Here is a 57,671-nt window from a genome sequence, read left to right as displayed (position 1 = left end):
CCGCTCGCCGAGTGGGAGSAGGCCCTGCTGCGTGGTGAGGCACCTGCCGAGGCCCCGGGTGCGGTGGAGCCGGCGACGGCGGAGCCCGCGGACGGGACACGGCCGGACGCCGCGGTCGGCACCGCGGTCTGACCCGCTACCGCGTCTCATTCGCCTGCGGTGGTGGCGATCGACCAACGGTGACATTGTGTGAGGATGACGGTGGTTCCCCGAGTCGGGTCGGGGACCACCGCTCCCGAATGTCAGGCCTGGTTCCGGTGGTCGGACCCGTGCACCGGATCGGGCGCGCAGCCAGGGCCGCTCGGGCGGGCGCTCCCGCGGCGCCCGGCGGGCACCGCGGGACCGGGGCCGATAGAACTACGACAGCATCCAGACCCACACCGACGAGAAGAGCACCATGGCAGAGATTTCAGTCGCTGACATCCGGAAGCTCCGGGAGCTCACCGGCGCTGGGATGAGCGACGTCAAGAAGGCGTTGGTCGACAACGCCGGGGACTTCGAGAAGGCGAAGTCCTGGCTGCGGGAGAAGGGCAAGGCGCAGGTCGCCAAGCGTGCGGCACGCAGCGCCGCCAACGGCCTGGTCGAGTCCTATCTGCATCGGACCGACCCGCAGCTCCCGCCCACCCTCGGCGTGCTCGTCGAGCTTCGCTGCGAGACGGACTTCGTGGCCAAGACCGAGGACTTCAAGCAACTCGCCCGCGATCTCGCGCAGCACATCGCCGCGGCGGACCCGCTGTACGTCACCGCCGAGCAGATCCCGAACGAGGTCCTCGAGGCGGAGCGAAAGATCTACGAGGCCGCGGCCCGCGAGGAGGGCAAGCCCGAGCAGGCGATCGCGAAGATCGTTGAAGGGCGCGTCAACGGGTATGTGAAGAGCAGCGTGCTGCTTGACCAGCCATGGGTGAAGGACGGCAAGGTGACCATCCGAGCTCTGCTCGACCAGGCCGGCGCGTCGCTGGGTGAGAAGATCGAGGTCGGTCGGTTCTCCCGGTTCAACATCCGCCAGGCCTGAGCGTCGTCGGACCGCCGGCTCCCTGTCGGGTGGCCGGCGGCCGTCGGCTCCGAGGCTTCTCGGTGGGTGCGGTGTCGGCCCAGGTCGGCGGGGACGTCGTGGTAGGGCACACTGCAGGCGGYGGCTGTGCGATCATCGGTCAGGCGAATCCGGGACCGGGCGGGACGGCTTCGCCCCTGGGACGACGAACTCGGCTGCRCTCGGCCGAACCGCGGTGATGACAGGACCGGCGCCCGGTGGACGCCGGCGGACCAGGAACAGACGGAAGGAAATGCGGTGATCGACGACACGCTTCTCGAGGCCGAGGAGAAGATGGAGAAGGCGGTCTCGGTCGCCAGGGAGGACTTCGCGAACATCCGCACGGGGCGTATCACTCCCGCGGTCTTCTCCAAGATCCTGGTGGACTACTACGGCGCTCCGACACCGGTGCAGCAGCTCGCGTCGTTCCACATCCCGGAGCCACGTATGGTKATCATCACGCCTTACGACAAGTCGTCCCTGGGGGCGATCGAGAAGGCCGTGCGTGATTCCGATCTCGGGGTCAACCCGAGCAATGACGGCACCATCATCCGGTGTGTTTTTCCGGAGCTGTCCGAGCAACGGCGTCGCGATCTTGTCAAGGTGGCTCGGACCAAGGCCGAGGAAGCCCGGGTGAGTATCCGCAACGTCCGACGTCACGCCAAGGACACGATCGATCGGATCGTGCGGGACGGCGATGCCGGCGAGGACGAGGGCCGGCGGGGTGAGAAGGATCTCGACGAGGCAACCCACCGATACGTCGGACAGGTGGATGAACTTCTTCGGCTCAAGGAATCGGATCTTCTCTCGGTTTGATCACTCCCGCGTCCGTTCTCGATACCGGCCGCTCGCTCCGATGTTCGGTTCCCATGGTCTCGGAATCGCCTGGACGGTCCCCGGATCCGCGCATGACGCATACGCGATGCGGCGGTCGCTGCCCACGGCCGGGCAGCCATGACGACTGTCGACGGCCGCGCGGTGGCTGAGTCCGGGCCGTCCGGGTCATCCGCGCCGCCGGGATCCTCGCCGCCGGGATCCTCGCCTGGGTCCGGTAATCACGGCCGGCCCGCCGGGACGGCGTCCCGGCCCTCACGTGCCGGCCGCAATCTGCCGGCCGCCATCGGTGTCGGCATCCTTCTCGGTGCCGTCATCCTCGTTCCGCTGTTCACCCTGCGGGTGATCTTTGTCGGGGTGATCAGTGCCGCGATGGCCCTGGGCACCCACGAGGTGGTCCGCGCGATCCGACTGACGCAGGTACGSGTTCCCCTGCTTCCCCTGGTTGCCGGGGCGGCGGCCATGCCGGTCGTCGCGTACGCCGACGGGACCACCGGCCTGCTGCTGACTCTCGCCGGCACCATCGGCGTGGYGGCGCTGGTCCGTGCTTTCGGGCCGTCCACGGGTCTGCTCCGCGACGTCGCCGGCGCCGCGTTCGTGGCCGGCTACATCGGCTTTCCGGCAGGCTTCGCCGCGCTGCTCACCGAACCCTCCGATGGTCGCTGGCGAGTCGTCGCCTTTCTGGGAACGGTGGTGGCCAGCGACGTCGGTGGTTACACGGCCGGTGTCCTCTCCGGCGGTCGGCACAAGATGGCCCCCACCGYCTCCCCGGGGAAGTCGTGGGAGGGATTCGCCGGTTCGGCGGTGACCTGTGTGATCGTCGCCGGGATCGTGCTGGCCTGGCCGCTGGAGGCCGAGGCCTGGCAGGGCGTTCTGCTCGGGCTGGCGGTCGCGTGTACCGCGACGATCGGCGACCTGGGTGAGTCTCTGCTCAAGCGCGACATCGGCATCAAGGACATGWGCAGCCTGCTGCCCGGCCATGGTGGCCTGATGGACCGTCTGGACTCGTTGTTGTGCACCGCCCCGGTCGCCTGGCTTCTGATCACTTCCTTCCTGAACTGATCGAAACCGGGTCCAGTCGACCGGTCTCGCCTCTCGTAGGCCCCTTCGGACAGATCAGTGCATTCGTCTCGGTCGCGGTCACCTGGCAGACTGGATCCGCGATGACTGCCACGACCGCCGAATCCGGACGTCCGGACCAGCCCCCGACCGCCGAGGCGGGCCGGCCCGTGCGGCTGACACTCACCCGGCGAGTGGGCCGAGCGYCGCGTCACCTCGCCGACCTGACCCGGCAGGAACGGCGTGACGTCGCGGTGTCGCTGGGGCAGCCGGCCTTCCGCGCCGATCAGGTGGCCCGGCACTACTATGCGCGGTTGATCGCCGCCGATGAGCCCGAGGCGATGACCGACCTGCCGGAGCGGGACCGCCAGCCGCTCCTCGACGCCCTGCTGCCGAGGCTGCTCGTCCCGGTGCGGACGCTGAGCTGCGACGACGGTCTGACCCGCAAGACGGCATGGCGGACCGTGGACGGCGCTTCTCTCGAGTCTGTGATCATGAGATATCCGGATCGCGCGACGGTCTGTGTGTCGAGCCAGGCGGGCTGCGGCATGGGCTGCCCGTTCTGTGCCACCGGTCAGGGGGGGCTGACCCGCAACCTGTCGACCGCGGAGATCGTCGAACAGGTCGTGCACGCCRCCCGGGTTCTCCGGCGCCGTGAGCTCGCGGGCGGCGAGACCAGGTTGTCGAACGTGGTCTTCATGGGGATGGGCGAGCCGCTGGCGAACTATGCCGCGGTGATCGCCGCGCTACGCCGCCTCACCGCTCACCCCCCCGACGGCCTGGGCCTGTCGGCTCGCGGCCTGACGGTCAGCACCGTCGGCCTCGTTCCGGCGATTCGTCGTCTGGCCGGAGAGGGCCTGCCGGTGACTCTGGCGGTGTCCCTGCACGYCCCGGACGACGTTCTACGGAACGAACTCGTCCCCATCAACACCCGTTGGCCGGTGGTCGAGGTGCTCGCGGCCGCCTGGGAGTACGCCGAGATGACCGGCAGACGGGTAAGCGTCGAGTACGCGCTGATCGACGGGGTCAACGATGACGTGGGACGCGCCGACGCCCTCGCGGACCTGCTCGTCGGCCGGCTCGCGCATGTGAACCTCATTCCGTTGAATCCGACCGGTGGATCCTCGTGGCGCGCCAGCGCCCCGGCCGGCCAGCGCGCGTTCGTCCGCCGGCTCCGTGACCGCGGCATCGTGACGACGGTGCGCGACACCCGGGGCCGGGAGATCGCGGCAGCCTGCGGACAGCTCGCGGCCGAGCCGGCCGGGAAGCCGGAGCGGAGGGACCGGCCGGAGCAGGTCGGATCCGACCGTCTCGTCGAGTTCGGTGCCGTGGGGAGCACGACGCCTGACGGTGACCGTGTCCTTCGGTAGTCCGACGAGTCGACGCCGGGGGGCCTCCCGGCCGGGTATCCGGGCGACGAACACCGTATGGCTGCCGATCACGGCCGCCGCCGGAGTGTTGCTGCTGCTCCTGTGGTACGCGATGTCCCAGGAGCCGGGGCCGGCGAAGACCTCGGCGACCCAGGCCGCTCTCGGAGCATCCGGCGGTCGTGCCGCCGGTGCCGCCGTGGCGTCGGCCATACCGTTGCCCACGGTCCCACCACCCCCCGAGAGCGGCTGCGTCACCGGGAAGACCCTGCCGTCCGGGATCGGTACCCGCACGCTGCGGGTGGGAGGAACCGAGCGCGGCTACGTCCTCGCCGTACCGACCGCGGGTCCACGGGCCAGGCCACTACCACTGATCTTAAATTTCCATGATCTGAATCAGACGCCGGAAGATCTGGAAGCGTACACGCGGCTCGCCGATCAGGGGACGAAGGCGGGCTTCGTGGTYGCCGCCCCGATCGGGACGCAGATGCGGTGGAACTTCACCAGATCGAAGGCGGTGGGACCCGACGACGTACTCTTCGTCGGCGCGCTGCTCAACGACCTTGTCGGTCAGATGTGCCTGGACGCGGGACGCGTCTTCGCCGTGGGCTACGGTGACGGCGCGAACATGGTGCTCACGCTGGCCTGCGCGCTGCCGGGCCGTCTTGCGGCGGCGGTGACCGTCGGGTCGAGCGTGCTGCCCGGCTCCTGCGCCAAGCCCGCCACCAACGTCCTGGAGATCCATGGGACCTCGGACCAGATCGCACCGTATGCCRGCGGAGGTGCTCCGCGACCGGCCCCCTTCACCGGGGTCGTCGCGCAGCCCGTGGAAGACCGGCTCGCCCGGTACGCCTCCGCTCTGGGCTGCGGCGGAGCCCGCCAGACCTCCCGGGACACGGCCGCCTGGCAGCGCACCGTGTGGAGCGGCTGCCCAGCCGGCCACGATGTCGGACTGTTAGCCATGCAGGGCGCGGGGCACACCTGGCCGGGGGCGCAGGCACGCCCGGCGCTGGGTCCGACCTCCGTCAGCCTGAGTGCCACCATTGTGGCGTTGACCTATTTCGGTTACACGCCTACGCCCGCGACAAGTGGCCTGCCCGCTCCCGCCGTCTCCGCCGGTCCCGCCGGCCCGGGCGTCGCCACCAGTCCGACTCCCGCGGCACCGTCGGCTGAATCCTCCGGACCCGCCGCATCCTCCGGACCTGCCACCACGCCCGCGTCGCCCGCCGCCCCGGATGCCGCCCCCCGTGCCGAACCGTCCGGGCAGCCGGCAGCCGGCGCCACACCTTCTTCCTCACCCGGCCGGGGATGAGTAGACGTCGGAGCCGTCGTCGACGTGACCGACCGGGCCGACGTGCCACCCCGATCGGGGTGGCCGATCGGGGTGGGCGGCGACCGCAAAGTCCTGCCCACCAGACCTGACGAAACGTAGTTGTCACTGGACCCATTGCGCATCTTCGGGTGGCACCTGTCATGAACCGAACAGGGCGGCGTCGAGCGGTCGGTGGGCCTGAGAGAATAGGTGACGTGGTGGAGGCTTCGATCCTGCGTGAGGTTGTCCTGCTCGGGTCCACCGGTTCGATCGGAACCCAGGCAATAGATGTCGTACGCCGCAACCCGCAGCGGTTCCGGGTGGTGGCGTTGATGGGCGGCGGGTCCCGGGTGGACCTGCTCGCCGCTCAGGCACTGGACCTCGGCGTCCAGGCCGTGGGAGTGGCGGCGGCCTCGGCCGCTCAGGACCTCCAGCTGGCCTTCTTCGCCGAGGCGTCGCGGCGTGGCTACCGTCGGGGTGAGTTCCCCGTGCCAAAGATTCTCGCCGGTCCCGACGCCGCGAGCGAGATCGCGGCGTGGCCATGCGACATCGTCCTCAACGGCATCACCGGCTCGGTCGGGTTGGCCCCGACGCTCGCGGCGCTGGCCGCCGGCCGGACTGTGGCGTTGGCGAACAAGGAATCGTTGGTCGCCGGGGGGCCGTTGGTGCTCGACGCGCTCGGTGGCGACCCCGACCGCCTGGTGCCGGTGGATTCCGAGCACTCCGCACTGGCGCAGTGCCTGCGTGGCGGGCGGCGGGACGAGGTACGCAAACTGGTGTTGACCGCCAGCGGAGGTCCCTTCCGCGGGCGCCGCCGCGACGAGCTTGCCGCCGTTACCCCGGAGCAGGCGTTGGCCCATCCCACCTGGGACATGGGACCCCTGGTGACGATCAACTCGGCGACCCTGATGAACAAGGGGCTTGAGCTGATCGAGGCGCACCTGTTCTTCGGGGTTCCCTACGACGACATCGAGGTCGTCGTGCACCCCCAGTCGTTGGTGCACTCGATGGTCGAGTTCACCGACGGCTCGACGATCGCTCAGGTCTCCCCACCGGACATGCGACTGCCCATCGCGCTGGCGCTCGGCTGGCCGGACCGGGTGGCGCAGGCACAGCCGCCGATGGACTGGTCGCGGGCGCAGGCGCTTACCTTCGAACCGCTGGACGAGGTGGCGTTCCCGGCGGTGGAGCTCGCGCGCACAGCCGGGCGGCGCGGCGGCACCGCCCCCGCGGTCTTCAACGCCGCGAACGAGGAGGCGGTGGCGGCCTTCCTCGCCGGGCGGCTGCCCTTCATCCGTATCGTCGACCTGGTGGCCGAGGTCATCGCCGAGCACGAAGTGATCGATCATCCCACGGTGGAGGAGGTGTTCGCCACCGAACGAGCCGCGCGGGCGGCGGCAGGGCGGCTGATCCGGCGCGAGACCGAACGGGACACGGTATGAGCCGCCCCCCCGGCGCCGAGGGGGCGGTCTGATGGAGCTTCTCGGCATTGCGGCGTTCGCACTGGCCCTGCTGGTGTCGGTCGTCGCGCACGAGGCCGGGCATTTCGTGACGGCCCGGCACTACGGCATGAAGGCCTCCAAGTTCTTCGTCGGTTTCGGGCCGACCATCTGGTCCCGGCGGCGGGGGGAGACCGAGTACGGTGTCAAGGCCATTCCGGCCGGCGGTTTCGTCAAGATCGAGGGGATGACTCCGCTCGAGGAGATCGATCCGGCCGATGAACCCCGCGCCTTCCACAATGCGCGGGCGCGGGCCCGGCTCGTGGTCATGTCGGCCGGTTCCTTCGTGCATTTCGTCATCGCCATCGTGCTGGTCTACGGAGTGCTCGTTGTCCTGGGCACGACCACGATCAGCGAGTCGAGGGTCGGCGCGACGAGTTGCATCGCCACGACCGCGACTTGTTCCGGACCGGGGCCGGCCGCGGCGGCCGGTCTGCGGCCGGGTGACCGGATCGTCAGCTTCGGCGGAGTTCCGGTCACGACCTGGACGCAGTTCACCCGGCAGGTGCGTGCGCACGGAGCGGGGCCTGCGGTGATGGTCGTCGAACGGGACGGCCGCACCCTCACTCTCACGCCGAACCTGGTGGAGGTCCGGCGCGATCGGGAGACCGGGCAGGCGGGCGACGACCGGGTCGGCGCCTTGGGCGTCAAACCGGGAACCGAGACAGTGCACTACAACCCGATCGAAGCGGTGCCCCGCACCTTCGATGTCATCGGGTCCGGGTTCACCGGCATGTACGAAACGCTGACCCGCCGGATCGGTGATATCGGTAATATCTTCAGCGACAACCGCGACCCCCAGGGTTTCATCAGCGTGGTGGGAGCGGCGCGTATCGGCGGTGACGTGGTCTCGGCCGAGGGCAGTTCGGCCGTGGASCGGGTGCGGAACCTTCTCATTCTGGTCGCCGCGATCAATCTCGCGGTCGGAATTTTTAACCTGTTGCCCCTACTCCCGTTGGACGGCGGTCATATTGCCGTGCTGGGCTTCGAGCAGGCCCGGCACGGTCTACGCAGGCTCCGGGGTTATCGCGGTCCGGTGCAGAAGGTGGATTTCGCCAAACTGTTACCAGCCACGTACGCCACGGTCGTCGTATTGCTCGGGTTCAGTCTGCTTGTCCTGTCCGCCGACATCGTCAATCCCATTCGCCTGAATCAGTAATTTCGTATGAACATGCGCGACGGTGTGCCATTCTGCCCTGCCTCCTGCAGCCGACAGGCCGAGTCAGTCGCACGTCGATCTTCGTCTCCGATTCGCCAGTGAGGACAACGTGACCGTAACTCTGGGCATGCCAACCGCTCCGGCCCGTCCGCTCGGCACGCGGCGGCACAGCCGGCAGATCCACGTGGGCAACGTCCTGGTCGGGGGTGACGCTCCGGTCTCCGTTCAGTCGATGTGCACCACGTTGACGTCGGACGTCAACGCCACGCTGCAGCAGATCGCACAGCTGACAGCGTCGGGATGCCAGATCGTCCGGGTCGCGGTGCCAAGCCAGGACGACGCCGACGCCCTCGCCGCGATCGCCCGCAAGTCCCCGATCCCGGTGATTGCCGATATCCACTTCCAGCCCAAGTACGTCTTCGCCGCGATCGACGCGGGCTGCGCCGCGGTCCGGGTCAACCCCGGCAACATCAAGGCTTTTGACGACAAGGTCGGGGAGATTGCTCGCGCGGCGAAGGCCGCCGGCGTTCCGATCCGGATCGGGGTCAACGCGGGTTCACTCGACAAGCGGCTGTTGGCGAAGTACGGCAAGGCCACGCCGGAGGCGCTGACGGAGTCGGCCTTGTGGGAATGCTCGCTGTTCGAGGAGCACGACTTCCGTGACATCAAGATCTCGGTGAAGCACCACGACCCGGTCGTCATGATCCAGGCGTACCGGCTGCTCGCCCAGGCCTGCGACTACCCGCTGCACCTCGGTGTCACCGAGGCCGGACCGTCCTTCCAGGGCACGGTCAAGTCCGCGGTCGCCTTCGGGGCCCTGCTCGCCGAGGGAATCGGTGACACGATCAGGGTGTCGCTGTCGGCACCGCCGGTCGAGGAGGTGAAGGTCGGCACCGCGATCCTGGAGTCCCTGGGACTTCGGCAGCGTAAGCTCGAAATCGTATCCTGCCCTTCCTGCGGTCGGGCTCAGGTCGATGTCTACACCCTTGCCAATCAGGTCAGCGCCGGTCTCGAGGGCATGGAGGTCCCGTTGCGCGTCGCCGTCATGGGCTGCGTCGTGAACGGGCCGGGCGAGGCCAGGGAGGCCGATCTCGGCGTCGCATCCGGGAACGGCAAGGGTCAGATCTTCGTCCGAGGTGAGGTCGTGAAGACCGTTCCGGAGGCGCAGATCGTGGAAACCCTCATTGAGGAAGCCATGCGGCTGGCCGAGGAGATGGCGGCGGACGGCACCCCGTCCGGCGAACCCTCGGTTTCCGTGGGTTAACCGGTTCGACCGGATGGGCCTACCTCTGCGGTCCGCGCCGACCCGTCTGCTTGACGACAGGGATCTTCCGGCCGTCCGCGAGCTCTTGGCCCGCAACCCGGTCGCCGATGTGTTCGTCGCATCTCGGGTCGAGGCGGCGGGGCTCGACCCGTGGCGTCTCGGCGCCGAGATGTGGGGGCACACCGTGGACGGCCGCCTGGTCGCCCTGTGTTATTCCGGCGCCAACCTCTGGCCCGTGGCGGCGGGCCCCACCTCGGCGAGACTGTTCGCCGAGCGGGCCCGCCGGCAGGGACGGCGCTGCTCGTCCATCGTCGGCGTCTCCTCCTCGGTGACGGCGATGTGGAAGCATCTGGAGCCGACCTGGGGGCGGGCCCGAGAGGTACGGGCCGACCAGCCCCTGCTGGTGATCGACCGCCCGCCGCGGGTCGCCCCCGATCCGGCGGTGCGTCCGGTGCGCCCGGACGAGCTGGACGTCATCCTGCCGGCCTGCATCGCCATGTTTACCGAGGAGATCGGGGTGTCCCCGGTGCTCGCCGACGGCGGCGCCCTTTACCGCGCCCGCGTCGCCGAGTTTGTCGGTCAGCGGCGTTCCTTCGCCCACATCGCCGACGGCCGGGTGCTGTTCAAGGCCGAGATCGGCGCCGTCGCGGGCGACGTCTRCCAGATCCAGGGCGTCTGGGTCGACCCGGCGCTGCGTGGGCGCGGCCTCGGCGCCGCGGGAACCGCGAGCGTGGTCGCGCTGGCGCGGGCCGCCTTCGCCCCGCGGGTCAGCCTGTACGTCAACGACTTCAACCATGCCGCCCGCCGAGTCTACGACCGGGTGGGCTTTCAGCGGGTCGGGACCTTCGCGTCGATCCTGTTCTGAGGTCGATCCCGGTCTGAGAGCGTCCCGGACCCGCTCCTATGGTGTCCGGGGCCTCTGCGCTCCAGCGAAAAAAATGTCTGTTTTGTCGGATATGTGCTCCTGTCTGGTCAAAGATATTGCAGATCGATGTCATCGTGATGAAGCCACCTGGCCAGGATGGGCACCATCTGGCATGCTTACCATCCCGATGACTTCGATCGACTTGCATGGCGCGGGTGTCAGCCCGCGTGAGGGGGTATCTATGAGGCCGAGCAGACTGTGGCGTGCAGCGACGCCACTCATCGCCGCGGGGGCGCTTGTACTGGCGGTGGTGGGCTGCTCGAGTGACGACGGGGACTCCCAGACGGTCGCCTCGAACGGCCAGATCACCGGCACCCTACGGCTCGGGTACTTCCCGAACCTCACCCACGCGCCAGCTCTCTACGGCGCCGAGAAGGGGATCTTCGCCAAGGACCTCGGCTCTGGAGTCACGCTCAAGACATCGACCTTCAACTCCGGCGTGCAGGAGGCGGAGGCGATTCTGTCCGGCGCCATCGATGCCGGTTATATCGGTCCCAACCCGGCGGTCAACAGCTTCATCAAGTCGCACGGGGAGGCGGTGCGGATCGTCTCCGGCGCTACCTCGGGTGGTGCGTCRCTGGTGGTCAAGCCTGAGATCACCTCCGTCGCGCAGCTCAAGGGCACCACGCTCGCCACCCCGAGCCTGGGCAACACCCAGGACGTGGCGCTGCGGTACTTCCTCAAGAAGAACGGGCTGAAGACCGACACCCAGGGTGGGGGTGATGTCTCCATCAAGCCCCAGGACAACACCGTGACGGTGGACGCCTTCGCCAACAGGGCCATCGACGGGGCCTGGGTGCCCGAGCCGACGGCCTCCCGRCTCGTCGCAGCGGGGGGCAAGGTGCTCGTCGACGAGGCCGACGAGTGGCCGGAGACCAAGGGCCAGTTCGTCACGACGGTGCTTCTGGTGAGCACGGACTATCTGAAGAAGAACCCGGAGATCGTCCGCCGGCTCATCACGGCGAATGTGGAATCGATCAACGCGCTCAACGCCGACCGTGACGCCGGCGCGAAGGTCACCAACACGGCGCTGGGCAAGCTGAGCGGCAAGCCGCTGTCCGACAAGATCCTCACCTTGGCCTGGAAGGGGCTGACCTTCACTCCGGACCCGATCGCGGCGTCCCTGTTCACCTCGGCAAAGCACCAGGAGGAGCTCGGCCTCATCAAGAACCCGAAGCTCGACGGTCTGTTCGATCTGACGGTCCTCAACGAGATCCTCGCCAAGCAGGGCAAACCGACGGTCGCCGACTCCTGACCCGCGGCACCCGGCGGTAGCCGGGCCGGCTGAACCTCGGTCCGAGACCACAGGGCGACGACCAGGCCGGGGTGTCGATCATCGATGCCCCGGCCTGGTCCGTCCGTCCATCCGTCCATGCACACCGGCCGCATACACCGCGACGGGGGAATGAACCATGACCGCTGTACTCGCCGACACCGCTGTACTCGCCGACACCGCTGTACCCGCCGACACCGCGCTGCGCATCCACCGCGTCAGTCGGGTCTTCGGATCCGGGCCCGCCAGCGTCAAGGCGCTCGACGACGTCTCCCTGGACGTCCGGGCGGGCGAGTTCGTCTGTCTCCTCGGCGCGTCCGGCTGTGGGAAATCGACCCTGCTCGGCTTGGTCGCCGGTCTCGACCAGCCGTCTGTGGGCGTCGTCGACACCACCGGCCGGCGGGTTGGGATGATGTTCCAGGACTCGGCGTTGCTGCCCTGGCTGACCGCGGGCGGCAACGTCGAGGTGCCGCTGCGGCTGCGGGGGATCGGCAAGGCCKAGCGGCGGGACCGGGTCGAGAGTCTGCTCGCGATGGTCCGGCTCGCCGGTATGTCCGCGAAGCGCCCCCATGAGCTGTCCGGCGGCATGCGCCAGCGGGTGAGCCTGGCTCGGGCCTTCGCGCAGGAGGCCGACATCCTGTGCATGGATGAGCCGTTCGGTGCGCTCGACGCGATGACCCGCGATCTGCTCCACGACGAACTTGAACGGATCTGGCGGGAGACGGGGGTCACCRTCATCTTCGTCACCCACGATGTGCGTGAGGCGGTCCGGCTCGGTGACCGCATCGTGCTGCTGTCCTCCCGGCCTGGCCGGGTCGCGGAGATCTTCGACGTCGACCTCGACCGCCCCCGCCGGATCGACTCCACCCACGTCTCGGAGCTCGCCACCAAGGTGACCGCGCGGCTACGCGAGGAGGTCGGCCGCCATGGCCACTGACGTCAGCGTCTCCAGCGATAAGAGTGTCCTGCTCGGCGAGGCGGGTAAGTCCTTCGACGTCGACACGGCCCTCGCCGGCCTCGACGCGCTGGACATCCCGACCGCGCAACGGCGGYCGTTCGCGGTCCGCGTCTGGGCGGCCAGCTGGCCGAAGCTCGGCGCTCTGCTCCTGTTCCTGCTGCTCTGGCAGATCGTCGTCTGGAGTGGCTGGAAGCCCAGCTATGTGTTGCCCGGCCCGGGCGAGGCACTGGGCGAGTTCGTCGACCAGCTGGGCAGCGGACACTTCTGGGACGCCCTCGCCCGCACCCTGGTCCGGGCCCTGGAGGGATACGCTCTCGCCGTGCTCATCGGCACCGTGGTCGGGATCGCGGTGTCCCGCTTCGGAGTCCTGCGTACCGCGGTGGGATCGTTCATCACCGCGGTGCAGACGATGCCCTCGATCGTCTGGTTCCCGCTCGCCGTCCTGCTGTTCAAGCTCAGCGAGTCCGCAATCATGTTCGTGGTGGTGCTCGGGGCGGCGCCCTCGGTGGCCAACGGCGTCATCTACGGCGTGGACTACGTGCCGCCTCTGCTGGTCCAGGTCGGCCGCAGCATGGGCGCGCGTAGCCTGTCCCTCTACCGGTACGTCGTGGTACCGGCGGYCCTGCCCTCGGTGCTCGCGGGCCTGAAGCAGGGCTGGGCGTTCGCTTGGCGCAGCCTGATGGCCGGCGAATTGCTGGTCATCGTTCCGGGGCATCCGTCCGTCGGAGCTGACCTGCAGAATGCCCGCGAACTACTCGACACGGTCGGGGTACTGGCCTCGATGATCACGATTTTCGTGATCGGGGTGCTCATCGACGCCGGGTTCAACGCGGCGGACCAGCGGATGCGGCAGCGCCGTGGGCTGGTTGCGGAGGGTACGACGGCGGTCCGGGCAGCTCGGCGTCGCCGGAGCGGCAGCGCCGACGGGTCCGCCGCGGCCGCCACCACGGCCACCTCCTCCGCCGGAGGCGGCACGGACGCCCCCCGTCCCGAGAGGGCTGGCTGAGGAAGTCCCGATTCCCCGGCCGGCAGGTTCGTTGGCCGGCAGGTTCGTTGGCCGAGCCGGCGGCGGGAACAGCGCCCGTCGGCGCGGGGCCGTGCCTCGCCCGGTGCCGACCCGGCCCACCCATTCGGCGAGGACCGGCGGCAAAATGGATGCATGCAGATCTCCGCTCGCGCCGACTACGCATTGCGCGCACTCCTGACGTTGGCCGCGAGCAACGGTCGGCTCGTCAAGGGCGAGGCGCTTGCCGCGGCGCAGGATCTGCCGCTGCGCTTCCTCGAGAACATCCTCACCGATCTACGCCGGGCGGGGCTGGTCCAGAGCCGCCGGGGCGCGGACGGGGGATACCAGCTGAGCCTTCCCCCCGAGCGGATCACCATCGCCACGGTGATCCGGGCGACCGACGGTCCGCTCGCCAGCGTGCGGGGCCGGCGTCCTGAGGACACGAATTACGACGGCGCGRCCAAGCACCTGCAGGATGTGTGGATCGCGGTTCGAGTGAACCTGCGGCGGGTGCTGGAGGCCGTGACCCTCGCCGACGTGGCGAGTGGTCAGCTTCCGGACATCGTGACCACCCTCGGCTGCGATCCCGACGCGTGGGTCACCCGCTGACGGGAGCGGCCCGGCCTCCCTGGACGCCAGGTCATGTCCCCGGTAGCGCGCGGCTCGCGGCTGCCAGCGGCATGCCGGCCGCGATGCGGGCCCGCTGCGCGCGTACGGCGGTGCCGGTCAGCGCGTCCAGAGCCAGCGCACGGACGTCCCCGACGAGCACAGCGACAGCGTCGTGGGCCGCCATGGCGCAGGCGTCCTCGATCCTGGCCAGGAGGGCCAGTGCCGCCCCGATGCCCTCCGGCGCGACGGGGAGCCGATAGGCGGGCAGTGCCGGTGGCGCATCCCCGCCGCGGGCCCGGATCGCGGTGATGAGGTCGTCGCGCAGCGCCTGGTGCGCCAGACAGCTCAGTCGCGCGAGCTCGCGCGCCTGAGCCGCGGCCGGGCCGAGCGGCGCGACGGCACCTCCTGCCGCCGCGGTGGCGTAGACCGCGGCATGCGTGGCCGTGAGCATCGTGACCAGTGCCGCGACGCCCGCGGGATCCGGGTGCTCGGTTGCGGCGGTCGATTCCGTGGGGGTCGCCGACGCCGGATCGCCCGATGGTGTGTCGGCGGTCATCCGGACACCCGGCTCGCAGCGAGGGCCAGCAGCTCCGCATGCGCGGTCCCGGCGGCGCACATGCTCGCCAGCAGGGACGCGAGCGGACCGCCCGCGCGCAGGCAGTCGGTGCGGGCGGCGTTCGTCGCCGCACCCTCCATCCCGGTCAGGGAGGCGAGGGTGGCGGCGCGGGCCGTGGGTGACTCGTTGACGAGCTGCGCCGTTCCCGCCGTCCCGGCGCCGTCACGCCCGATCGCCTGGGTCGGGGTGGCTGCCTGGGTCGGGGTGGCTGCCTGGGTCGGGGTGGCTGCCTGGGTCGGGGTGGCTGCCTGGGTCGGGGTGGCTGCCTGGGTCGGGGTGGTCGCCTGGGTCGGGGTGGCCGGTGCGGAGCCCGGGAACTGTTCGGCCAAGGTCCGGAGCTGGACCTCGTGATGGGCCCGCAGCGTGTCGAACAGGGGACGCAGGGACGGGTGGCGCTCGGCCGCCGTCCGGTACGCCGCGGCCAGCGCGGCCGCCCGGACGGCGGCGGCCCTCGCCGCCCGGCGGTCGTCGCCGTCCGGACCCACCGCGGGACCGGTCCGATTCGTCGTGACCGTGGTGCTGCAGCCGGCGGCCTCGAATCCGGCAAATCCGGCGAATCCGGTAAGGGCAAGGCTGGTCAGCCCGGTGAGGAGCCGTCGTCGGGAGGCGTGGGTGAGGTTCGCCGGATCCACCGTCGCAGCTTTGCACATCCCCTGCTGTCKTCCGGAGCGCCGTGTGGTCCGCGCGGCCTGATCCGGTTACCCCCGGGTCGCGACGGACCCCGGTCGGGGCGGACGTAGGCTATGGATCTCACYCGGGATGCCGTCGCCCCGGGGCGGCCCAGCCCGGCGGGACCGTCGGCGGTCGGTCCTCGCTGTTCGACGGTGCCGCGGGTCGGGTCGACGAGGGTCGCACGGCTTGATGGCGCCGGCCGAACCTGGGTATCGCCCCCGGGGGATGACAACGTAGCGGCCGGCCTACGGCGTGGGGAGCGACGTCGTGGGTTCGGCGGATGATCAGRCATCGCGGATGCGGGAAGGGACGGTCGAAGTGGTAGGGGCGGGGGAGGCCGGCCGCGCGCGTGACCGGAGCCCATCCGGATCGGCCCGCGGGCGCGGCGGCGTTCGGACGGCGCTGCGGGCTCGGCTGGCGGCTGGCCTCGCCGACGCGGGCTTCGATCTCGAGGATGTGACGGTCACACGGGCCGGATCGCGCAGCGTGGTGCGGGTGGTGGTGGACCGCGACGGAGGAGTCGACCTGGACGCGGTCGCGGACGCCAGCCGGCTCGCCTCCGAGCTGCTTGACGCCGCCGAGACCGACGGCCAGGGCCTGGTCGCCGGGCCTTATGTTCTCGAGGTCACCTCACCGGGCGTCGAACGGCCGCTGACCGAGCCTCGGCACTGGCGCCGCGCGATCGGCAGGCTTGTCACGGTACGTGATCGAGACGGCATCGTCCTCGCCGGGCGTGTCCTGTCCGCCGACGAATCGGGGGCGGATCTGGCGGTGGCGACGGATCCCGCGCGGCCCGGACGCCCCCCGCGTCGGCGGCTCGCGCGGGTGACCTTCGCACAGGTGGCCCGGGCTACCGTCGAGGTCGAGTTCTCGGCCGAGGCGTATGATGATCTTTCTATCGAGTCGGTGGAGACGCCGTCTTTGTCCGCCGTGTTGGTGGAACCCGGCGAGACAGCCGATCTCGGGTACGGAGAGCCGGACGACGATCTTCCGGCGGCGCCGGGGAGGGAATCCAATGACGACGGCCGGGAGGCCGGCCCCCGGGGCGCGGCCGGTAAGGAGATGACCCGGTGAAGCTCGACGTGGCCGCGCTGCGCGRAATCGAGCGGGAGAAGGACATTGCCTTTGACACCTTGGTGCAGGCGATGGAGACGGCCCTGCTGACGGCTTATCACCACACGGCCGGGTCCGCGCAGGACGCCCGGGTGGTGATCGACCGGACGACCGGAGATGTCTCCGTCCTTGCCCGGGAACAGGGCCCGGACGGCACCAGCCGGGAGTACGACGACACCCCGGCGGACTTCGGGCGGATCGCGACCATGACCGCCAAACAGGTGATCATGCAGCGGCTGCGCGAGGCCCAGCAGGAGGTCACCTACGGCCAGTACGCCGACCGGGAGCACGAGATCGTTTCCGGTGTGGTGCAACATCACGAACAGCGGGCCGGCTCCAGGGTCGTGCTCGTCAATCTCGGCACCGTCGAGGGTGTCCTGCCGCCGGCCGAGCAGGTCCCCGGCGAGCGGCTTGAGCACGGCGACCGAATCAAGTGTTATGTGGTGCACGTCGCGCGGGGGCCGCACGGACCCACGGTGACGTTGTCCCGCACCCATCCCGAGCTGGTGAAGGGGCTGTTCCGGCTGGAGGTGCCCGAGGTCGCCGACGGCACCGTGGAACTCGCCGCGATCGCCCGCGAGGCCGGGCATCGCAGCAAGATAGCGGTGCGGTCCCGGGTGGCCGGGGTCAACCCCAAGGGCGCGTGCATCGGGCCGATGGGCAGCCGGGTGCGTGCCGTCATGGCCGAACTGCGGGGCGAGAAGATCGATATCGTTGACTGGTCGGCCGACCCGGCAACCTTCGTCGGGAGCGCGCTGTCTCCGGCCCGGGTGGCCCGGGTCGAGGTGACGGATCCGGCGAGCCGCTCGGCGCGGGTGGTGGTGCCCGATTACCAGCTGTCGTTGGCCATCGGGCGTGAGGGGCAGAACGCCCGCCTCGCCGCCCGGCTGACGGGGTGGCGCATCGACATCCACTCTGACACCGAGGACTCCGGCGAGGGCGGTGGGAGCGGATCCGAACKGGACTCCGCTGGAGCGCCTCGACGATCGGGACCAGCTACGGTGCCGCGGCGATCACCTGCCGCGGGTGGCCATTCTCGGGGCCAGGCGGGATAGACTTACGATGGCGCGTCGTGYGGAGCCCGTCCGTACCTGTGTCGGATGCCGAAGCCGTGCGTCGAGTTCTGACCTACTGCGTATCGTCGTAGAAGGCGGCGAGCTTCTGCCGGATGCTCGTCGTCGGATGCGTGGTCGGGGTGCGCACGTGCATCCTGATCTTGCGTGCCTCGATCTCGCGGAGCGTCGCAAGGCGTTCTCACGAGCACTGCGGGTGTCAGGCCCGCTCGGGTCGAAGCAGGTCAGGCTGTATCTGGAGCGGTTTCGCCCGCGGTAGCCGGTCCCTMCGGGAGCGGTCCGCCGTAGTCGCGCCAGGCACAGGGAGATACCAGGTAAAGATGGATGRATGGAACGGGCGGACCGCGGCAGCGGGCCGGCCGGGTCAGACGGAGTGGGTACCCGCGCCAGCGGCATCCGCTCCCACAGGCGGCGCCAACAGACGTCGACAGGGAAGCAGGTCGAGACAGCGATGACCGCTCAATGAGCACCCAGCCATGATCACGACCGGCAGGTAACGAGGTCACGCGGGCACGGACCGCGGGCCGAACGAAGGAGCACCGTGGCAGGAAAGGCCCGCGTACACGAGCTCGCCAAGGAGCTTGGTGTCGACAGTAAGACCGTGCTCGCCAAGCTCAAGGATCTCGGCGAGTTCGTGAAGTCCGCTTCGTCCACTGTCGAGGCACCCGTCGTCCGCAAATTGAAGGAAGCGTTCCCCGCCGACGGCGCACCCACTTCCCCGGGCCGGGCCACCAGCCGTCCGGGACCGCCGGGTGGCGGCGCTCGTCCGACCCCGCCGTCCCGTCCTGGTCTGGCGCCTCGGCCCGGTCCGCGCCCGGTTCCCGGGCGGCCTGGTCCCCTCGGCCGGCCCGGTCCGGCGACCCCGGCGCCGTCCCCCTCGCCCGCGTCCCCGCCGCTACCGGCCTCCCCGGTGCAGGCTTCGCCGGTGCAGGCCTCCCCGGTGCAGGCTTCGCCGACGTCTGCACCCGCCGCTCCCCGTCCGGCCGCGGCCTCCGCCGTGCCCGCGCCGCCGATGCCGTCCGTGCCGTCCGCTCCCTCCGGGCCGCGACCCGGGCCGAACGCGCCGCGTCCCGGTGCCCCGCAGGGCGGTGGCCGTCCGCGTCCCGGCACCCCGGTTCCTCCCTCGGGTCCCACCGCTGGCGGTCCGACCGCAGGCGGTCCGACCGCTGGCGGTCCGACCGCTGGCGGTCCGACCGCAGGCGGCCCCCGGCCCGGGCCGCGTCCCGGACCCCGGTCGGCTGCGCCCGGTAACAACCCCTACACGACGCCGTCCGCTGGGCCGCGTCCGTCCGCTGGGCCGCGTCCGTCGGCCGGGCAGTCGGGTCCGCCATCGACGCCCACTCCCCGGCCCAGCGCCCCGCGGTCGGGTACCCCCCGGCCAGGTACCCCCCGGCCGGGTGGACCGCGCCCCGGTGGCACCGGTGCCGGTGGTCCACGGCCCACTCCCGGCGGGATGCCACCACGTCCCGGCGGTCCACGGTCAGGAGCGGGGGGCGGCATGCCGCCCCGCCCAGGTGGCACCGGGGGGCCGCGCCCCAACGCGAACATGTTCCAGCCTCGGCCCGCCGGTGGCCCTCCCGGACGCCCGGGCGGTGGTGGCGCGCCCGGTCGTCCCGGCGGTGGTGGCGCGCCCGGTCGTCCCGGCGGTGGTGGCGCGCCCGGTCGTCCCGGCGGTGGCGGCGGTCCGCGTCCCGGCGGATTCGCCGGGCGGGGTGGTGCGCCCGGTCGTCCCGGTGGTGGTGGCGGCGGTGGTGGTGCGCCCGGTCGTCCCGGTGGTGGTGGCGGCGGTGGCGGTGCGCCCGGTCGTCCCGCGGCCGGCGGCCGTGGCCGCGGTGGGACCACGGCGGGCGCCTTCGGCCCCGGTGGCCGTGGTCGCCCCGGTCGCCAGCGCAAGTCCAAGCGCGCGAAGCGGCAGGAATGGGAGAGCGGGCTCGAAGCGCCGCGCATGGGCGCGATGGTGCCCCGCGGCAACGGGCAGGCCATCCGGCTTCCCCGTGGCGCCTCGCTGGCCGATTTCGCCGACAAGATCGACGCGAACCCGGGCGCTCTGGTCCAGGTCGTGTTCACCCAGCTCGGCGAGATGGTGACCGCGACCCAGTCCTGCACCGACGAGACGCTGCAGCTGTTGGGTGTCACGCTCGGCTACGAGGTCCAGATCGTCAGCCCGGAGGACGAGGACAAGGAGCTTCTCGAGAGCTTCGACCTCTCCTTCGGCGGGGAGTACGGCGACGACGTCGAGCTCAGCTCCCGGCCGCCGGTCGTGACCGTCATGGGTCACGTCGATCATGGTAAGACGAAACTGCTGGACGCCATCCGCTCCACCGACGTGGTCGGGGGCGAGGCCGGTGGTATCACCCAGCACATCGGTGCCTACCAGGTGCGGGCCAAGGTCGACGGCGACGAGCGTCCGATCACCTTCATCGACACTCCGGGCCACGAGACCTTCACGGCCATGCGGGCCCGCGGTGCGCAGGTGACGGACATCGTGGTCCTGGTCGTGRCCGCCGACGACGGGGTGAAGCCGCAGACCATCGAGGCGCTGAACCACGCCCAGGCGGCCGGCGTCCCGGTCGTGGTGGCGGTCAACAAGGTCGACAAGGAGGGCGCCGACCCGGCCAAGGTGCGGGGTCAGCTCACCGAGTACGGCCTGGTGGCGGAGGAGTACGGCGGCGACACGATGTTCGTTGACGTCTCCGCCCGCAACCGGACGAACATCGACGGCCTGCTCGAGGCGATCGTCCTGACCGCCGACGCATCCCTGGACCTGCGGGCTCCGACCGAGGTCGAGGCGCAGGGTGTCGCCATCGAAGGTCGGCTCGACCGGGGCCGGGGTCCGGTGGCGACCGTGCTGGTCCAGCGCGGCACGCTGAGGGTCGGTGACTCGGTCGTCGCCGGCGAGGCGTTCGGTCGGGTTCGGGCGATGCTCGACGAACACGGTGGTCAGGTGGTCGAGGCGGGCCCGGCCCGACCCGTCCAGGTCCTGGGGTTCACCAGCGTTCCCGACGCGGGTGACAACTTCCTGGTGGTGCCCGAGGACCGGGTGGCCCGTCAGATCGCCGAACGGCGTCAGGCCCGCGAGCGTAACGCGGAGCTGGCGCTGAGCCGGGGCCGTCCGACGCTGGAGACGATCCTCGAGCGGATGAAGGAGGGCGAGAAGACCCAGCTCAACCTCATCCTCAAGGGCGATGTGTCCGGTTCGGTCGAGGCGCTCGAGGACGCCTTGCTCAAGATCGATGTCGGTGACGAGGTCGGTCTGCGGATCATCGACCGTGGGGTCGGCGCGATCACTKAGACCAACGTGATGCTGGCGTCGGCGTCCGACGCGATCATCATCGGCTTCAACGTCCGGCCGCAGGGCAAGGCGACGGAGCTGGCCGACCGTGAGGGCGTCGAGGTCCGGTACTACTCGGTGATCTACCAGGCTATCGAGGACATCGAGAACGCCCTGAAGGGCATGCTCAAGCCCGTCTACGAGGAAGCGCAGCTCGGTACCGCCGAGGTCCGCGAGGTCTTCCGCGTGCCGCGGATCGGCAACGTGGCCGGCTCTCTGGTCCGTTCCGGCGTCATCCGGCGGAACACCAAGGCCAGGCTCATCCGCGACGGCGTCGTCGTGGCCGACAACCTCACGGTCGAGTCGCTCAAGCGTTTCAAGGACGACGCGACGGAGGTCCGCGAGGGCTACGAGTGCGGTATCGGTCTCGGGTCGTTCAACGACATCAAGATCGATGACGTGATCGAGACGTTCGAGCAACGGGAGGTTCCCCGCGCCTGAGCACGTCCGCGGCCGGTGACGATCGAGCTGTCTGCCCGATCGTCACCGGCGGTGTGTGCCCGGCGGCGGGAGACGACCATGTGGATCGGAACCCTCAGCCTTGATCTGCTGCTCGGTGACGTGCACTCGTTGAAGGAGAAACGGTCGGTGGTGCGGCCGATCGTGGCGGAGCTGCGTCGCCGTTTCGCCCTCAGCGTGGCCGAGACCGGCCATCATGATCTGCACCGGCGAGCCGAGATCGGGATGGCGGTCGTCGCCGCGGACCGGGCGCACTGCGTCGAGGTCCTCTGTTCCTGCGAGCATCTGGTGGCCCAGCGACCGGACGTCGAGGTCCTCGCCGCGCGGGCGCGCTACTTTTCGGCGGACGACGCGGACGACGAACCGCATGCACCCGGTGAACCGCACGCACCCGGTGCATCTGCCGCGGTGAGCGTGMCGCCGGCGGGACCGGCGAACGAGGAGGTGGACGGTGGCTGATCCGGCCCGGGCACGGCGRCTGGCCGTGCGTATCCGCGAGGTTGTGGCGTCCACGCTGGAGCGTGGCGTCAAGGATCCTCGACTCGGCATGGTGACCGTCACGGATGTGCGGCTGACGCCGGATCTGGTCGACGCGACGGTCTTCTACACCGTCTACGGCGATGAGACGGCGCGGCAGGCGTCGGCCCAGGCGCTCGAATCCGCCCGGGGGCTGCTGCGCAGCCAGGTCGGCCGGGCCACGGGGGTGAAGGTGACCCCGACGCTCACCTTCGTTCATGACCGACTTCCCGACGACGCCCAGCATCTGGAGAAGTTGATCAGCGTTGCCCGGGAACGCGACGCGTATCTGGCCGAGGTCCGTCGGGATGCTCGCCCGGCGGGCGACGACGATCCCTACCGCCGGCCGCGCCCCGCCGCCGGCGAGGTGGATGAGCTGAGCGAGGTGGATGAGCTGAGCGAGGTGGACGAGTACGGCGGGACGGCCCGGCAGGAGGGATGACGGGGTACGGGCCCGGGACACCGCGGTGACAGGCACGAGACAGCTGCGATGGGAACTGACGATGAGCGATGCGACCGATCTCGCGGGCCCGCCGGCGGCGTCGGTCAACCGCTCCCGCCCGGACGGTGCCGGTCCGACCGGTGATTTCCAGGCCGCGGTGACCGCACTGACCGGCGCGATCGACGCCGGTGACGACATCCTGCTGATCGCCCACGTGAACCCCGACGGGGACAGTCTCGGATCGGCGTTGGCGCTGGGGCTCGCGCTGCGGTCGCTGGGCGGAAGGCCGCGGGTGTCCTTCGACGCGGATCCCTTCGTCGTTCCCCGGGTGCTTCGTTTCCTCGCCGGTCAGGATCTGTTGGTGGCCCCCGAGGCCGTCACCGGCCGGCCGGGTCTCGTGGTGACCCTGGACGCCGGCAGCCGGTCCCGGCTGGGCAGGCTCGCCAGCACCACGGCCGGTTGCCGGGTCCTGGTCGTCGACCACCATGCCTCCAACACCCGGTTCGGCGATCTCAATCTGGTCGACCCCGAGGCGGCCTCGACCAGCGCCATGGTCATCGACCTCGTCGATGCCCTGGGCGTGCGGCTCGACCGGGACATCGCGACAGCGATCTACACCGGTCTGGTAACCGACACGGGATCGTTCCGTTTCGCCGCGACGACACCGGCGGTGCACCAGCTGGCCGCCCGGCTGGTGGCCACGGGCATCCGTCCCGACCTGATCAGCCGTGCCCTGTGGGACACCCACCGCTTCGGCTATCTCAAGCTACTCGGGGAGGTTCTCGGCCGCGTCCGGCTGGAGCCCGAGTACGACCTCGTCTGGTCCTGGTGCGGCCAGGCCGATCTGCGCGCCGCGGGACTGGAGTACGACGAGATCGAGGGGCTCATCGACACGGTGCGCACCGTGTCGGAGGCAGAGGTCGCCCTTGTCTGCAAGCAGGATGGTGACGTCTGGAAGGTCTCGGTCCGTTCCAAGGGGGACGTTGACGTCGGCGCGGTCTGTACGGCTCTCGGTGGTGGCGGCCATCGCTTCGCCGCCGGATTCTCCTGCGGGACGACGCTCGACGAGTTGATGGACGTGCTTCGGGACGCGCTGGCGCGGGCTCCGCGCCTGGGGGGCCCGGGGACTCCGGAGAATCCGCGCGGCCCGGGTGGCCCGAGGAACGCGGTCCGGAGCCCGCGGTGAGCACCCGGGGGGGATCCACCCGGGGATCCGCGCGGCCGGGGGGAGCCGCATCCCGCCGGGGATCCGGTCCCGGTCCCAGTCCCGGGCCACAGGTCGACGGGCTCGTCGTCGTGGACAAGCCGGCCGGCTGGACGTCGCACGATGTCGTCGCCAGGGCGCGGCGCATTCTCGGGCAGCGTCGGATCGGCCACGCGGGCACCCTCGATCCGATGGCGACGGGCGTGCTGGTGCTGGGAGCCGGCCGGGGAACCCGCCTGCTCGGACATCTCGCCCTCACCGACAAGGTGTACGACGCCACGATCCGGCTCGGCCGGACTACCACGACCGACGACGCCGAGGGCGCGCCGGTCGAGGACCGTCCGGTGGACGTCGACGCCGACCGGCTCACGCGGGCCATGGCCGCCCTTACCGGGGTGCTCGACCAGGTTCCTGCCAGCGTGAGCGCGGTCAAGGTGGGCGGGGTACGCGCGTACGCCAGGGTCCGGGCCGGCGAGGTGGTCGATCTCGCCCCACGCCGGGTGACGGTCCACCGCTTCGACCTGCTGGCGCGGCGGGCCGCGGGCGACGGGGCGGTGGACCCGGYCGGAACCGATTTGGAGGTCACGGTCGGTTGCTCCAGTGGAACATACGTGCGGGCGCTCGCCCGTGATCTCGGGGCGGCGTTGGACTGCGGGGCGCATCTGACCGCCCTGCGGCGCACCGCCGTTGGTCCCTTCGACCTGGCGGGCGCAGTGACTCTCGACACGTTCGCCGAGCTGGGGCCGCGGGCGGTCACATCGCTGACCGACGCGGTCGCGGCCGGCTTCCTGCGCCGCGACGTGACGGCGGAGGCGGCAGCGGACGTGTCCCATGGCCGACGGTTGCCCCCGGTGGGACGGCCGGGTACGTACGGCGTCTTCGGTCCCGACGGGACCGTGCTGGCCCTGGTCGAGGAGACCGAGCATGCGGTCCGGTCGCTCGTCGTCTTCGCCCCGGTCTAGTCCGGCGGCCCCGGCCGGGGTTCGGTGGCCCGACAGCGCCCCACGAGAATGTCCTAGGCTTCGCACGTGCAAACGTGGCGAGGGGCGGAGAACACGCCTGTCCAGTGGCGGGGCGGGGTCGTCACGATTGGCTTCTTCGACGGGGTGCACCTCGGGCACCGGCAGATCATCGGCCGGGCGGTCCGGCTGGCGCGGGAACGCGGTGAGCGTTCGCTGGTGTTGACCTTCGACCCGCATCCCGGTGAGGTGCTGCGACCCGGCAGCCATCCCGCCCTGCTCACGACGCTGCGTTTCAAGGCCGAGCTGTTGGCCGGGACCGGGGTGGACGCGCTCTGCGTCGAGCCGTTCACGCTGGAGTTCAGTCGGGTCTCCCCGGCTGACTTCGTGCACGGGATACTGGTCGAGCGGCTGCGGGCGAGCGTGGTCGTGGTGGGGGAGAACTTCACCTACGGTCACCGGGCCGCCGGGACGCTCGCGACGCTGTCGGAGGCGGGCGCCCGGGAGGGATTCGAGGTTGACGGGGTCCGTCTCGTCCGCTCCGGCGAGCAGGTGCTCTCCTCGACGGCGATCCGTGCCCGGGTGGCCGAGGGCGACGTGGCGGCTGCGGCGGCCGCGCTGGACCGGCCGCATCGGGTCGAGGGTGTCGTCGTGCACGGCGACGCGCGTGGCCGCACCATCGGCTATCCTACGGCGAACATCCAGGTGACGCCGTGGGCCGCCGTTCCGGCGGACGGCGTGTACGCGGGCTTCGCCTGCTGGTCCGGCCGCCGCCAGCCCGCCGCCATCTCGATCGGTACGAATCCGACGTTCGAGGGACGCGACCKGCGCGTCGAAGCGTTTCTCCTGGACTTCGACGAGGATCTCTACGGCGAGTACATGGCCTACGAGTTCACCCATCGGCTGCGTCCGACCCTGCGCTTCGACTCGGTGGCCGAGCTCGTCACCCAGATGGCCGCGGATGTGGAGGCCACCCGCGCGGCAACCCTGCTCGTCTGAACTCGGCTGAACTCGGCTGAACWCCGCCGGTGGCCGAGCGGCTCTCCTCGGGTTGATAGGCTTCCCGGTCAGGCGGGTGCGGTGTGTCCGGACCGGACGGCGATGATGCCGAGGTCCGGTGATCGATCCGGGTGGGGAAGACCCCGGACGCGCGCCGTCCCGAAACAGAAGGAGAAGGTGGAGCGTGCCGCTCGCGAGCGACGTCAAGCAGAAGATCATGTCCGATTACGCCACCGTCGAGCGGGACACGGGCTCGCCCGAGGTGCAGGTCGCGATGCTGACCCGTCGGATCAGTGACCTGACCGAGCATCTCAAGGTGCATAAGCACGATCACCACAGCCGCCGCGGTCTGCTGCTGCTCGTCGGCCGTCGCCGACGGCTGCTGAACTACCTGGCGAAGACGGATATCAACCGATACCGCGCTCTGATCGAGCGACTCGGGCTACGGCGGTAGCGCGAAGAGGGGGAGCGGCCCGGGTGGGACGCTCCCTCTGACGCATCGGGGGTAGGTACCGAATGCGTCGAGCCGTCGGCGGAGTCGTCCGCTCGGCGGTGTGGAGGACCTGGCCGGGTCCGTGGTGGTGCGAGCCGCCGGTCCTCGGTCGTGGTCGCCGGGATGGGTACGGGCACCGGACCCGGGGACTTCGACTGAGCACCGGCATCCTCGTTGGCGTGGACCCGGCCGTAGAAGAGGCTCGGCCGCGTGGATCCGGCCGAGGAAGAGGATGGAGTGGTTCGAGTGGACGACTCGACACATGCGGCCGAAGCGGTCATCGCGACCCCRGCCGGAGACCGGACGGTTCGGTTCGAGACCGGACGTCTCGCCAAGCAGGCCGCCGGCTCCGCCGTCGCCTACCTGGGCGACACGATGGTGCTCTCGGCGACGACGGTCAGCAAGCAGCCCAAGGAACAGCTCGACTTCTTCCCGCTGACGGTGGATGTCGAGGAGCGGATGTACGCGGCCGGGCGCATCCCCGGTTCGTTCTTCCGGCGGGAGGGCCGCCCCAGCGAGGACGCGATCCTCACCTGCCGGCTCATCGACCGGCCGCTGCGGCCGTCGTTCGCCAAGGGGCTGCGCAACGAGATCCAGGTCGTGGCCACCGTGCTCGCCCTGGATCCCGACACCCTTTACGACGTGGTCGCCATCAACGCGGCCAGCGCGTCGACGACGCTGTCCGGCCTGCCCTTCACCGGGCCGATCGGTGCGACCCGGGTCGGGTTCGTCGACGGCGAGTGGATCGCCTTCCCGACCCATGCGGAGCTCGCTCGGGCGACCTTCGACATGGTCGTGGCCGGTCGGGTGATCGAGGACGGCTCGGACGTCGCGATCATGATGGTGGAGGCCGAGGCGACCCCGGGCACGGTCGAGCTGCTCGCGCACGGCGCGCCGGCTCCCACCGAGGAGGTCGTGGCCGCGGGCCTCGAGGCGGCGAAGCCCGCCATCCGTGAGCTCTGCCGGGCCCAGAGCGAGCTGGCCGCGCTCGCCGCGAAGCCTGCCCGGGAGTTCCCCGTCTTCATCGACTATCACGACGACGTGCTGGACGCGCTGTCCGCGGCAATCGGCGACGAGCTGTCCGCCGCGCTGCGCATCCCCGGCAAGGCTGAGCGCGAGAACGAGCTCGACCGGGTCCGCCAGCTCGCGGCCGAGAAGGTGGCCTCCCAGTTCGAGGGGCGAGAGAAAGAGATCGGCGCCGCCTACCGGGCGCTGACCAAGAAGCTCGTCCGCTCCCGCATCGTGACCGAGAGCGTGCGCATCGACGGTCGCTCGRCAACCGAGATCCGCGCGCTGTCGGCCGAGGTCGACTACATCCCGCGGGTACACGGCTCGGCGCTGTTCGAGCGGGGCGAGACGCAGATCCTCGGCGTCACGACCTTGGCCATGCTGCGCATGGAGCAGACGGTCGACACGCTCAACCCCGACCGCACCAAGCGGTACATGCACAACTACAACTTCCCGCCGTACTCCACCGGCGAGACCGGCCGCGTCGGTTCGCCGAAGCGCCGAGAGATCGGCCACGGGGCACTCGCCGAGCGGGCCCTGCTCCCGGTGCTGCCCAGCCGCGAGGAGTTCCCCTACGCGATCCGGCAGGTATCCGAGGCGCTGGGTTCGAACGGGTCAACGAGCATGGGCTCGGTGTGCGCGAGCACCCTGTCGCTGCTCAACGCCGGGGTACCGCTCAAGGCGCCGGTYGCCGGGATCGCGATGGGCCTCATCCACGCCGACGACTCCTACGTCACCCTGACCGACATCCTCGGGGCCGAGGACGCCTACGGGGACATGGACTTCAAGGTCGCCGGCACCCGGGACTTCGTCACCGCGCTCCAGCTCGACACCAAGCTCGACGGCATCCCGGCCTCGGTCCTCGCCGCGGCGCTCCAGCAGGCGCGCGGGGCGCGGCTCGCGATCCTCGACGTGATGGCCGAGGCCATCGGCAGCCCGGACGAGATGTCCGCTCACGCCCCGCGGGTCATCTCCGTCAAGATCCCGGTGGACAAGATCGGGGAGGTCATCGGACCCAAGGGTAAGATGATCAACCAGATCCAGGCGGACAGCGGTGCCGAGATCACCGTCGAGGACGACGGGACGATCTACATCGGCGCGGTGGACGGTCCGTCGGCGGAGTCCGCCCGGTCGGCGATCAACGCGATCGCCAACCCGCAGATGCCCGAGGTCGGCGAGCGTTATCTGGGGACGATTGTGAAGATCACCAATTTTGGGGCCTTCGTCTCGCTCACCCCGGGCCGGGACGGCCTGCTCCACGTCAGCAAGCTCAAGACACTCTCCGGCGGTAAGCGGGTAGAGAAGGTGGAGGACGTCCTGACGGTGGGCCAGAAGCTCCAGGTCGAGATCACCGAGATCGACAGCCGCGGGAAGATCAGCCTGTCCCCGAGCGCCGAAGCCGCCGACGCGGCGGCCGCCGCCTCCTGACGGCCCGTCGTGTCCGACACTCCCACGCCCGACCTGACCTGCTCAGCGGGGACCGCCGGCGCGCCGCGGAACAAGCCGGTTCCCGGCGCCCGGGCCGCGCACCTGCTCGCTGCTGGCGGAGTCAGTGGCGAATCGTTGCTGGACGGCACGGCGCGCCGCACCGTGCTCCCCGGCGGTCTGCGGGTCATCACCGAGCGGGTCCCCGGGGTGCGCTCGGTCGCGATCGGCGTCTGGGTCGCGGTGGGCTCGCGCGACGAGACGCCGGTGACCGCCGGATGCTCCCACTACCTGGAGCACCTGCTGTTCAAGGRCACGCCCAGCCGGGACGCGTTGACTATCAGCGCGTCGGTCGAGGCGGTCGGCGGGGACATCAACGCCTTCACCGGCAAGGAGTACACCTGCTACTACGTGCGGGTGCTCGACTCCGATCTCGCGATGGCCGTCAACGTCATCGCCGACATGGTCACCAACTCGCTGGTGACAGCCGACGACGTCGAGGCCGAGCGTGGCGTGATCCTGGAGGAGATCGCCATGTACGAGGACGACCCGGGTGACCTCGTCCATGACGTATTCGCGGCGGCGATGCTCGGGTCGTCGGTACTCGGCCGCCCGGTGCTCGGGACGACCGAGTCGATCGAGGGGCTGGGCCGGGAGACCATCGCGGACTACTACCGCTCCCGGTACGTCCCGCCGGCGATGGTGGTCTCCATCGCCGGCAACCTGGCGCACGACCGGGCGCTGGCGCTGGTCGCCGAGGCGTTCGCCGACCGTCTGACGGTGAGYGCCGAGCCGTTCGAGGTGCGTGGCGGATCGTACGACTACCCGCCGCCGCCCGGCATCGTCGTGACCGACCGGCCGACCGARCAGGCGCATCTCGTGCTCGGCACCAGGGGACTGTCCCGGCACGATCCGCGCCGTTACACGCTCGGCGTGCTGTCGACGGCGCTGGGCGGTGGGATGAGCTCGCGGCTGTTCCAGGAGATCCGGGAGAAGCGGGGGCTGGCGTACTCGGTGGGCTCGTTCGCCTCCCACTTCGCCGACGCGGGCCTGTTCGGCGTCTATGCCGGATGCGCCCCCAAGCGTGCCGACGTGGTCCTCGAGCTCGCCCGTGAGCAGGTACGCCAGATCGCCGAGCACGGGATCAGTGCCGAGGAACTCGACCGGGCCCGTGGGCAGAACCGCGGCTCGATGATCCTCGGCTTGGAGGACACCGGATCCCGGATGAGCCGCCTCGGCAAGAGCGAGCTCGTCCACGGTGAGGTCCTGTCGGTCGACGAGATCATCGCCCGGGTGGACGCGGTCACCCTCGACGATGTCACCGCGATCGCGCGGGAGCTGCTGGACCAGTCCTGGGCCCTGGGCGTCATCGGACCCTTCGACGACCACGACTTCAGCGCCGCCGTCGCCCGTTAGCGACTCTCGTCCCGAGAGGTTCACCGATGTCCGACTCCGAGTCCCGCCCGGTAACCGGCGCTGTCCCGGTAACCGGCGCTGTCCCGGTAACCGGGACAGCGGTGGGGGTGCTCGGTGCACGGGGACGGATGGGGTCGACGGTGTGTGCCGCCGTCGAGGCCGCCGCCGACCTGGCGCTGGTCGCGGCCCTCGGCACCGGCGATGACCGTGGTGCGCTCGCCGCGGCCGACGTCGTCGTCGACTTCACCACCCCCGACGCGGTGATGGACAACCTCCGCTGGTGCGTCCAGGCCGGCAAGCACGTCGTCGTCGGCACCACCGGCTTCGACGAGCCGCGGCTCGCGACCCTGCGTGGCTGGCTGGCCGCGGCACCGGGGGTCGGGGTGCTCGTCGCGCCGAACTTCGGGGTAGCCGCCGTGCTGATGATGACGTTCGCCGCCCGGGCCGCCCGGTTCTTCGACTCGGTGGAGATCATCGAGTTGCACCATCCCGGCAAGGCCGACGCGCCGAGCGGCACCGCCCGGCGTACCGCGCAGCTGGTCGCCGCGGCGCGTACCACCGCCGGGTTGCCGGTGGCCGGCCCGGACGCGACAACCGCCGCCCTCGACGGTGCCCGCGGCGCCCGGGTCGATGGCGTGCCGGTGCATGCCGTCCGCCTCGCCGGGCTCGTCGCGCATCAGGAGGTCCTGCTCGGGGGCGCCGGGGAGACCCTCACCCTGCGACACGATTCCTACGACCGCACCTCGTTCATGCCGGGGGTGCTGCTAAGCGTGCGGAAGGTCGGCGAGCGACCGGGACTCACGGTCGGTCTGGAGTCGCTGCTCGACCTGGACTAGCGCCGCGGGCATCTTGGGGCAGGTGTCTGCTGCCACCACGGGCCGCGAAAGATAGGTTTCCGGATGTGGTCGGACACGTTGACCGTCGTTTCCCGGCGGGTACCCGTAGCGTCTTTGGTATCGATCTTGGTACGACGTTCAGCTGCCTGGCCCGGGCGCGCCCCGACGACGTGTGCTCCCTGGTCAAGCGGCGGATGCCGGTCGTGGCGACCTTGGCGGCACCCGGGGCGCGGATCCGGCTGGATCCGGACGGCCCGGTGGCGTCGGCATCCGGTGGGGCGTCCAGGTGAGGGCCCGGTGGCTGGTGGCCGTGCTCGTCGCGGCGTGTGGCTTCTACCTCGGGCTGATCGGGTGGCGGGGAATCCAGTTGCTCGGCGACGATCGCTGGGCGGCCCGTGGACTCGGTCTCGGTGTCGTGCTGCTTCCGATGATCGGCGCCGTCGTCATCCTGCGTGAGCTGCGTTTCGGCCGCGACACCGAGCGGCTTGCCCGGATGTTCGACGTAGCCGCGGATGCGACGGCTGACGTCGAGTCCGGCACCGCCCGCGGCTTCGACCCCGGCGCCCGTGCCGACGAGCCGGTTCTCGTGCGCCGGCCGTCGGGCCGGATCGACCGCGCCTCGGCCGACGCCGCGTTCGCCCAGCGTCGGGCGGAGGTCGAGGCGGCGCCGGGTGAATGGCGTCGCTGGTACCGGCTCGCGGTCTCCTATGGAGATGCCGGGGACACCCGCCGGGGACGCGCCGCGATGCGTCACGCGATCGTCCTTGAGCGGCACTCCCGCGGGTGACCGTGCTCCGTCCCCTGGCGGTGAATTGCTCATCCAATGCAGGCGGCTCCGGGACGGCCATTGACATCTCCCGTAGGGAGTCGGGCGCCATCGGTGACGGGTGGTTATATCGTATCGACGTGGCTAGGAGGGAGACTGGGCCGGGCCGCGTACTTAACGCGTCGATGACCTGTGTACGATGCCGCAGAGGGTCGGCGTTGTCGGCCATCAGACTACTGGGGGGTAGTGCGGTGTTCGTGTCCTGCGGCCATTCGAGATCGGTCCGGCAGTGTCCATGCTGAGTGCTCCGGCGGGTGAGCAGCTACTGATCCTCTGATCTCCGATCATTTGATGTCCGTTTCCCCCGATCCTCCAACCTGGCCTCGCGGCGCGATCTGATCGGATGCGCCGCCTCCTTCGCATGGCTCAAGGGAGGACGCCCGTCGTCGCCGGACTCCGGACAGCGATCGACGGGCACTCTCCGGGGTCCTCTGTATTCCAGATCCGGGAGCACACGACKTGCGTGCGATAGTGACCGGCGGCGCCGGTTTTCTGGGCAGTCATCTCTGTGAACGCCTACTGGGCGGCGGCTACGAGGTCATCTGTTTCGACAACTTCATCACCGGCCGGCCGGAGAATGTGGAGCATCTGCTCGCCGACCCACGTTTCCGCCTGGTCAACCGGGATGTGAATGATTTCATTTATGTTTCTGGTCCGGTCGACGCCGTGTTGCACTTTGCGTCCCCGGCATCTCCGGTGGATTACTACGAGCTGCCGATCGAAACGCTCAAGGTCGGCTCGCTCGGTACCTTCCACGCCCTTGGCCTGGCGCGGCAGAAGAATGCTCGGTTCCTGCTCGCCTCGACCTCGGAGTCCTACGGCGATCCACAGGTCAATCCCCAGCCGGAAGGCTACTGGGGCAACGTGAACCCGGTCGGCCCGCGCAGTGTGTACGACGAGGCCAAGCGCTTCTCCGAGGCGGTGACCATGGCCTATCGGCGCAAGCACGGTGTCGACACCGGTATTGTCCGCATCTTCAACACCTACGGCCCGCGGATGCGGGTCGATGACGGTCGCGCCATTCCCGCCTTCATCTCCCAGGCGCTGCGGGGCGAGCCCATCACGGTCGCCGGTGACGGAACCCAGACCCGGTCCATCTGTTACGTCGACGACCTGATCGACGGCATCGTCCGACTTCTGCACTCGGACCTGCCCGGGCCCGTGAACATTGGGAACCCGCACGAGATGTCGATCCTCGACACCGCGGTGCTCGTCCGTGACCTGTGCGGATCGACGGCGCCGATCACCTTCGTCCCGCGGCCCCAGGACGACCCCTCGGTGCGTCAACCCGACATCACCCTCGCCCGGACCCTCCTGGGCTGGGAACCGAAGACGAGCCTGCACGACGGGCTCACCCGGACGATCTCCTGGTTCGCCGGCCAGCTCGCGGAGAGCCGTCAGGTCGCTTGACCGGCGTCACAGGTGTCCCGCCCCGCCACCGAGCTTTCCGGGGACGTGGCTTTCCAGGAACGTGGCCGCGCGGGGAACGTGACTTTCTGTTTGCGGGGGGAGGGTTCGTGATGGCCGGCGCCACGCCGTGTGCACCGCCGCGTTACGTGAGATCGGTGGCATTGGTCCGCAACCCGCCGAGGATGTCAGCGCCACCTACCTGCCGTGCGCGCTCAGGCCGAGGCGGGGCCCTCGCCGCCGATGCGTGGGCGAACGGCGACGGGCCCGGGACGTCCGCGGCAATGGTGACCMGAGAGTTCCCGTGGCCACGCCACCTCCCGGACATCTTCTTCCGGGACGTGGGCCGCCGGTCCCGGGTGCCGTGCGCGCGGTTCTTGCCACCGGCCGTGCACTACCCGACGCTGGCGCTGTGACCGGACCGGGGCTCCTGCTCGCGCCGATCGTCTGGTTCACCGGGATCGCCGCGGCCGCTACCAGGTCGGCGATGCACCGACCTGGGGGTTATGTTCTGCTGTGCCCGATGTCCGTCGCCCCGGGTGTGCCCGTGCCCATCGCGGTGTTCGCTGCCCGAACGGTCGGGACCGCGCGGTCCAGCCGAAGGGCGGTGGCGGTGGCGGTGGCCGTGGCCGTGGCCGTGGCCGTGGCCGTGGCCGTGGCCGTGGCCGTGGCCGTGGTACGGATCCTAGCCGCCGTCGGGTTGATCCTGCTGCCGGGATCGGTTGTTCCGGGCCGGTGTGGAGCACCGGTGACGAGTTGTTTCAGTTGATCACCGAAGAAGTGGATAACCGAGCTATGACGTCGACGAGTCGAGCCGAGACGGTCCTGGTGACCGGGGCGACGGGGTTCATCGGCTCTCATACCTGGGTGGACCTGCTCGCCGCGGGTCATCGGGTAGTGGGAGTGGACAACTTCGTCAACAGCTCACCGCGGGTGCTGGACAGGCTGCGTAAGGTGGTGGACGGCGACATCGACTTCGTGCGGCTCGATGTCCGTGACCGGGCGGCGCTCGGTGACGTGTTCCGCCGATGGAAGATCGATTCCGTTATTCACTTCGCCGCTCTCAAAGCCGTCGGCGAGTCGGTCGACATCCCGCTGGAGTACTACGACACGAACGTCAACGCGACGTTGGGTCTGRTCCGCGTGATGGCGGAGCACGGCGTGCGCCGGCTGGTCTTCTCGTCCTCGTGCGCAATCTACGGAGCGGCGGACAAGGTACCGATCGCCGAGGACACGCCGGCCCGCCCGACCAATCCCTACGCGCGCACCAAATGGATGTGCGAGCAGATCCTCGCCGACCTCTGCGCCCGGGATCCGTCCTGGCACGTGACGTCCCTGCGATACTTCAACCCCGCCGGGGCGCACGAGTCGGGCCTGCTCGGCGAGGATCCCMGTGGGGTGCCGAACAACGTCATGCCCTACCTGGCCCAGGTGGCGGTCGCCCGGCGCCCGGAGCTGTCCATCTTCGGCGACGACTACCCCACGCCCGACGGCACGGGCGTACGCGACTACATCCACGTGGTCGACCTGGCGGAGGGCCATCGACTCGCTCTCGATCATCTCGATGACCAGGCGGGACATCGGGTCATCAACCTCGGGACCGGCGCTGGCACCTCCGTGCGGGAACTGCTCGCGGCCTTCTCCGCGGCCTGCGCTCGTGATCTCCCCAGTCGCGTCGTGGCGAGGCGGCCGGGGGACGTCGCCGCCCTGGTCGCCGACGCGGCGCTCGCCCGTACGGCACTCGGCTGGTCAGCCCGCCGGGATGTCGCGGACATGTGCCGGGACGCCTGGGAGTTTCAGCGTCTCAATCCAGGGGGGTACGACGATGAGGAGGAGCCTGATGAGCTCGTCGGACAGCCTTGATGATGCGGCGGCGCCCGGAACCGGGCCTCGTCCACGCCTGACCGTCATCGGCACCGGGTACCTGGGGGCCACCCACGCGGTGTGCATGGCGGAGCTTGGCTTCGAGGTGCTCGCCGTGGACGTCGACCATTCGAAGATCGAGCGGTTGTCCGCGGGGGAGATCCCGTTCTTCGAGCCCGACCTCGCCGACCTCCTGCGCGCGAACCTCCGGACCGGACGGCTGCGTTTCACCACCTCCTTCGAGGAGATTGYCGAGTTCGGCGACGTGCACTTCGTCTGTGTGGGCACCCCCCAGCGTGCCGACGGTTACGGGGCGGACCTGAGCCACCTGCACGCCGCCATCGAGCGCCTCGCGCCGCTGCTGACCCGGCCGTGCCTCGTGGTCGGCAAGTCGACGGTGCCGGCCGGCACGGCTGCGGGGCTCGCCCGGACGATCGCGCAGCTCGCCCCGGCGAACCGCCCGGTCGCGGGCGAGACGGCGCCCGGCGCGGCGGGGGCCGACGGGTTGGGCCGCGTCGAGGTGGGTCATGACGGGTTGGGCCATGACGAGGTGGACGAGCCCGCCGCCGACATCTCCAGCGATCTCGCCGGCGTCCAGCTGGCCTGGAACCCGGAGTTCCTCCGGGAGGGCTTCGCGGTGGCCGACACCCTGCGACCGGACCGGCTCGTCTTCGGTGTCGCCTCCCCGGCTGCGGAGGGAGCGCTGCGGGCCGCTTTCGCGCCGGTGATCGCCCAGGGGGTGCCGGTCATCGTGACCGACTACGCGACGGCCGAGCTGGTGAAGACGGCGGCCAACTCCTTTCTCGCGACGAAGATCTCCTTCATCAACGCGATGGCGGAGGTGTGCGAGGCGGTCGATGCCGATGTCCTGACGCTGGCCGAGGCGCTGTCCCACGACGTGCGCATCGGCGGGAACTTCCTGCGTCCGGGGGTGGGGTTCGGGGGCGGCTGCCTACCCAAGGACATCCGGGCCTTCCAGGCCCGCGCAGACGAGCTCGGGGTCGGTGCGGCGCTGCGTTTCCTGCGTGAGATCGACGAGATCAACAATCGTCGCCGGGACCGTGTGGTGGACCTGGTCACCGCGGCCCTCGACGGCACGCTGGTCGGCCGGCGCCTCGTCGTGCTGGGCGCCGCGTTCAAGCCCAACTCCGACGACGTGCGGGACTCCCCGGCGCTCGCGGTCGCGGGGCTACTGGCCGAGACCGGCGCCGGGGTGACGGTCGTGGATCCGGTCGCGACGCACAACGCCCGGCAGGCCCTGCCCGGCCTCGCCTACAGCGACTCCGTCGAGGCCGTGGTCGAGGGGGCCGACGCGCTGGTCCTGCTCACCGAGTGGCGCCAGTTCGCCGACCTGGACCCGGCCCGGCTCGGGGCCGTGGTCCGGCGCAAGGTCGTGGTGGACGCCCGGCACGCGCTCGACGCCGACCAGTGGCGCCAGGCCGGATGGGTCTACCTGGCCCCCGGCCGGCCGACCGGCGTCATCCCGAGCTCGTTGCCGGAGCAGCGGCACCGGGGGGACGGAGCGCCGCCGGCGCCGGTCGAGCAGTGCGGCGAGACGGGTGCGCGGCTCGCGGAGGTCGAGGCGCGCGCGGGGCACCCGGTGTGATCGACGGGATGGGGCCCGGTGGAACGGGCCCCATCCCCGCCGTGGAATCGCTCTCCGGCTGTGAGGTCAACGAGCCCCACGCGATAGGCTGCTGCTTATGCGTCTCCTCGCTCGACATCGGTGACTGCCACCCGGCTTCGCGGTTGACCGTGCCCGGGGCGGCAGGTGCCCGTCCGTTCGAGATGATGAGGAGATTCCGCGGCGATGAGTGACGCGCCGATCGTCCGTCCCCTGCCCGTGAGCGGATTTSCCGAGTGGCTGCCCGAGGTCCGTCTCGTCGAGCAGCGCTGGCTCGACACCATCCGAGCGACGTTCGAGCGGTACGGCTTCTGCTCGGTGGAGACCCCCTCGGTCGAGGCGCTCGAGGTGCTGACCGCGAAGGGGGAGACCTCCCAGGAGGTCTACATGCTACGCCGCCTGCAGGCCGACGCCGACGACGACAGCGCCCGCCTCGGCCTGCACTTCGACCTCACAGTGCCTTTCGCGCGGTACGTGGCCGCCCACTTCAACGACCTCGTGTTCCCGTTCAAGCGCTACCAGATCCAGCGGGTGTGGCGGGGGGAGCGTCCTCAGGAGGGCCGCTTCCGCGAGTTCACCCAGTGCGACATCGACGTGATCAACGTTGATCAGGTGCCCCTGCACTTCGACGCGGAACTTCCCCGCATCGTGCACGAGGTCCTGGGCACCCTCGGCGTTCCGCCCTGGACCCTCAACATCAACAATCGCAAGGTGCTCCAGGGCTTCTACGAGGGTCTGGGCATCGGCGATCCGCTGGCCGTCATCCGGGTCGCCGACAAGCTCGACAAGATCGGCCTCGCGGGGGTGGAGGGGCTGCTGACCACCGCGGTCGGGCTCGACCCGGACCAGGTGCGCGCCTGCCTGGAGCTCACGGGCATTCGGGGCTGCGATCCCGGCGTCGTCGAGGAGGTACGCCGGCTCGGGGTGAAATCGGACCTGCTCTCCGAGGGGCTCGACGAGCTCGCCGCGGTTCTCGGCGATCTCGCCGACCTGCCCGCCGGCGACGTGGTCGCGGACCTCTCGATCGCCCGCGGTCTCGACTACTACACCGGGACCGTCTACGAGGCGAAGTTCGTCGACTGGCCGGACTTCGGCAGCATCTGCTCGGGGGGGCGGTACGACAACCTTGCCGGCTCCTTCATCCGCCGCAACCTCCCCGGCGTCGGGATCTCGATCGGCCTCACCCGCATCTTCGCCAAGCTCCTGGCCGAGGGCCTGCTCACCACCGGGCCGTCCAGCCCCGCCGACGTGCTGGTCGTGATCCCCGCCCCGCCGCGCCGCGCCGCCGCCCTCGCGACGGCCGCCGAGCTGCGCACCCGGGGGCTGCGGGTGGAGACCTACCACCAGCCGGACAAGGTGGCCAGGCAGGTCCGCTACGCCTCCCGCAAGGGCATCGGATTCGTCTGGTTCCCGCCCTTCGACGATGGCCGGGCGCACGAGGTGAAGAACATGGCCACCGGGGACCAGTCCGCGGCGGACCCGGCGACCTGGACCCCGTCCGCGGGCTGACCGGCGGGCCCGGGGGTCGTGCGCAGCCCGCGGTCCGATGCGCGCGGCGGGCGTGCCGCCGCGCCATCGCCGGGAGGCTGTCCGTCGTGACGTGGCCGGGCGGCCGGGGATTGACGGGGGCGGAGATCCCCGGCCGCGCCATGCCACGCCGTGAGGGCGGGCACTGCGACTCCTCGTCGCTGGGGACTGACGAGGCGTCCACCTCCGGTGTACCACGCGGGTCGTGACTGCCAATCCCCGCGCGTCGATCGGGTGACCGGACGGGTAAGTGGATGCCGACACGATCCCGGTTGGGCGATTGCTGGCCCGGTCGGGTGATTGCAGGCCTGGCGTCCGGGTGCATGCCGCCGCCGGGTGAGGTCCCCGCGCCCCGGCGGATGGGCGCCGTCTATCGTGGGCGGAGTCCGCCAGCGACCGGGCAACGGGTCCCGCGTCCAGATGATGGATGATGGAGGTGGCAGTGTCGCAGCCGACGTCCGAACCGACGTCCGAACCGACGTCCGTGCGGCTTCGGGTCCAGGTGATCGCCAAGACCGAGTTCATCCCCCCGGACGACGTGGCCTGGAGCACCGACGCCGACGGCGGTCAGGCCCTCGCCGAGTTCGCCGGGCGGGCCTGCTACCAGAGCTGGAACAAGCCGAATCCRGCGACCGCGACCAACGMCGGCTACCTACGGCACATTCTCGACGTCGGGCATCTGTCCGTGCTCGAGCACGGGACCGTATCGCTCTATCTCACCGGGGTGTCGCGCAGCCTCACCCATGAGCTGGTCCGGCACCGGCACTTCTCCTACAGCCAGCTCTCCCAGCGCTACGTCCCCGAGCGGGACGCCGCCGTGGTGGAACCGGAGGTCATCGCGGCCGATCCGGAGCTGCACGCCCTGTTCCAACAGGCCGCGGCGGCCTCGCTGGAGGCCTACGGGCGCCTGTTGGAAGGTCTGGAGAAGCGGTTCGCCGACGTTTCCGCGCCCATCTCACGGCGCAAGCAGGCGCGCCAGGCGGCCCGGTCGGTGCTGATGAACGCGACCGAGACCCGGATCGTGGTCACCGGGAACTACCGGGCGTGGCGGCACTTCATCGGGATGCRGGCGAGTGAGCATGCCGACGTGGAGATCCGCGGGCTTGCCGTCGCCGTCCTGCGGGAACTGCTCCGGGTGGCGCCCAACGTGTTCGCCGACTTCCGGATCTCGACGCTGGATGACGGCACCGAGGTCGCCTCCAGCCMGCTGGTGGGGGAGGGCTGAGCGCCGGACCTTCCCGCCGCCGGCCGTCTATTGATTTACTGGGAGAAAGAGAAAGAGTACAGCCGATGACGAGCGTCGTCGACGCCGAGCGGAGCGGGGCGGATCCGGCCGCGGGGCCGTTGTCCCCGGCGGAGCTTGACCTCATCCACGCCTACTGGCGAGCGGCGAACTATCTGTCCGTCGGACAGATCTACCTGCTCGACAATCCCCTGCTCACCGAGCCGCTGCGTCCGGAGCACGTCAAACCGCGCCTGCTCGGGCACTGGGGCACGACTCCCGGCCTGAACCTCATCTACGCCCATCTGAACCGCGTGATCCGGGCAAAGGACCTGAACGCCATCTACATCATCGGTCCGGGTCACGGCGGTCCCGGCATCGTGGCGAACGCCTACCTGGAAGGCACCTACAGCGAGGTCTACCCCTCGATCRGCCGGGATGTGGCGGGGATGCGGCGGCTGTTCCGGCAGTTTTCCTTCCCCGGCGGAATTCCCAGCCACGTCGCGCCGGAGACTCCCGGGTCCATTCATGAGGGCGGCGAGCTCGGTTACGCRCTGACCCACGCCTACGGCGCGGCCTTCGACAATCCCGACCTGGTGGTCTGCGCCGTCGTGGGGGACGGGGAGGCCGAGACGGGCCCGCTCGCGGCGAGCTGGCACTCCAACAAGTTCCTCGACCCGGGTCGCGACGGCGCGGTGCTGCCGGTCCTGCACCTCAACGGCTACAAGATCGCCAATCCGACGATCCTGGCCCGCATCCCCGAGCAGGAGCTGACCGCGCTCCTGCGTGGCTACGGGTACCATCCGTACTTCGTGGTCGGGGACGACCCGGCCGCGGTGCACCAGCGGATGGCGGGCGTCCTGGACGCCGCCGTCGGCGAGATCCACGAGATCCAGGACCGGGCCCGCCGCCACGGCCGCACCGAGCGCCCCACCTGGCCGATGATCGTGCTGCGGACCCCCAAGGGGTGGACCGGGCCGGCCACTGTTGACGGCCTGCCGGTCGAGGGCACGTGGCGGTCCCACCAGGTGCCCGTCGCGCAGTTGCACGACAACCCCGGGCACTTGGCCCAGCTGGAGGCGTGGCTGCGCTCCTACCGGCCGGAGGAGCTCTTCGATGCCGGCGGCGCCCCGCGGGCCGAACTCGCCGCGCTCGCCCCCCGCGGTCCCCGGCGGATGAGTGCGAACCCGCATGCCAACGGGGGCGAGCTGCTGCGTGATCTGACTCTTCCCGACTTCCGTGACTACGCGGTCGACGTCACCGCCCCCGGGACCACCCTCGCCGAGCCGACCCGGATCCTGGGCGCGTTCCTACGGGACGTGGTGGCCGCCAATCCGAGCACCTTCCGGGTGATGGGCCCGGATGAGACCGCCTCCAATCGGCTGGGTGCGCTCTTCGAGGTGACCGACCGCGTCTGGAACGCCGGGACGGAACCGACGGACGAGCACCTGGCCGTGGAYGGTCGGGTCATGGAGGTGCTTTCCGAGCATCTGTGCCAGGGCTGGCTGGAGGGCTATCTGCTCACCGGCCGGCACGGGTTCTTCTCCTGCTACGAGGCGTTCATCCACATCGTCGACTCGATGGTCAATCAGCACGCGAAATGGCTGAAGACCACCCGGCACATCCCGTGGCGGCGCCCGATCGCATCGTTGAACTACCTGTTGACCAGCCACGTGTGGCGGYAGGACCACAACGGCTTCTCCCATCAGGACCCCGGATTCATCGACCACGTCGTGAACAAGAAGGCCGAGGTCGTCCGGGTGTACCTGCCCCCGGACGCGAACACCCTGCTCTCCGTCGGCAACCACTGCCTGCGCAGCCGGCACTACATCAACGTGATCGTGGCCGGCAAGCAGCCGGCGTTGAACTACCTGTCGATGCCGGCGGCGATCGCCCACTGCACCCGTGGCCTGGGCATCTGGGACTGGGCCAGCAACGACCACGACGCGCCCGGCGACGGGCTGCCGGATGTGGTGATGGCCTGTGCCGGGGACATCCCGACCCTGGAGACCCTCGCCGCGGTGGACCTCCTGCGCCAGCACTTCCCCGATCTGAAGGTGCGCGTCGTCAACGTCGTCGACCTGATGTCCCTGCAGGACGAGGCGGAACATCCGCACGGCATCTCGCACGCCCGCTTCGACGCGCTGTTCACCACCGACCGGCCGATCATCTTCGCCTACCACGGCTATCCCTGGCTGATCCACCGGCTGACCTACCGGCGGCACAACCATCACAACCTGCATGTCCGTGGCTACATCGAGGAGGGGACGACCACCACCCCGTTCGACATGGTCATGCTGAACAACCTCGACCGGTTCCACCTGGTGGCGGACGTCATCGACCGGGTACCGAGCCTGGGCGCCCGCGCCGCGCACGTCCGGCAGCAGATGATCGACGCGCGGCTCGCGGCCCGGACCTACACCCGGGACCACGGCGAGGACGCCCCGGAGATCCGGAACTGGACTTGGCCCTACTGAGCCTCGCCCCTACCGAGCCCCGCCCCGTCGCGATGAACGTCCTGGTGGTCAACGCCGGATCGGCCAGCCTCAAGCTGCGGCTGATCGGCCCGGACGACKTCCTGCTCGCCGCGCGCGATCTCACCGCGCCAGCCGGTCGGGTGGACCCGGCCGGGGTCATCGCCGCGTTGCGCGAGCTCACCCACGAGGGTGGCCAGCCGGGCGCGGTCGGGCACCGCATCGTGCACGGCGGGACGGATTTCACCGCACCCGTGGTCGTCGACCGGGCCGTGGCCGAGCGGCTGCGGAGGCTGACCGCCCTCGCCCCCCTGCACCAGCCTGCGGCACTTGCCGCCCTCGACGAGGTCGGGGCGGCCGTGCCCGAGGTGGCGCAGGTCGCTTGCTTCGACACGGCGTTCCACAGCCGGATGCCGGCGGAGGCCATCACCTACGCCATCCCGGCCGAGTGGCGGGAGCGGTATGGCATCCGCCGGTACGGCTTCCACGGCCTGTCCCACGCCCACGTCTCCCGGCGGGCGGCCGCGCTCACCGGGGCGCGGCGCATCGTGACCTGTCATCTCGGCTCGGGCGCGTCGCTCGCCGCCGTTCTCGACGGGGTGGGGGTGGACACCACGATGGGCTTCACCCCGCTGGAGGGCCTGGTGATGGCCACCCGGTCCGGCACCGTGGATCCCGGCGCGCTGCTGTGGCTGCAGACGGAGGCGGGACTGAGCGCGCACGAGCTCACCGATCGCCTGTTCACCTCGGCGGGGCTGCGCGCGCTCGCGGGGACGGCGGACATGCGGGATGTCGAGTCCGGCGTCGCCGCGGGTGAGCCTGCCGCCGCGCTGGCGCTGGCGGTCTACCTGCACCGGCTGCGCGCCGGGATCGCCGCGATGACCGCCGCGCTGGGCGGGCTGGACGCCCTGGTGTTCACCGGCGGCGTCGGGGAGAACTCCGCCTCCGTGCGGGCCGGGGCCGCGGCCGGACTCGGCTACCTGGGCGTGGCGGTGGATCCCGAGCGTAACGATCCGGCCCGGGCCGGTGGTACGGGTCTGCCGGGCGGCACGGGCCCATCTGGTGGTACGGGCCCATCTGGTGGTACGGGCCCATCTGGTGGTACGGGCCCATCTGGTGGTACGGGCCCATCTGGTGGTACGGGCCCATCTGGTGGCACGGAGCGCGAGATCGGCGTGCCGGGGGCCGCCGTGCGCACGCTCGTGATCGAGGYACGCGAGGACCTGGAGATCGCCCGCGGGACCCGGGCGGCCCTCGCTGGTGGCAATGGGTGATGGTAGTCCGGCATTACGGTAATGTCCCGGGTGGCGGGTGCGATCCTGGCGGACCCGCGCGCCGCCGGATGGCACCGCCCGGACGATCCGGTGGCGGTACTCTGGAGGCTCTGTCGCGGCGAGTGGGACGGTGCTGCGCGGTCCGGTCCGGTGCGGTGCGGTGTTGTCTTCGCCGGTCGTCCCGTCGTCCCCGAGCGGGGCCCGGCCGGTCGCGATCCGTCTCCATCCGGTGACGGCAGGGTCCGATCGGCGTCCGACCCGGTCGCGGTGCCCGACACCGCGCGGTGCGCCGTCCCCGGGCTGGGCCGGATGGTATCCGCGTGTGGTGGCCCGGCGGCCCCCGCGGGTCTCGCGCCGGTCGCCGGTGGTGCTTGTGGGCGGGTCCGGGGAGCAGACCCGGCTCGGGCCGGCGGAGCGGGAAAGGCGGCGTGGGCGGAGGATGGACCGGTGCCGGCCCGGCGGTGTCGGAGGAGTGAACGTGGAGGTTCGGCGGTCCGGCGGGTGACGTCGGTCGCCGAGGTGATGTCGGAGGTGCCGTCTAGCGTGACCGGTATGTCAATGTTGCCGCCGGCGCCGTTCGGGCGCGTGATCACAGCGATGGTCACGCCGTTCCGGGCGGACGGCGGTCTCGATGAGGCGGGTGCCGCGCAGCTCGCGAGCCGTCTGGTGGACGCCGGCAACGACGGGCTCGTGGTCAACGGCACCACCGGGGAGTCTCCGACGACCACCGACGAGGAGAAGGACCGCCTGGTGCGGGTCGTCGTCGAGGCCGTGGGAAGCCGTGCCCGCGTGATCTCCGGTGTCGGGACGAGTGACACCGCGCACAGCGTGGAACTGGCGCGGGCCGCCGAAGCCGCGGGCGCGCACGGCCTGCTCGTCGTGACGCCCTACTACAACAAGCCACCGCAGGCCGGGTTGCTGCGGCATTTCGTCACCGTCGCCGAGGCGACCGGGCTACCGGTCGTCGTCTACGACATCCCCGGCCGGACCGGGGTTCCGGTGGCGTCGGAGACTTTGGTGCGGTTGGCCGAACACCCGCGTATCGTCGCGGTCAAGGACGCTAAGGACGATCTGCCCGCATCCTCCTGGGTGCTGGCGCGGACCGGTCTGGCGTATTACTCCGGCACCGACGCGCTCAATCTGCCGTTGCTGTCCATCGGGGCATGCGGAGTCATCAGTGTTGTCGGGCACGTGGCCGCACCCGCGATCCGTGCCATGATCGAGGCCTTCGGGGCCGGTGAGGTGGGTCGGGCGATCGCGCTGCATCAGGGCTTGCTGCCCGCGTACGAAGGAATGTTCCGCACCCAGGGCGTGATCCTGGCCAAGGCCGCGCTGCGGCTGGCCGGGCTGCCCGCGGGGCCGGTCCGGCCACCGTTGGTGGACGCCACTCCCGCCGAGGTCGCGCGGCTGCGGGCGGACCTCGCCGAGGCGCTCCTCGACGCCGCCGGGCCGCCGGGCGCGCCTGGCGGCGTCGAGGCCGGGGGGCGGGGCGCGCCGGCCGGCGCCTCGTCCGGGTCCGGGTCGTCCGGGTCCGGGTCGTCCGTCGGGCTGGCCGTCGCCGCGGCGGGTGAGGTCTCATGAGCCATCCGCATCCCGACCTCGGCCCGCCGCCGCCGCTGCGCGCGGACGGCCTTCGGATCATCCCGCTCGGTGGGGTTGGGGAGATCGGTCGCAACATGACCGTCTTCGAACACGCCGGCCGGCTGCTGATCGTGGACTGCGGGGTGTTGTTCCCGGAGGACGTCCAGCCGGGGATCGACCTGATCCTGCCCGACTTCACCGCCATCCGGGATCGCCTCGACGACATCGAGGCGGTGATCCTCACCCACGCACACGAGGATCACATCGGGGCGGTGCCCTACCTGCTGCGGGAACGGCGTGACATCCYGCTGATCGGCACCCGGCTCACCCTGGCGCTGATGAACGCGAAGCTCGCCGAGCACCGCGTCAAGGCGGTCACTCAGGAGATCCGGGAGGAGGAGCGGCACGCCTTCGGGCCGTTCGAGTGCGAGTTCTTCGCGGTCAACCACTCCATCCCGGACGCCGTGGCMGTGGCCATCCGCACCGAGGCCGGGCTCGTCCTGCACACCGGCGACTTCAAGATGGACCAGCTGCCGCTCGACGGCCGGCTGACCGACCTGGGGGGCTTCGCGCGGCTCGGCCGCGAGGGTGTGGACCTGCTGCTGTCCGACTCGACCAACGCCGAGGTGCCCGGGTTCGTCACCTCCGAGCGGGAGATCGCCCCGGTGCTCGACGGAGTCTTCCGCGAGGCGACCCGCCGGATCATCATCGCCTGCTTCGCCAGCCATGTGCACCGGGTGCAGCAGGTGCTCGACGCGGCCGAGGAGCACGGCCGGTCGGTCTGCTTCGTGGGCAGGTCGATGGTCCGCAACATGGGAGTGGCCCGCGACCTCGGGTTGCTGCGGGTGCCACCGGGTCTGATCGTCGACGCCCGGGACGTGGACGCGCTGCCGGACCGCAACATCTGCCTGATCTCCACGGGCTCCCAGGGGGAGCCGCTCTCGGCCCTGTCCCGGATGGCCAACCGGGATCACCAGATCCGCATCCAGGCCGGCGACACGGTCGTGCTCGCTTCCAGCCTCATCCCCGGCAACGAGAACGCGGTGTTCCGGGTGATCAACGGGCTGACCCGCTACGGCGCCAAGGTCGTTCACAAGGGCGTGGCGAAGGTGCACACCTCGGGTCACGCCCCGGCGGGCGAGTTGCTCTACGTTCTGAACGCCACCAGGCCGTCCAACGTCATGCCGGTCCACGGCGAATGGCGGCACCTGCGGGCCCATGCCAAGCTCRCCGAGGCGACCGGGGTGCCCCCGGACCACGTAGTGCTCGCCGAGGACGRCATGGTCATCGACCTGCTTGACGGCCGGGCGCGGATCACCGGCGTTGTTCCCTGCGGCTATGTCTACGTTGACGGCGCCGCGGTCGGGGACGTCGGTGAGCCGAGCCTGAAGGACCGCCGGATCCTCGGCGAGGAGGGTTTCATCACGATCACCGTCGTGGTGGACGCCGCGGCGGGCAAGGTCGTCGTCGGCCCGGATCTCTCCGCCCGCGGCTTCTCCGATGCGCCGGGCGCCTTCGACTCCGTCTCCAAACTGGTCAGCGACGGGCTGGTGGACGCGATGCGCACCGGGATGAACGATCTGACGGCCCTGCAGCAGCTCGTGCGGCGTACGGTCGGTCGCTGGGTCAACGAGAACTACCRGCGCCGTCCGATGATCGTTCCGGTGGTTCTCGAGGTCTGAGGCGTTGCGGCGCGCCCGGTTCGTCGGGGTTGCCAGTACTCGGGCACGCTCGTGTGTACCGTTTCGACGGTGGCCACACGGACCAGTGGCGCGCGGACGCGTGCGCAGACGGAGACGGCCACGTCCCGGCCGAGGGGCGGTGGTGGGCGTCAAGGCACCTCGCGGGGTGAAGGTACCTCGCGAGGCGGCGGTCAGGGCGGCAAGGCACGCGCATCGACGGCGGCTGGCCGGTCGGGCGGCTCTGGCCGGTCGGGCAGCTCCCGCGCGGCCGGCCGCGGTAGGACACCGGCCCGTCCACCGGCGCGGGCGAGTCGCCCCCCGCTGTCGCTGCTGATCGGCCAGACAGTCGTCAAGAGCGTCTACCGGCTGTGGATGGGCGCGGCGACGGCGCTGGGCACCGTGCTGCGCCGGGCCGGTCGGGGCGCCCGTGAGCTGCACATCGATCCAGGGCACCGGCGTGACGGGCTCGGCCTGACCGCGTTCGGCGGGGCGATCCTGGCCGGCGCCTCGGTGTGGTTCTCCGCCGCCGGGCCGCTGGGGAGGTATGTGGCCGCGATCCTGGAGCTGCTGGTCGGCGCCGGCGCCTGGGTACTGCCGCTGTTCGGCCTGGGCGCCGCGTGGCGGCTGGTCCGGTCCCCGACCGATCCGGATAGCCGGGGCCGGGTGGTGATCGGGTGGACGGCGGTCGCCGTCGKTCTGCTCGGCATGGTGCACATCGCCCGTGGCCTGCCCGACTTCTCGGACGGCGTCGCCCGGATGCGGGCGGCCGGTGGCGTCGTCGGGCTGCTCGGTGGCCTCCCGCTGGCGAGCGCGGTGACGCCGTACGTCGCCGTTCCGCTGTTGCTGCTGCTGACGTTCTTCGGCGTTCTCGTCATCACGGCGACCCCTGTCCGCCAGGTGCCCGAGCGGCTCGGTGAACTCGTTGATCGGCTCACCATCGGGGTGCGCGGTCCCGCCCGGGATGCCGGCGAGTACGACGCGGACGCGGACTTCCGCGACGACCCCGAGGACGATTCGGAGCTGTCCGACGGCCTGCTCGCAGCCGGGGCGGCCGGGGCGGGTAGGGGTCGGCGTCGGCGTGGTGGTCGGGCGACCCCGCCTGGGGGAACGTCCCCGGGTGATGGCGATGCCGCCGATGCCGCCGATGCCGCCGATGCCGCCGGGCCGCCCGCCGGGCCGCCCGCCGGGGATCTCGCCCTCGACCTGTTCGGCGAGCTCGCCGGCCCGGAGGCGGACACCGGCTACGTGACCACGGCCCCCGACCCGGGCGGTGCGGCCGCCGGTGGCGGGGAACCGGTAGCGGGGGCCGCACCGCCCGGGTCGCAGCGCAGGGCCCGGGCCCGGACAGCCCGGGTGACCGCGGGTGCGGCGGACACCGCGACCGGCGTCCCCGGTCCGGGTTCCGCGGACTTCGGCGGCGAGATCGAGCATCTGGTCCCCCCGACCGACGGTGACTACCGGCTGCCGTCGCCGACCCTGCTGCGTTCCGGTACGCCGCCCAAGGTCCGCTCGGCCGCGACCGACGGGGTGATTGCCTCGCTGACCGACGTGTTCGCCCAGTTCAAAGTGGACGCCCAGGTCACCGGCTTCACCCGGGGACCGACGGTGACCCGCTACGAGGTCGAGCTCGGTGCCGCGGTCAAGGTCGAGCGGATCATCCAGCTCACGAAGAACATCGCGTACGCGGTGAAGAGCCCGGACGTGCGGATCATCAGTCCGATCCCGGGCAAGAGCGCGGTCGGTATCGAGATTCCCAACACCGACCKGGAGTTGGTGTCGCTCGGCGACGTCCTGCGCAGCGGGGAGGCGATCGGTAACCCGCATCCGCTAGTTGTCGGTCTCGGCAAGGACATCGAGGGCGGCTACGTGCTCGCCAACCTGGCCAAGATGCCGCACATCCTCATMGCCGGGGCGACCGGAGCCGGCAAGTCGACGTGTATCAACACCCTCATCACCTCGGTGCTGGCCCGGGCCACCCCTGACCAGGTGCGCATGGTGCTGGTGGACCCCAAGCGGGTCGAGCTGACGAACTATCAGKGTATTCCCCATCTGATCACGCCGATCATCACGAATCCCAAAAAGGCGGCCGATGCGCTGCAATGGGTCGTGAAGGAGATGGAGAACCGGTACGAGGACCTGGCCGCGTGCGGGGTGCGTCACGTCGACGACTTCAACCGCAAAGTGCGCAACGGCGAGATCGCCGCCCCGCCGGGATCCGAACGTGTCTACGTGCCCTACCCCTACATCCTGGCCATCGTCGACGAGCTCGCCGACCTGATGATGGTGGCGCCGCGCGACGTCGAGGACGCCATCTGCCGGATCACCGCCATGGCCCGGGCGGTGGGCATCCACCTGGTGCTCGCCACCCAGCGGCCCTCCGTCGACGTGGTGACCGGTCTGATCAAGGCGAACGTGCCGTCCCGGCTCGCCTTCGCGACGGCGTCGTTGGCGGACAGCCGGACGATCCTCGACCAGGCCGGCGCGGAGAAGCTCGTCGGCCTGGGGGACGCGCTCTTCCTGCCGATGGGAGCGGGTAAACCCGCCCGTATCCAGGGTGCCTTCGTTTCCGAGGACGAGATCGCGGCCATCGTCGACCACACGAAGGAACAGGCGCCGGCGGCGTTCCGGGAGGACGTGTTCGACGCCGGCGGCGAGGCCAGGAAGGAGATCGACGAGGAGATCGGAGACGATCTGCAGCTCTTCCTGCAGGCCGTCGAGCTCGTGGTGAGCACGCAGTTCGGCTCCACCTCGATGTTGCAGCGCAAGCTGCGGGTCGGGTTCGCGAAGGCCGGGCGGCTGATGGACCTGATGGAGAGCCGGGGCATCGTCGGCGCAAGTGAGGGATCGAAGGCGCGTGACGTGCTGGTCATGCCGGACGAGTTGGAGGGTTTGCTCACAACCCTGCGTAACGGATGAGGAAGCCTCCGGTGGAATGTCCCCGCTTTCAGCGCCGGGGGACGCACCGTAAACTGAAGGCCTCGCGCCCACGGTAGGCKGAAAAGACGGTTGCGGAGGTTCGCTCATGCAGTCCGCGGACGATCCGCAGCCGCGGGACAGCGTCGGGTCCATCCTGGCCGCGGCGCGGCGTGACCGCGGTCTCACGGTCTCCCAGGTCAGCGAGCGCACCCGGGTCAGGGCGGGTCTGATCGATCAGATCGAGCGGGACGACTTCTCGCAGTGCGGCGGCACGGTGTATGCCCGCGGGCATCTGCGCAGCATCGCCACCACCCTCGGGCTCGATCCCGGGCGGGTGCTGGCGGCTTACGACGCCTCGCACGAGCACCACACCGGCCCATTGATGATTATCCCCTCGRCCGAGTTCGATCCGCTGCGCGGGGGGTCCCGCCGGCGGCGCGGCGGGTTCCGGTGGGGTCCGGCAATGATCGTTTCGCTKGTCGTGGTGTGCGTCATCGCGGCTCTCGCGTTGCTGCTGCCAGGTTCCTCCGGTTCCTCGGACGACAGGGCCGCGCCGGGGCCGGGCGGGGCCGTGGGGCTCACTCCGACCGTGAGCGTCCCGCCGGTCTCGACGAGCCCGGCCGCTCCCAGCGTGACCACGCCCGCGCCGACAGGGGTGAACGTCGTCCTGACGGTACGCGACGCGCAGAGCTGGCTGGAGGTGCGCGACGACGCCGAGCATGTCCTGCTCTCCCAGCTCCTGCAGTCCGGCGACAGCCGGACGGTGACGGCGTCGGGGGCCCTGCACATCAGGGTGGGCAATGCCGGTGCGGTCGATGTGTCGTGCAACGGCAGGAGCCTCGGGGCGCCGGGCGGGCTCGGGCAGGTCGTGACGATCCGGGTGAGCGCCGCAGCCTCCGGCGCCTGCGAGGTCGGCGACGAACAGCGTAGCGGTCTCGTGGCCGCGCCACCGCCCGCGCCGGTCCCGGTAGCCTGACCTGGTGTCCACACGCCTCCATCGCCGGGTAGCTCTGATCACGCTCGGTTGTTCCCGGAACGAGGTGGATTCGGAGGAGCTGGCCGCCCGGCTCGGCGCGGACGGGTGGGAGCTCGTCTCCGACGCCGCCGACGCCGACGCCGTGCTCGTCAACACCTGCGGATTCGTCGACGCGGCGAAGAAGGACTCCATCGACGCCCTGCTTGCGGCGGACGGCCTGCGGGCCGGTGGCGGTCCGTCCGGTCCCGCGGACGGCGCCGGCCCGGGTCCGCGCGCGGTGGTGGCCGTGGGCTGCCTGGCCGAGCGTTACGGAACCGAGCTCGCCGAGAGCCTGCCCGAGGCGGACGCGGTCCTCGGATTCGATGCCTATCCGAACATCGCCACGCACCTCGCGGCCGTGCTGGCCGGTACCCCGGTGCCCGCGCACTCCCCGCGTGACCGGCGGACGATGCTGCCGATCACCCCGGTGGACCGGGCCGCCCCCGCTCTCCCGCCGGCCGCGGTGTCCACCGGAGCCGTTCCGCTGCGCCGGCGGTTGACGRCCGGGCCGGTCGCCGTCCTGAAGATCTCCAGCGGGTGTGACCGGCGCTGCGCCTTCTGCGCGATCCCGTCGTTCCGCGGCTCCCACGTCTCGCGGTCACCCGACGACGTGCTCGCCGAGGCCGAATGGCTGGCCGGTCAGGGTGCCCGCGAGCTGGTCCTGGTCAGCGAGAACTCCACCTCCTACGGCAAGGACCTCGGGGATCTGCGCGCGCTGGAGAAGCTGCTGCCGCAACTCGCGGCGGTGTCGGGCATCGTCCGGGTGCGCACGGTCTACCTGCAGCCCGCCGAGATGCGTCCGTCGCTGCTCGAGGTGCTGCTGACCACTCCGGGCCTCGCGCCCTATCTCGATCTGTCCTTCCAGCACGCGAGCCCGCCGGTGCTGCGCCGGATGCGCCGCTTCGGTGGCAGTGGGCACTTCCTCGACCTGCTCGCCCGCGCCCGCGCGCTGGCGCCCGAGCTGGGGGCGCGATCCAACGTCATCGTCGGGTTCCCGGGGGAGACCCCCGAGGATGTCGACATCCTCGCGGAGTTCCTCGAGGCCGCCGAGCTCGACGCCGTCGGCGTGTTCGGCTACTCCGACGAGGAGGGTACCGAGGCCGCCGGGCTGACAGACAAGATCCCCGATGAGCTGATCGAGCGCCGCCGGGTACGCGTCACCGACCTCGTCGAGCAGCTGACCGCCGCCCGGGCGGACGCGCGGATCGGCTCCCGGGTACAGGTCCTGGTGGAGGAGGTCGCCGGTGGTCTGGCCACCGGCTGCGCCGCCCACCAGCAGGCGGAGGTCGACGGCGGGTGCGTCGTGCGACTGTCCCCGGGCGGCGCGGCGGATGACGGGCCGGAGCGCCTCGGGGTGGGGGATCTCGTCGGGGTGGGGGATCTCGTCGAGGCCCGGGTGGTCGCCACCGAGGGTGTCGATCTGATCGCGGAGTTCATCGCGGTGCTCGATCGGGCCCGTCCCACGGCTGCGGTCGCGCGGCCGACGCCGGACCGGGCGGCGGCCCTCGTGGGCCGGGGCGTCGCGGATGGGACGTGACGGCGTCGGGCGCCGACGCCAGGGGGAGCGCGGCGAAGGGCCGTCGCCGCTCCCCGCGGAGCCCGTTTCTGCCCCGGTGGTCCCCGCGGCCCCGGTGGTCAACGTCGCCAACCTGCTGACGATCACGCGGCTGGTGTTGGTGCCGGTCTTCGTGGTCTTCCTGTTCGCCGGGCCCGACGGTCACACCTGGCGGTACGCCGCCTTCGGCGCCTATGCGGTGGCCGCGATGACCGACCAGATCGACGGCTCCATCGCCCGCCGCTGGCACCTCGTCACCGACTTCGGCATCCTGGTCGATCCGATCGCCGACAAGGCGCTGACCGGTGCCGCGTTGATCTCGCTGTCCGTGCTCGGCGAGCTGCCCTGGCCGGTCACCGCACTGATCCTCCTGCGGGAGGTCGGTGTCACCCTCCTGCGCTTGTGGGTGATCCGCTTCGGGGTGATCGCGGCGAGCCGTGGGGGCAAGGCCAAGACCCTGCTGCTGAACGTCGCGATCGGTCTCTACGTGCTTCCGCTGGCGGGCGTTGCCGCCACGAGCCGGGCCGTGATTCTCGCGGCCGGCGTGGTGGTCGCCATGGTCACCGGGATCGATTACRTCTGTCGAGCTCTCACGCTGCGGCGGCGGGCCTCGCGGGATTCCGGCGGTGTCACCCCGCCGAGGGGCGCACCATCCACCGGCCTCTCGCCCGGCACCGGCCCCTCGGTGCGCCACCGGATGGCGGGGCCGGCCGGGTCCGACCCGTCGACGGCGGCCGGACCGACCATCAGGAAGACGGAGGGGCGGACCGATGCGCGCTGAGCTGCTGGCGGTGGGGGACGAACTTCTCTACGGCGACATCGTCAACGGCAACGCGGCCTGGTTGGGTCGGCAGCTGGCCGACGTCGGAGTGACCGTCACGACGTCAACGGTCGTCGGTGACGACATCGACATGATCGCCACGGCGATCCGGGTGGCACTGGACCGGGCTGACGTCGTCATCATGACCGGAGGGCTCGGTCCCACCCAGGACGACCTGACCCGCGAGGGCATCGCCGCCGCGGCCGGCGTCGGCCTGCGCCGGGACGACTTCCTGGAGTCGATGCTGCGGCGACGGTTCCGGGACATGGGCCGCGGTGACGGTGGCCGGCGCGTGCCCCAGATGAACTACCGGCAGGCGGACCTGCCCGAGGGGGCACAACCGCTGCCGAACGGCACCGGAACAGCCCCGGGGATACGGATGGAGATCGGGACTGGCGTCGTCTACGCGATGCCCGGTGTGCCGTTCGAGATGAACGGCATGTTCACCGCCAGCGTGCTGCCCGACATCCTGCGCCGGGCCGGGCAGCCCGCGGTGGTCGTCCACCGGGTGCTGCGCACGGCGGGCATGTGGGAGTCGGCCGTCGCCGAGGCCCTCGCGGACGAGGTCGACCGGCTTGCCCGGATCGGCAATCCGCGCATCGCGTTCCTGGCCAGCGGTGGCCAGACCCGGGTGCGTATCACGGCCCGGGCCCGGGATCGGGCCGAGGCCGAGATGCTGATCGCACCGGTGGAGACCGCGGCCCGGACCGCACTGGGCGCCGGGGTGTACGGCGGTGYGGACGACTCCCTCGAAGGCGTGGTCCTGGGGCTGCTCGTCCAGCGGTCGGCGACGCTGGCCGTCGCGGAGTCCATCACCGGGGGGCTGCTCGCCGGGCGGCTGACCGACGTCCCCGGTGCGAGCGCCGCGTTCCGTGGCGGCATCGTCTCCTACGCCACGGAGGTCAAGGCGTCGGCGCTCGGTGTCGACGAGGGGCTGTTGGCCGCCGAGGGCGCGGTGTCGTCGAGGACGGCCGCCGCGATGGCGGCGGGGGTCCGGTCCCGGCTGGGCGCCACCTACGGGTTGGCCACCACGGGAGTCGCGGGCCCGCAGCCGCAGGAGGACAAACCGGTCGGAACGCTGCATATCGGCCTGGCCGGACCGGACGGCACCGTCACCCGGTCGGTACGGCTGCCCGGGGACCGGCCGCGCATCCGCACCTACGCGGTGGTGTCCGCGCTGGACCTGGTGCGTCGGATGCTCGCCGGGCTGCCGAACAGCGAGATGACCACAACCGGAGACGGCGCACCCTGATGCGCGAGACCAATCACCGGATCTGAGGTGCTTACACAGTTACAGTCCCGTCAACGAGGGCCCGATGGTCGCGGCGGTGGGTATACGGTGAACGCATCCCGCGGACGAAGGAGGAGGCTCGATGGTCCTGCTCCGACGCATGCTCGGCGAGGCGTTGCGCCGCCGCCGTCAGGATCAGCACCGCACGCTTCGGGAGGTGTCGTCGGCGGCACGGGTGTCGCTCGGCTACCTCTCGGAAGTCGAGCGTGGGCAGAAGGAGGCCAGCTCCGAGTTGCTCGCCGCCATCTGTGACGCACTGGGAGTACGGCTCGCGGACCTGCTGCGCGAGGTGAGTGAGGATCTCGAACTCGCCGAACTGGCGGTCGCCGCGCGGGTCGGCGCGCCCACCGTGGTGGTTCCCGCCCGCGCCGCGGTCGTCGACCGGGCGGCCTGAGTTGCGCGTCCGGCGTCTTCCGGTGTCCTGCCACGTCGGCTGTCCCGTTCACGTTCGGGGTCTGCTCCGTTCATGACGTGCGCTCCGTTCGTGATGTAGGTCCCGATGAGGTAGGTCTCGATGTGTGTCTCGTTCGCGATGTCGGGCTGTGCTGGACGTCGGGCTGTGCTGGACGTCGGGGCGTTCTGGACGTCGGGTGTTCTGGTCGCATACGGATCTMTTCACGGGGCACGCCGCAGGGAGCAGATGTCTCCGGCGTGAGAGAGGTCGAGTATGAGTGCCATCCGCAGCCCGCTGTCCGACGGGGCACGAAGTGTCACCGGTGAGGCCCTCCAGGGCACGTTGATCGACCTGATCGACCTGTCCCTGTCCGCCAAGCAGCTGCACTGGAACGTCACCGGGCGCACCTTCCGTAGTGTGCATCGCCAACTCGACGAGGTTGTCGATCTGGCGCGTCGTTACGCGGACGCCACCGCCGAACGTGCCGTCGCGATCGGGGTCAACCCGGACGGTCAGTCCTCGACGGTCGCCCGAAGCACCCACCTGCCGGGAGTGGAGGTGGGGTACATCCCGGATGAGAAGGTGATCCGGCAGACAACCGAGGTCCTCGCCGGGGTGGTCACGAGGATGCGTACCCGCATGGACGCGACCGAGAAGGCCGACCCGGTCACCCAGAACCTGATCATCGAGATCGTCCACGACCTGGAGGAGCAGCACTGGATGTTCCAGGCGATGGTGTGAGTCCCGCGCCGGTGGCGGTTTGCCCTCCCCGAAAGGGCCCTCCCCCGAAAAGGGTTGTCTGGTGGCGGGTGGCGGGTGGCGGACCCCTCCGCGACTATCCCGAGATAGTTCTCGTGGCGCAGGTTGGTGCCGATCGTCGTTCCCGGGCGGACTCCCGGGCATGGCCCGCAGGGAAAGAAGATCACGTGAATACCCCCGCGTGGCCGGAGGACGACGACGGCTGGTCGGAGTGCCGGCTGGTCCAGGTGTGCAAGAGCTGCAACGGATTGGGCGAGCTGCTGGTGGTCTTCGCCACCATGCGCGGCGGCTTTGTGCCGGCCTGCCGGACGTGTCTGGTCTGCGCGGGACGCGGCCGCACGGCGCTGCAGCCGCCCGTCTGAGTCCGCCGCGGGGTAACCGCCGCGGCTCCGGCGTGCGACGATCGATGTATGGCGAATGTCGTCCGCAAGATCTACCGCTATCTGTCGGCCTCGGCGAACCGGAAGTTCGACGAGAAGGCCGACCCGCGGGTGCAGATYGACCAGGCCATCATGGAGGCMCGGCAGCAGCACGAGGCGCTGGTCCAGCAGGCGGCGCTCGTCGTGGGTAACCAGCGTCAGCTGGAGATGCGCATGGCACGCCAGGTGGACGAGGTCGCGAACCTCACCGAGTCCGCCCGGTCCTCGTTGCTGCTGGCTGACAACGCGCGAGCGGCCGGTGACCTGGTCACCGCGGCCGGGTACGAGGAGACGGCCCAGGCATTCGCCAGCCAGCTGGTCTCGGCGGAAGCATCGCTGGAGGACCTGAAGAACCTGCACCGCCAGGCCGCCGCGTCCGCCCAGCAGGCCCGAACCGCGGTCGAGGACAACACCGTGCGGATGCAACGCCATCTCGCCGAGCGTGCCCGCCTGCTGACACAGATCGAGCACGCCGCCATGCAGGAGCAGATGACCAAGGCGATGGAGGGGATGTCCTCGCTCGCCCCGGCGGGGGACACGCCCACCCTCGGGGAGATCCGCGACAAGGTCGAGCAGCGCTACGCGGTCGCTCTTGGGCGTCACGAGCTCGCCTCCCAGGGGATGGAGGCGCGGATGATCGAGGTGCGGCGCGCGACCATGGACGCCCGGGCCTCCTCCCGCCTCGCCGAGTTGCGCGGTGACATGGCGGCCGGGGGCCAGCTTCCCGCTGGCGCGGGCGGTTCCGCCRCATCGCCCGATTCCGCGGCGTCGCCTGGTTCCGCGGCGTCGCCTGGTTCCGCGGCCAAGCCCACCGGCGGTGGGACGCCGTGAGTCGGATGGCGGACCGGCCGTGACCGGCTGGCCGGGTTGGGACGGGGCGCCGGGCGGGGCACTGCGGCCGGCGTTGCCGGACTGGGTGCGTGCCGATGTCGAACGCCGGTCGTTGCTGCGGACCGAACGGCGCGCCGGGCGTGGCGTCCGGTGGGCGCGTCGTCGGGCGGCGGTGACCGCCTTCGGATGGATCGCCGTGGCCTCGGTGACGCCGGTCGCCGCCGTCGTGGACGGTTGGGGTTGGCTGGTCGTGGGCGCTGCGGCGATCATCAGGGCGGGTCTCGCGGGCTGGGAGACGGCCGTGATCCGGCGGGAGGACCGCGGGTTCGCCCTGCCGAGCGCTCCCGCTCCGCCTCCCTGGGCGTTGCGGCACTCGGCGGCCGCCGAGCCGTTGCGCCGTGGCGAGGCGGGTCTGGCGGCGCTCGTCGCGATGGCCCGGACGCTTGCTCCCGGCGCCGCCCGCGGCCCGGTGCGGGCGGCCGTGGCCGGCGCCGCCGATCTGGTGGACGGGCTGCGGGTCACCGCCATGCGGGTCGTCGCGTGTGAAAGGGCGGCCCGAGCGGTGACGTATCCCGCTCGACGAGCCGAGATCCTGGCGACGAGGAAGGACCTGGTGGCCGAAATGTCGGCGTCGGTGGCCACTCTGGACGACCTGCTGGCAGCGGCCAGCGAGGTCGTGGGCACGGTGGTCGCGTCTTCGCCGGACCTGGCCCGACTGACCCAGCAGATCGAGGCTCTGCGTGGCTACGCTGCCGCACTGCGTGAACTTTCCGGTTGATCGCGGATGTCGACGGTGATCCCGGGTGTCGGTTGCCAGCGAAGATTTCAGTTGCGATGCGGCAGGTGCCGGGTGAGGTGGCGGTCAGCCACAGCCAGATGTGGTCAAACGGCTCGTTGGCGACGAYGGAGGYGCCGGACCACGCGGTGGTCTCGGTCCAGTGAACATCTCGTGCAGGGCGGCCGGGGCGATGTTCTGGTCGGCATCCCAGCACAGGTCCACGTTGTCAGTGATCGTGCCGGTCTGCTCGCCGGTCGACACGATACCGATCATGGGAATGAACCCGCAGAGCTGGCTGCTTTCCGCCCGGAGATGGGTGTCCTGACGGGCGAAGGCGACACTGCGGGCCTGGCCCCGCCAGTGCAGCGGGACCACGAGCGTACCGCCGGGGGCGAGTTGGTCGAACCAGGCCGGGGGCAGGTCCCACGGCCCGACTTATCCGGATTTTGATCTTGCTGCCACGGCTGGGCGCCGTGGCTGACTGGAACGCGAGGAGGTCGCCTGTGGTCACCTCGTTCAGGCTGCCACCGGTATGGATCACGATCGCGGTCAGGAC

The 57,671-nt window shown here is 70.8% G+C and carries 52 protein-coding genes (1 of these 52 running past the window's edge); 49 read left to right on the top strand and 3 right to left on the bottom strand.

Annotated features, from left to right (window positions below; all coding sequences use genetic code 11):
* The 14 genes from rpsB to CcI156_RS10175 form a co-directional block, all read left to right on the top strand.
* Positions 1-132: the 3' end of a 30S ribosomal protein S2 gene (rpsB, locus tag CcI156_RS10240; protein ID WP_076805426.1), read on the top strand. It extends 738 nt beyond the left edge of the window; 132 of the gene's 870 nt are visible here — the last part of the coding sequence; the start codon falls outside the window, past its left edge; it ends in the stop codon at positions 130-132.
* A 265-nt stretch (positions 133-397) separates the two neighbouring features.
* On the top strand, positions 398-1,012 hold the full coding sequence (gene tsf, locus CcI156_RS10235) for a translation elongation factor Ts (RefSeq protein ID WP_011437956.1): 615 nt from the start codon (positions 398-400) through the stop codon (positions 1,010-1,012).
* A gap of 276 nt (positions 1,013-1,288) precedes the next feature.
* On the top strand, positions 1,289-1,846 hold the full coding sequence (gene frr, locus CcI156_RS10230; protein ID WP_011437955.1) for a ribosome recycling factor: 558 nt from the start codon (positions 1,289-1,291) through the stop codon (positions 1,844-1,846).
* 138 nt (positions 1,847-1,984) lie between these two features.
* Positions 1,985-2,926 carry a phosphatidate cytidylyltransferase gene (locus CcI156_RS10225; protein WP_076805425.1) on the top strand — a complete coding sequence of 314 codons (942 nt, stop codon included), beginning with the start codon at positions 1,985-1,987 and terminating at the stop codon, positions 2,924-2,926.
* Positions 2,927-3,027: 101 nt separating this feature from the next.
* Positions 3,028-4,293, top strand: a complete 1,266-nt coding sequence (gene rlmN, locus CcI156_RS10220; protein WP_076805424.1) for a 23S rRNA (adenine(2503)-C(2))-methyltransferase RlmN — start codon at positions 3,028-3,030, stop codon at positions 4,291-4,293.
* A complete protein-coding gene (locus CcI156_RS10215) occupies positions 4,280-5,602 on the top strand; it encodes a PHB depolymerase family esterase (RefSeq protein ID WP_254847364.1) in 1,323 nt (440 codons plus the stop codon). The genes rlmN and CcI156_RS10215 overlap by 14 nt, the downstream gene beginning before the upstream one ends.
* Positions 5,603-5,763: 161 nt before the next feature.
* Entirely contained in the window at positions 5,764-7,044 is a 1,281-nt protein-coding gene (gene dxr, locus CcI156_RS10210; protein WP_011437951.1) for a 1-deoxy-D-xylulose-5-phosphate reductoisomerase, read from the top strand.
* A gap of 31 nt (positions 7,045-7,075) precedes the next feature.
* A complete protein-coding gene (locus CcI156_RS10205) occupies positions 7,076-8,260 on the top strand; it encodes an RIP metalloprotease (RefSeq protein WP_076805422.1) in 1,185 nt (394 codons plus the stop codon).
* Between the two features lie 109 nt (positions 8,261-8,369).
* Entirely contained in the window at positions 8,370-9,524 is a 1,155-nt protein-coding gene (gene ispG, locus CcI156_RS10200; RefSeq protein WP_011437949.1) for a flavodoxin-dependent (E)-4-hydroxy-3-methylbut-2-enyl-diphosphate synthase, read from the top strand.
* A gap of 13 nt (positions 9,525-9,537) precedes the next feature.
* Positions 9,538-10,389 (top strand): GNAT family N-acetyltransferase, encoded by an 852-nt coding sequence (locus tag CcI156_RS10195; protein ID WP_076805421.1) that lies wholly within the window; start codon positions 9,538-9,540, stop codon positions 10,387-10,389.
* A gap of 241 nt (positions 10,390-10,630) precedes the next feature.
* A complete protein-coding gene (locus CcI156_RS10190; RefSeq protein ID WP_011437947.1) occupies positions 10,631-11,704 on the top strand; it encodes an ABC transporter substrate-binding protein in 1,074 nt (357 codons plus the stop codon).
* Between the two features lie 157 nt (positions 11,705-11,861).
* Entirely contained in the window at positions 11,862-12,659 is a 798-nt protein-coding gene (locus CcI156_RS10185) for an ABC transporter ATP-binding protein (RefSeq protein ID WP_076805420.1), read from the top strand.
* Entirely contained in the window at positions 12,649-13,686 is a 1,038-nt protein-coding gene (locus tag CcI156_RS10180) for an ABC transporter permease (RefSeq protein WP_076805419.1), read from the top strand. The genes CcI156_RS10185 and CcI156_RS10180 overlap by 11 nt, the downstream gene beginning before the upstream one ends.
* A gap of 153 nt (positions 13,687-13,839) precedes the next feature.
* Positions 13,840-14,295 (top strand): Rrf2 family transcriptional regulator, encoded by a 456-nt coding sequence (locus CcI156_RS10175; RefSeq protein ID WP_076805418.1) that lies wholly within the window; start codon positions 13,840-13,842, stop codon positions 14,293-14,295.
* 31 nt (positions 14,296-14,326) lie between these two features.
* Here the strand turns inward: CcI156_RS10175 and CcI156_RS10170 are convergent, their stop codons facing one another.
* Positions 14,327-14,851 (bottom strand): DUF4439 domain-containing protein, encoded by a 525-nt coding sequence (locus CcI156_RS10170; protein WP_011437943.1) that lies wholly within the window; start codon positions 14,849-14,851, stop codon positions 14,327-14,329.
* Positions 14,848-15,561 carry a hypothetical protein gene (locus tag CcI156_RS10165; RefSeq protein WP_023840220.1) on the bottom strand — a complete coding sequence of 238 codons (714 nt, stop codon included), beginning with the start codon at positions 15,559-15,561 and terminating at the stop codon, positions 14,848-14,850. Before CcI156_RS10165 ends, CcI156_RS10170 begins: the two co-directional genes overlap by 4 nt.
* A 319-nt stretch (positions 15,562-15,880) precedes the next feature.
* Between CcI156_RS10165 and rimP the strand changes: the two genes are divergently transcribed.
* The 35 genes from rimP to CcI156_RS09990 all read left to right on the top strand — a co-directional run bounded on the left by rimP (position 15,881) and on the right by CcI156_RS09990 (position 57,115).
* Positions 15,881-16,657: a ribosome maturation factor RimP gene (gene rimP / locus CcI156_RS10160; RefSeq protein ID WP_023840219.1), complete on the top strand. Its 777-nt coding sequence runs from the start codon at positions 15,881-15,883 to the stop codon at positions 16,655-16,657.
* Positions 16,654-17,751, top strand: coding sequence for a transcription termination factor NusA (nusA, locus tag CcI156_RS10155; RefSeq protein WP_076805417.1), 1,098 nt, complete (start codon positions 16,654-16,656; stop codon positions 17,749-17,751). Before rimP ends, nusA begins: the two co-directional genes overlap by 4 nt.
* A gap of 7 nt (positions 17,752-17,758) precedes the next feature.
* The gene (locus CcI156_RS10150) at positions 17,759-18,028 is read left to right on the top strand and encodes a YlxR family protein (protein WP_076805416.1); all 270 of its coding nucleotides are present in this window, start codon (positions 17,759-17,761) and stop codon (positions 18,026-18,028) included.
* 282 nt (positions 18,029-18,310) lie between these two features.
* Positions 18,311-21,541, top strand: coding sequence for a translation initiation factor IF-2 (infB, locus tag CcI156_RS10145; RefSeq protein WP_076805415.1), 3,231 nt, complete (start codon positions 18,311-18,313; stop codon positions 21,539-21,541).
* 78 nt (positions 21,542-21,619) lie between these two features.
* Positions 21,620-22,018 carry a DUF503 domain-containing protein gene (locus tag CcI156_RS10140; protein ID WP_076805468.1) on the top strand — a complete coding sequence of 133 codons (399 nt, stop codon included), beginning with the start codon at positions 21,620-21,622 and terminating at the stop codon, positions 22,016-22,018.
* Positions 22,011-22,517, top strand: a complete 507-nt coding sequence (gene rbfA, locus CcI156_RS10135; protein ID WP_011437936.1) for a 30S ribosome-binding factor RbfA — start codon at positions 22,011-22,013, stop codon at positions 22,515-22,517. Before CcI156_RS10140 ends, rbfA begins: the two co-directional genes overlap by 8 nt.
* A 61-nt stretch (positions 22,518-22,578) precedes the next feature.
* Positions 22,579-23,703, top strand: a complete 1,125-nt coding sequence (locus CcI156_RS10130; protein WP_023840216.1) for a bifunctional oligoribonuclease/PAP phosphatase NrnA — start codon at positions 22,579-22,581, stop codon at positions 23,701-23,703.
* The gene (gene truB / locus CcI156_RS10125) at positions 23,700-24,683 is read left to right on the top strand and encodes a tRNA pseudouridine(55) synthase TruB (RefSeq protein WP_076805414.1); all 984 of its coding nucleotides are present in this window, start codon (positions 23,700-23,702) and stop codon (positions 24,681-24,683) included. The genes CcI156_RS10130 and truB overlap by 4 nt, the downstream gene beginning before the upstream one ends.
* A gap of 66 nt (positions 24,684-24,749) precedes the next feature.
* Positions 24,750-25,679, top strand: a complete 930-nt coding sequence (locus CcI156_RS10120) for a bifunctional riboflavin kinase/FAD synthetase (RefSeq protein ID WP_076805413.1) — start codon at positions 24,750-24,752, stop codon at positions 25,677-25,679.
* A 184-nt stretch (positions 25,680-25,863) separates the two neighbouring features.
* Complete coding sequence (gene rpsO / locus CcI156_RS10115; RefSeq protein WP_011437932.1) at positions 25,864-26,133, top strand: 30S ribosomal protein S15; 270 nt, start codon at positions 25,864-25,866, stop codon at positions 26,131-26,133.
* Positions 26,134-26,418: 285 nt separating this feature from the next.
* On the top strand, positions 26,419-28,608 hold the full coding sequence (locus tag CcI156_RS10110; RefSeq protein ID WP_076805412.1) for a polyribonucleotide nucleotidyltransferase: 2,190 nt from the start codon (positions 26,419-26,421) through the stop codon (positions 28,606-28,608).
* A 9-nt stretch (positions 28,609-28,617) separates the two neighbouring features.
* Positions 28,618-30,021, top strand: a complete 1,404-nt coding sequence (locus CcI156_RS10105) for a pitrilysin family protein (RefSeq protein WP_139341471.1) — start codon at positions 28,618-28,620, stop codon at positions 30,019-30,021.
* Between the two features lie 101 nt (positions 30,022-30,122).
* Positions 30,123-30,857, top strand: a complete 735-nt coding sequence (gene dapB / locus CcI156_RS10100) for a 4-hydroxy-tetrahydrodipicolinate reductase (protein WP_011437929.1) — start codon at positions 30,123-30,125, stop codon at positions 30,855-30,857.
* A 65-nt stretch (positions 30,858-30,922) separates the two neighbouring features.
* Positions 30,923-31,147 (top strand): hypothetical protein, encoded by a 225-nt coding sequence (locus CcI156_RS10095; RefSeq protein WP_023840213.1) that lies wholly within the window; start codon positions 30,923-30,925, stop codon positions 31,145-31,147.
* Positions 31,144-31,644: a hypothetical protein gene (locus CcI156_RS10090; protein ID WP_011437928.1), complete on the top strand. Its 501-nt coding sequence runs from the start codon at positions 31,144-31,146 to the stop codon at positions 31,642-31,644. Before CcI156_RS10095 ends, CcI156_RS10090 begins: the two co-directional genes overlap by 4 nt.
* Before the next feature lie 498 nt (positions 31,645-32,142).
* Entirely contained in the window at positions 32,143-33,093 is a 951-nt protein-coding gene (locus CcI156_RS10085) for a UDP-glucuronic acid decarboxylase family protein (protein ID WP_023840212.1), read from the top strand.
* 409 nt (positions 33,094-33,502) lie between these two features.
* A complete protein-coding gene (locus tag CcI156_RS10080) occupies positions 33,503-33,859 on the top strand; it encodes a hypothetical protein (RefSeq protein ID WP_035731348.1) in 357 nt (118 codons plus the stop codon).
* A gap of 26 nt (positions 33,860-33,885) precedes the next feature.
* Positions 33,886-34,953, top strand: a complete 1,068-nt coding sequence (gene galE / locus CcI156_RS10075; protein ID WP_076805411.1) for a UDP-glucose 4-epimerase GalE — start codon at positions 33,886-33,888, stop codon at positions 34,951-34,953.
* Positions 34,931-36,559 carry a UDP-glucose/GDP-mannose dehydrogenase family protein gene (locus CcI156_RS10070; RefSeq protein ID WP_076805410.1) on the top strand — a complete coding sequence of 543 codons (1,629 nt, stop codon included), beginning with the start codon at positions 34,931-34,933 and terminating at the stop codon, positions 36,557-36,559. The genes galE and CcI156_RS10070 overlap by 23 nt, the downstream gene beginning before the upstream one ends.
* A gap of 204 nt (positions 36,560-36,763) precedes the next feature.
* A complete protein-coding gene (hisS, locus tag CcI156_RS10065; protein ID WP_076805409.1) occupies positions 36,764-38,086 on the top strand; it encodes a histidine--tRNA ligase in 1,323 nt (440 codons plus the stop codon).
* Positions 38,087-38,531: 445 nt separating this feature from the next.
* The gene (gene thyX / locus CcI156_RS10060; RefSeq protein ID WP_254847361.1) at positions 38,532-39,329 is read left to right on the top strand and encodes an FAD-dependent thymidylate synthase; all 798 of its coding nucleotides are present in this window, start codon (positions 38,532-38,534) and stop codon (positions 39,327-39,329) included.
* A 65-nt stretch (positions 39,330-39,394) separates the two neighbouring features.
* Entirely contained in the window at positions 39,395-41,803 is a 2,409-nt protein-coding gene (locus CcI156_RS10055; RefSeq protein WP_076805408.1) for a phosphoketolase, read from the top strand.
* A gap of 32 nt (positions 41,804-41,835) precedes the next feature.
* On the top strand, positions 41,836-43,074 hold the full coding sequence (locus CcI156_RS10050; RefSeq protein ID WP_076805465.1) for an acetate/propionate family kinase: 1,239 nt from the start codon (positions 41,836-41,838) through the stop codon (positions 43,072-43,074).
* A gap of 522 nt (positions 43,075-43,596) precedes the next feature.
* Complete coding sequence (dapA, locus tag CcI156_RS10045) at positions 43,597-44,655, top strand: 4-hydroxy-tetrahydrodipicolinate synthase (protein WP_011437920.1); 1,059 nt, start codon at positions 43,597-43,599, stop codon at positions 44,653-44,655.
* Entirely contained in the window at positions 44,652-46,337 is a 1,686-nt protein-coding gene (locus CcI156_RS10040) for a ribonuclease J (RefSeq protein ID WP_076805407.1), read from the top strand. The genes dapA and CcI156_RS10040 overlap by 4 nt, the downstream gene beginning before the upstream one ends.
* A gap of 372 nt (positions 46,338-46,709) precedes the next feature.
* Positions 46,710-49,253 carry a DNA translocase FtsK gene (locus CcI156_RS10035; protein ID WP_254847360.1) on the top strand — a complete coding sequence of 848 codons (2,544 nt, stop codon included), beginning with the start codon at positions 46,710-46,712 and terminating at the stop codon, positions 49,251-49,253.
* A 106-nt stretch (positions 49,254-49,359) separates the two neighbouring features.
* Positions 49,360-50,229: a helix-turn-helix domain-containing protein gene (locus CcI156_RS10030; protein ID WP_076805406.1), complete on the top strand. Its 870-nt coding sequence runs from the start codon at positions 49,360-49,362 to the stop codon at positions 50,227-50,229.
* 4 nt (positions 50,230-50,233) lie between these two features.
* Positions 50,234-51,805 carry a MiaB/RimO family radical SAM methylthiotransferase gene (locus CcI156_RS10025; RefSeq protein ID WP_076805405.1) on the top strand — a complete coding sequence of 524 codons (1,572 nt, stop codon included), beginning with the start codon at positions 50,234-50,236 and terminating at the stop codon, positions 51,803-51,805.
* The gene (locus CcI156_RS10020) at positions 51,795-52,604 is read left to right on the top strand and encodes a CDP-alcohol phosphatidyltransferase family protein (RefSeq protein WP_083718421.1); all 810 of its coding nucleotides are present in this window, start codon (positions 51,795-51,797) and stop codon (positions 52,602-52,604) included. The genes CcI156_RS10025 and CcI156_RS10020 overlap by 11 nt, the downstream gene beginning before the upstream one ends.
* Entirely contained in the window at positions 52,594-53,895 is a 1,302-nt protein-coding gene (locus CcI156_RS10015) for a competence/damage-inducible protein A (protein WP_076805403.1), read from the top strand. Before CcI156_RS10020 ends, CcI156_RS10015 begins: the two co-directional genes overlap by 11 nt.
* A gap of 121 nt (positions 53,896-54,016) precedes the next feature.
* On the top strand, positions 54,017-54,328 hold the full coding sequence (locus tag CcI156_RS10010) for a helix-turn-helix domain-containing protein (protein ID WP_011437913.1): 312 nt from the start codon (positions 54,017-54,019) through the stop codon (positions 54,326-54,328).
* Between the two features lie 273 nt (positions 54,329-54,601).
* A complete protein-coding gene (locus tag CcI156_RS10005; protein WP_011437912.1) occupies positions 54,602-55,069 on the top strand; it encodes a Dps family protein in 468 nt (155 codons plus the stop codon).
* A 185-nt stretch (positions 55,070-55,254) separates the two neighbouring features.
* Complete coding sequence (locus CcI156_RS10000; protein ID WP_023840200.1) at positions 55,255-55,449, top strand: hypothetical protein; 195 nt, start codon at positions 55,255-55,257, stop codon at positions 55,447-55,449.
* 48 nt (positions 55,450-55,497) lie between these two features.
* Positions 55,498-56,337: a PspA/IM30 family protein gene (locus CcI156_RS09995; protein ID WP_076805402.1), complete on the top strand. Its 840-nt coding sequence runs from the start codon at positions 55,498-55,500 to the stop codon at positions 56,335-56,337.
* Positions 56,338-56,356: 19 nt separating this feature from the next.
* Entirely contained in the window at positions 56,357-57,115 is a 759-nt protein-coding gene (locus CcI156_RS09990) for a hypothetical protein (RefSeq protein WP_011437910.1), read from the top strand.
* 84 nt (positions 57,116-57,199) lie between these two features.
* On the opposite strand, the gene CcI156_RS09985 is transcribed toward CcI156_RS09990, so the two are convergent.
* Positions 57,200-57,535, bottom strand: a complete 336-nt coding sequence (locus tag CcI156_RS09985; protein ID WP_148214940.1) for a hypothetical protein — start codon at positions 57,533-57,535, stop codon at positions 57,200-57,202.
* Between the last annotated feature and the right edge of the window lie 136 nt (positions 57,536-57,671).

The sequence above is a fragment of the Frankia sp. CcI156 genome (genome assembly GCF_001983015.1).
GTDB classification, from domain to species: Bacteria; Actinomycetota; Actinomycetes; order Frankiales; family Frankiaceae; genus Frankia; species Frankia casuarinae.
Note: the sequence above shows the minus strand (reverse complement) of the source record. Positions and strands in the feature narration are given on the sequence as shown.

What these genes read in the sequence shown, in the direction of transcription:
- tsf (WP_011437956.1), top strand. Translation starts at nt 398, where the DNA reads ATGGCAGAGATTTCAGTCGCTGACATCCGGAAGCTCCGGGAGCTCACC.
- CcI156_RS10005 (WP_011437912.1), top strand. Translation starts at nt 54,602, where the DNA reads ATGAGTGCCATCCGCAGCCCGCTGTCCGACGGGGCACGAAGTGTCACC.
- CcI156_RS10170 (WP_011437943.1), bottom strand. Translation starts at nt 14,851, where the DNA reads ATGACCGCCGACACACCATCGGGCGATCCGGCGTCGGCGACCCCCACG.
- CcI156_RS10010 (WP_011437913.1), top strand. Translation starts at nt 54,017, where the DNA reads ATGGTCCTGCTCCGACGCATGCTCGGCGAGGCGTTGCGCCGCCGCCGT.
- CcI156_RS10130 (WP_023840216.1), top strand. Translation starts at nt 22,579, where the DNA reads ATGAGCGATGCGACCGATCTCGCGGGCCCGCCGGCGGCGTCGGTCAAC.
- rimP (WP_023840219.1), top strand. Translation starts at nt 15,881, where the DNA reads ATGCGGGAAGGGACGGTCGAAGTGGTAGGGGCGGGGGAGGCCGGCCGC.
- CcI156_RS10165 (WP_023840220.1), bottom strand. Translation starts at nt 15,561, where the DNA reads ATGTGCAAAGCTGCGACGGTGGATCCGGCGAACCTCACCCACGCCTCC.
- dapA (WP_011437920.1), top strand. Translation starts at nt 43,597, where the DNA reads ATGTCGGAGGTGCCGTCTAGCGTGACCGGTATGTCAATGTTGCCGCCG.
- dxr (WP_011437951.1), top strand. Translation starts at nt 5,764, where the DNA reads ATGAACCGAACAGGGCGGCGTCGAGCGGTCGGTGGGCCTGAGAGAATA.